Genomic DNA, 57,512 nt, shown 5'->3' on the forward strand with positions numbered 1-57,512 from the left:
TTCGAAGAATGCCGGCTCAAAATTTCTGCGATTCACAAAAGCGCGCTCGCCCTGGTGCAGAGCGAGCGCTGACGGGGGTGCCCCGCTATCGAGGAAACCCATTCTCAGGAGAAATGCGTTATCGAGAAAGGCCGATCTGGCGGGAGATATCCGTGATCTGGGCAATCTGTTCGTTGACGAAGGTGGTGAATGCCTCGCCATGCATTTTGAATGGCATCAGGCCGTTCTGGGTCATCACGCTTTTCCACTCATCACTGGCGTACAGCGTGTCGATGGTATCGACCCACCAGCCGTAAGCATCTTCGGAGACATCCGACGGCATGTAAAAGCCTCGCCAGTTGGGGGCGATCGTATCGATTCCCTGTTCTCGAGCGGTCGGCCACTGATGCAGCTTGCCGGGCAGGCGCTCTTCGGAAAGGATCGCCAATGGCCGCAGGTCACCGGACTCGATAAAGCTGATGACTTCCGAAATATCACCGGTGAAGGCGTCGACGTGACCGCCCAGCGTCTGCGTCACCGCTTCACCGCCGCCGTTGTAACCCAGATAGGCAATCCGTGCCAGATCGTCCACCCCGGCCTCGTCGGCGGCCATCAACAATTTCAGGTGATCCCAGCCGCCGGTGGCGGTGCCGCCCGTAAAGGTCAGTGCACGAGGGTCGTCCTTGAGAGCCTTCATCACGTCCGACAGCGATTGATACGGGGAGTCCGCCGCCACCGCAATCACGCCATAATCGGCGCCCAGCGTGCCGATCCAGTTGACCATGCTGGCATCCAGCCCCGGAAATTGCCCGCGGGCCAGCCCTGTCGTTGTCACGGTGCTGGCAGCGACGATCAGGTTCTCCTGCCCGGCACGCTTCTGCACCACGTGCGAGAAGCCCACTCCGCCGCTGGCGCCTGGCATGTTGATGGTCTGGACGTTGCCGTCGACCAGACCCAGGTCGCCGAGGACGCGGCCCACGGAACGGCAGGTGAAGTCCCAGCCACCGCCCGGGTTGGCCGGGGCGATGCAGTCCACTTTCCCGGTCTGCTCGAAAGCCTGAGTGGCGCTGGCCAGGCTCCAGATCAGGCCGCCTGCGATGAGTGTCCTTAAACTACGTTGGATCATGGCGTGTTCCTCGTCGTCTTGTTATCGATCTGCACTGTTGCAACGATTCGTCGTCCGCGTTTCATCGCCGGAAGGGCGCTGGGCGTTTTTCGTATCGGGATGACGTGGGAGGACTGTAGCGAGTGGTCGCGACGGGAAACATTGATATTTTGACAAGCGAGCCTTCGTACTTCCCGAAGGCTTTACACCTTCGTCGTAACACTATGGGCCTTGCGGTGGCGCTTCGATGTCCGGCGTCTCGATGTCTCGCGCGCTCGCGTTCGCCAGATGCTCGATCATCTCTCGGGCAATCAGGGGCAGTGTCTCCAGGTCGCGGATACCGATGACCAGCTCGCGCTCCGCCCACTCATCGGTCAACGCAGTCGTGGTCAGTGAAAGGCTCTCGCGGTAGGCCGCAACGGCGCGAGCGGGAAGAATGCCGATCCCCATGCCACGGTCGATCATCCGGCAGATACCTTCGAAGCTGCGCACCTGTATCCGCATCCGCACCGGCCGTGCCAGGCGCTGAGAGTCCTGATGCAGCAGCGCATGGAGCGAAGAGTCCTGTTCCAGGCCGATGAAGTCGTAGTCCAGGGTCTCGGCGAAAGCCAGACTTTCACGTTCGGCCAGCGGATGATTCCGTGCCGTGACCAGCACCAGCCGATCCCGACGATAGGGGTATATCGACAATCCTTCTGCGGGAACATGCCCCGAGAAGATGCCGATGTCGGTCAGCCCGTCACGAACGGCGTCGATGATCTCGTGGCTCAAGCGCTCCTGCATGTCGATGCGAATCTGCGGATAGCGGCGGCTGAAGTCGCTCAGGTCGTCGGGAAGAAACTCGATCACGGCCGAGGTGTTCGCATGCAGACGCACGTGCCCCCGGATTCCCACACTGTACTCGCTGAGATCGGCGTTGAGATGATCCAGGCTGTCTAACATGTGACGGGCATGATGAAGCAACGCATGGCCGGCGGGAGTCAGCTCGACGCCGCGAGGGCGGCGATAGAGCAGCGTCGTCGAAAGCTGAGTCTCGAGATCGCTGATGCGCTTGCTGACCGCCGCCAGTGCCAGGTGCTCGCGCTCGGCGGCACGAGTCAGACTCCGTGAGTCGGCAATGGCGACAAAGAGCTTGAGGGTGACGAAATCGAGTCGCTTCATGACAGGACATCTGTTGTTGCGGGAATGGTCGACCCACTTTAGCGTTCGCGATCGACGAAGCCTAGCTTGACGATCGCCTAATTGTTGCCGCCCGCTGAATGGGCCAATGTTGGCTGGGCGAGATTGGCTGGATCAGAAATGGGTCTGGAGTCATGAAATGGGTCTGGAGTCATGAAGTGGGTCTGGATTGATAAAAGGAGAGCAACATGGCTGCCAGCGACAATCCGCAGGCGCTAGCGGGACTCAAGGTGGTGGAGCTGGGTCAGTTGATTGCCGGGCCTTTTGCCAGCAAGCTGCTGGGCGAGTTCGGTGCGGACGTGATCAAGATCGAGCCGCCGGGTACGGGGGATCCGCTGCGCAAATGGCGCGTGCTCAAGGACGATACGTCACTGTGGTGGCACGTCCAGACCCGCAACAAGCGTTCGCTGGCACTCGATCTCCGTTCCGAGGAGGGCCAGGAGGTCGTGCGCCGCCTCGTCGATGAAGCGGACATCGTGATCGAGAACTTTCGCCCCGGCACGCTGGAGAAGTGGGGACTGGGGTGGGAGTCGCTGAGCGAACGCAACCCCGGCCTGATCATGGTGCGTATCTCCGGTTACGGTCAGACCGGCCCTTATCGCGACCGGCCCGGGTTCGGCGTGATCGGCGAGGCGATGGGCGGCTTGCGCTATCTCTCCGGCCATCCGGATCAACCCTCCGTGCGGGTCGGCATCAGCATCGGCGATTCGCTGTCGGCGCTTTACGGCGTCATTGGCGCCTTGCTGGCATTGCAGGAGCGCCATCGCAGCGGCCAGGGCCAGTACATCGATGTCGCGCTGTACGAATCGGTGTTCGCAATGATGGAGAGTCTGATTCCCGAGTACGACGGCGCCGAGGTGATCCGAGAACCCAGCGGGAGCGCCTTGCCGGGTATCACGCCCTCCAATGCCTATCCCTGTGCGTCGGCCGAGGGTGAGGACGAGGGTCAGGGCGAAGAATACGTTCTGATCGCCGGTAACGGCGACAGTATCTTCAAGCGCTTGATGGCCGCGATCGGCCGTCAGGATCTCGCCGACGATCCGCGCTTCGCGCATAACGACGGCCGCAGCCGTCACGCCGAGCTGATCGATGGGGCGATTGCGGACTGGACTCGCCAGCATGAGCGAAGCTATGTCCTCGACGTGCTGGAGAGTGCCCACGTGCCGGTGGGCTATCCCTATACGGCGAAAGACATCGTTGCCGATCCGCACTATCTGGCGCGGGAGATGATCGAAACCATCCAATTGGGCGACGGCGAATCGCTGAAAGTTCCCGGGATACTGCCGAAGCTGAGCCGTACACCGGGGCGAATCGAGGGCGGTGGTCCCGCGCTGGGACAGCACACCCGGGACGTGCTCGACGAACTGGGCATCGACCGCGAGACCCAGAACAAAATGCGCGAAAGAGGAGTGATCTGATGGCCGATTCGATGCCCGATTCGATGACCGGGACGAGCACGCAGCCCCGCGTTACCATCAACGACGTGGCACCGCGGGACGGTCTTCAGATCGAATCACGGTTCGTGCCGACGGAAGAGAAGATTCGGCTGATCGATGCGCTCTCCCGTACCGGCCTTGCCAAGATCGAGGCGACGTCGTTTACCTCGCCCAAGGCGATCCCCAACCTGCGCGACGCCGAAGCGGTGATGCGTGGCATCGAACGCGTGCCGGGGGTCGATTACGTGGTGCTGGTGCCCAACGAGAAAGGTGCCGAACGCGCGCTTGCTTGCGGCGTCGACGAGATCAATCTGGTGCTGTCGGCCAGCGACAGCCACGGTCGCGCCAATCTGCGCATGACCGCCGAGCAATCGCTCGAGCGTTTCGCCAATATTCTTCAGATCACCAAGGGACACGACGTGTTCGTCAACGCGTCGATCTCGACCGCGTTCGGCTGTCCGTTCGAGGGTGACGTCCCGTTCAAGCGGGTACTCTCGATCACCGAGAAGCTGCTGGCAATGGGCGTGCAGGGCGTCACGCTTTGCGATACCACCGGCATGGCCAACCCGCGCCAGGTTGCCGATCTCTGCCGGGAAACGCTGAGCCGCTGGCCGTGGCTGCCGGTGACGATTCATCTGCACAATACGCGCGGCATGGGGCTGGCCAATGCGCTGGTGGCGTGGCAGAACGGCATCACCCGCTTCGACGCCTCGTTGGGCGGCCTGGGTGGCTGCCCTTTCGCGCCGGGCGCCACCGGCAATGTCTGCACCGAAGATCTGGTTCACATGTTCGAGCAGATGGGGGTGGAGACCGGCGTCGATCTCGAACGACTGATCGCGGCGTCCGAGCTGTTGCCGACGATGATCGGCCATGAGGTGCCGGGCCAGGTGGTCAAGGCCGGCACCTCGGATCGCCGCTACCCGTTGCCGGAAGCGGCGATGGACTAGTGTGGTGTCTCACAAATACCATCCAATAATATCGGTCCCTGGCGCCGCCATGCGGCGTTGCTCGTCGTTGCCATAGACTCCACTATGACGCCTCCTCGCGCCTTGCCTGGCAACGCCATGCATCCGATATTTCTTCGCGTTACTTGCGAGACGCCACACTAGACGCTGTCTGAAAAGGACTGAGCTCGACAATACGGCGTCAAAATCGACTCAAGATGCGCATTTACACTCCGTAAACTGGGGTGCCAGCCCGGTCCGTCGTCGCCGATTTTTGCCTTAGCCACGCGCCCCGGTCTTGCCATCGCTCGCCGATTTTTCAGACAGAGCTTGGAAGCTGGAAGTCACGCCGCGACCGCATCGCGCTCGTGAACCAGGCGGCCGTTGGCCCAGGTGGCGGCAACCGTTCGGTCGTCGCCCAGCATCATCATCGCGAACAGGCGTTCCGACAGCGTCGTGGTCTGGGACAGGCGGCGTGCCATCAACGGGGTGGATTCGGGATCGAGAACCACGATGTCTGCCTCATAGCCCGCCTGAAGGCTGCCGATCTTGTCATCCAGATGAAGTGCCCGTGCATTGCCCAACGTGAGGCGATAGAACCCCTGCCAACCGGTCAAGGCCTGGCCGAGCAGGGCGCCCACCTGATAGGCACCCTGCAGGGTGCCGAGGCCGGACAGCGACGTGCCGCCGCCCACATCGCTGGCGAGCGATGTCGCAAGACCCACATCACGACAGGCCAGCCGATCCATCAACCCGCTACCCAGAAACAGGTTCGAGGTCGGGCAGAAGGCGATATTGGCGCCACGCTGGGCAAGCCGACGGCGCTGATCGTCATTCAGATGGATACCGTGGGCGAAGGTGCTGCGTGGCCCGACCAGACCGTGGCGCTCGTAGACATCGAGATAGTCCCGGCTCTCCGGAAACAGTTCGGCTACCCAGGCGACCTCGCCGCGATTTTCCGACAGATGGGTCTGCAGGTAGAGATCGGGGGCGCTGCGCAGCACACCACCCACGGCATCGAGCTGCTCGCGGGTAGACGTCGGTGCGAAACGCGGTGTCAGGGTGTAATCGAGACGGTCGCGGCCATGCCAATCGGCGATCAGGCGTTCGCTGTCGCGTACGCCGCCCAGCGTATCGTCGGTCAGGGCGTCCGGAGCATGACGGTCCATCAGCACCTTGCCGGCGATCATGCGTAGGCGGCGGCGCTGGGCGGCACGGAAAAAGCTATCGACCGACACCGGATGCGAAGAGCAGAAGACCTGGGCGGTGGTGGTGCCGACCCGCAGCATTTCGTCCAGGAATCGTTCGGCGCCGGCCTCGGCATAAGCGGCATCGGCAAATCGACATTCGGCTGGAAAGGTGTAGTCGTTGAGCCAGTCGAGCAGTTCGCGACCGTAGGAGGCCATGATGTCGAGCTGGACGTAGTGAACGTGACTGTCAATGAAACCGGGCATCATCAGCTTGTCGCGATAGTCGACGATTTCGATGCCTTCCGGCAGGCGGCCGGCCAACGCCTCGAACGCATCGACGGCCCGGATGTGCCCGTCAACGATCCAGATCGCGCCATCCTCGAGATAGCGCGTGGTATCCGGCAGCGGGGTGGCTTCCTCGCCGGGATCGCCGAGGCAGGTAAACAGCGGGCCGCGAAGCAGGCGTTGATTCGTGTTCATGGTCTCTCTCTAACGGGAAAATTTCTCACTAGGACTTCCTGGCCGGGATTTTGTCGACGGCGTCGTTCTCGATCCGTTCGGAAGGGGTAAAGGCATTACGCAGGGCTTTTGGTGCGACGCCGCGTTGCGTCGGTCCGGTCATCAGCCTTTGCCGGGCCAGCAGTTCGGCGGCCACGCTGATAGCGATTTCGCGGGGACGTTTGCTGGCGGTCGACCCCAGGCCGATCGGGCAGTGAACCCTGGCCAGCGTGGCGTCATCGAATCCTGCTGCGATCAGCCGCGAACGAAAGCTGGCCCATTTACTCTTCGAGCCGATCAGGCCGATGGACGCCAACGCTTCGCCACCCGGATTGTCACGAGATAGCAGCGTCGCGATCAGATCGCGATCCTGGGCGTGGTCGTGGGTCATTACCACCACGTGACTGCCGGATGGGATCATCGTCACGGCCTGCGCCATGCCCTCCGCACCCGGAAATAACACCATGGGCCGGACGCGAGCGGGGTAGCCGTCGTGGCCGTCCTGCAGCGGAAACGCGTCGGGGCGGCTGTCGTACCAGTCGATGCGCCACGGTAGCGGCGCCAGTAGCTCGACCAACGCCTGGCCGACGTGGCCGGCACCGAACAGCGTCAGGTGACTTTCGGCGCCGACGAACACCTCTAGCAGCACGTGCACGAACCCGCCGCAGCACTGACCGGAGCGAGCGCCCAGTGCGAACGCCTCGAGATAGGTGCCTGCCGCCACGGGCGTCGCCGCCAGATGCCGGCGCGCGGTTTCGATCACCTGCTGTTCGAAATGACCGCCCCCCAGGGTATCGATGACCTCCGTCCCCGTGACCACCAGCTTGGCGCCGGGCTCCCGCGGCGTCGAGCCCGCGGCGCCGATTACGCTGGCCAGCGCGTGAGGCGTCGCGCTCTCCTGCAGTCGATGCAGCGCGGCGTGCCAGCTTTCCAGGCCCTGGACGCTGTCAGCCGAGCTCATGTCGTTTCCTGTAAATCACGGCTGGCGGCACGTAACGCCTCGGCCGCCATCAGCATGCGTTCCGGCGTGGCGGGGGTGTCCAGCGCCGGGCTGATGCGATAGGCGGCGAGGCTCGCCAGCGCGTCGCGCAGCGCCGACCACACCGAAATACCCAGCATGAACGGCGGTTCGCCCACGGCCTTGGAGCGGTAGATACTGGCCTGGGAGTTGGGGTGGCCTTCGAGCAGTTCGACATTGAAGATCGGAGGCAGGTCACCGAAGGTCGGGATCTTGTAGGTGGCGGGTCCATCGGTGATCAGACGGCCGTCGTCGTTCCACTTCAGCTCTTCGCTGGTCAGCCAGCCCATCCCCTGGATGAAACCACCCTCGACCTGGCCCAGGTCGATCGCCGGATTGAGCGAGTCACCGACGTCATGCAGGATGTCGACGCGTTCGACCCGGTATTCGCCGCTCAGCGTGTCAAGACGGACCTCGCTGACCGATGCCCCGTAGGCAAAATAGTAGAACGGTCGCCCCTGACCGCTATCGCGATCGTAGTGAATCAGCGGCGTGGAATAGAAACCGGTCGCCGACAGCGAGACCCGGCCGAGATAGGCGGCCTGGATCAGTTCTCCCCACGACACCGCGGGCATCGACGCGCCGTTGTCGGTTATGAGCTTGCCGTTCTCGAGACCCAGCCCTTCGCGGTCGAACTGATAGTGCTCGGCGGCGAAATCGAGCAGGCGCTGGCGGATCTGGCTGGCGGCATCGCGTGCGGCCATGCCGTTGAGGTCCGCGCCGCTGGACGCGGCCGTTGGCGAAGTGTTGGGTACCTTGTCCGTGCGGGTGGCGCTGATGCGCACCGATGCCAGATCGATGCCCAGTTCGCGAGCGACGACCTGACACACCTTGGTGTGCAGGCCCTGACCCATCTCGGTGCCGCCGTGATTGATCATCACGCTGCCATCGGTGTAGACGTGAAGCAGCGCGCCGGCCTGATTGAGATGCTTGGCGGTGAACGAGATGCCGAACTTGACCGGCGTCAACGCCAGGCCCCGCTTGATGATCGGGCTGCGATGGTTGAACTCACGAATCGCGTCGCGCCGTTGCCAGTAGTCGCTGCTGCGCTCCAGACGTTCGATGATCTCCACCATCAAGGGATGCTGGTCCACGTGCTGCCCATAGTGGGTAGTATCACGCCCGGCACGGTAGAGATTGCGCTTGCGCACGGTCAGCGGGTCTTCGCCAATATGACGGGCGATATCGTCCATCGCGCGTTCGACGATCATCATCCCTTGGGGGCCGCCGAAGCCGCGGAAGGCGGTATTCGATGCGGTATGGGTGCGCGCGCGGTGTCCGGTCACGCGTGCCGCCCCCAGCGAATAGGCGTTGTCGGCGTGAAACATGGCGCGGTCGACCACCGCTTCGGAGAGATCCGGCGAGTGGCCGCAATCGCCGATCAGGGTGATATCGCCGCCGAGAATCACCCCGTCGTCGTCGAAACCCAGACGGTAATGACTGTGGAACGGGTGGCGCTTGCCGGTGGCACGAGTGTCGTCGGCGCGCGGCAGGCGCAGGCGGATCGCCCGCCCGGTACGACGTGCCAGCAGCGCCGCCATGCACGCCCAGGGCGCGGCCTGGGTCTCCTTGCCACCAAAGCCGCCGCCCATGCGGCGATTTTCCACCGTCACCGCATGGAACGGAATATCGAGCACCTCGGCGACCAGCTTCTGGGTCTCGCTGGGGTGCTGGTTGGAGGTGTAGACGATGACGCCTTCATCCTCGCTGGGCACGACCAGGCAGGCCTGGCCTTCGAGGTAGAAATGTTCCTGACCGCCGACGAACTGCGCGGCCTCGAGCACGTGGGGCGTGCCCTCCAGCGCCTGCTGCCAATCGCCGCTGACCTGCACGTGCGTCGGGCGCACGAACTCGCCGGCCTCGGCGGCGGCAACCGGATCGAAGCGGGGCGGCAGCGGCTCGATCTCGACGACGGCCGCCTTTACGGCGCGGCGCGCTTCGGCATAGCTGGTGGCGGCCACGGCGAACAGGGGTTGCCCGACGTAGCTCACTTCCTCATCGGCGAACAGGGGGTCACCGGGGAACACCGGGCCGATATCGCGATGTCCGGGAATATGCTGCGCCGCGATCACGTCAACGACGCCGGGCATCGCCCGGACCGCGTCGAGATCGAGTCGCGTCACCCGCCCATGAGCGATCTGACTTAGACCCACCATCGCATGCAGCGTACCGTGAGGCGCCGGCAGATCGTCGATGTAGCGCGCCCGCCCGGTGACATGCTTGATGCCGCTTTCGTGGCCCTGGGCATGTCGGGGGGTATTCGACACCGGCCGCGGCGTGACGGTATCGCGTGCTACCGGCTCGTCGCCTTCGAGGCGACCGATCTCCTGACCCGTATCCGGAGATTCGGATTCGATCCGGGCTTCCAGCGATACCTCGGCATCTGTCCGTCCCGCTTCGGTTTCGGACCGGTGGCGAGAGGTTTTGACGAGTCGTTTAGTGAGCGTACGCATCGAGGGCAACCTCCTGCGTCGGCGAATTCGAGCCGGTGTGGTCCAGCGTCAGGTGCCAGCGCTCGAGCAGATTGACCGCCGCGGCAAGGCGGTAGTCGCTAGAGCCGCGGGTATCACTCATGGGCGTGACTGAATCGCGCAGCGCCTGCTTGGCGGCTTCGAACGCTGCGGTGTTCGGGGCGCGACCTTCCAGCGCCGCCTCGACGGTTTTGACGCGACGCGGAATCGCAGCCATGCCGCCGTAGGCGACGCGAACATCCGAGAGCACACCGTTCTTCAGCTGCCAACGAAACGCCGCCAGTAGCGTCGAGATATCATCCTCGCGCCGTTTGGAGAGTTTCCATACGCGCTGTTGGAAATCGGCCTCTGGCTTGGGTAGATAGATGGCGGAGATACATTCGCCGGGTGCCAGCGCCGTTTGCTTGTAATCGAGGAAGAACGATTCCAGCGGGAGAGTCCGCACGCCGTCGGGACCGGCCAGGCGAAGCTTGGCGTCCAGTGTCAGCAGCACTGGCGGGGTATCGCCGATCGGTGACGCATTGGCGATATTGCCGCCCACGGTGGCGCGGTTGCGAATCTGCGCCGAACCCAGCCGGGTCAGCAGGTGCGCGAATGCCGGGTAGTGCTCGGCCAGCAGTGGCTCCCACTCCCGATAGGTGAGCGCCGCGCCAATCCACCAGCCTTCGGCGTCTTCCTCGATCTGGCGCAGTTCCCGCACCTGACGCAGATCGATCAGCATCTCGAACGGCTCGAGCTGCTGGGTAACGTCGAGCCACAGATCCGTGGCGCCGGCCACCAGCGGCGCGTCGGGATGTCGGTGCATGGCGGCGATCAGCTCGGCGAGCGTGGTCGGGGTCTGATAGTGGTGCTGATCGGGACGCTGGGCCTGGTCCTCGGCCTTGCAGAACGATGTCGATCCAACGCGACGGACCTCGTCCTCCAGCGCGGGGTCATCGGCCCAGGGCGGGCGGGTATCGGCATGCTCGCCCATGCTCAGGGCGGCATCCCGAATGGGGCGGTAGCCGGTACAGCGGCACAGGTTGCCACTCAGGGTGAGTTCCAGTCCGTGAGCATCCAGCGGCGCGTCTGGCGTCCTGCGCTGTCGTTCGTGCAAGGCGAACAGTGACATCACGATACCGGGAGTGCAGAAGCCGCACTGACTGCCATGGCAGGCCACCATCGAAGCCTGGGAGGGGTGCAATGCGTGCCCTCGAGCGATGCCCTCGATGGTGACGAGATGCGTGCCCTGAAGTTGATGTGCCGGCGTGATGCAGGCGTTGGCGGTGCGATAGGTCAGTGGCTGGCCGGTTTCTGCGTCGTCTTTCGGATCGGCGATGGCGACAGTACAGGCGCCACAGTCACCGGAGGCGCAGCCCTCCTTGGTGCCACACTTCGCCAGCGGCCCGCGCAGCAGTTCGAGCACGCTCATGTTGGCTTCGGCGGCCACTCGCTGGCGTTGGCCGTTGAGAAAGAATTCGATCATCGGGACCTGTCGTTGTCGTTGTCGTTGTCGTGTAGTTCATCGTGCAAGTCGCCATCCCAGCACTGACGAGTGGATGGGGACCTTATGAAAAAATCCTGACCGATTGGTCAGCTTTTGCTAGCGTCTTCGATTCTGATACGGATGGCAAGTGCACGTTGGCCGGCGCGCTTTGGCAATGTGGGGGCTGACGATGCTGGCGGCCTGGCGACGCAGTCATGATTCTGACTCAGGGCGCGACAAGACAACCCTCGGGATTCAGCATAGCATCGGCGTCGAAAGTCTCCGCATCCGCCCGGTTATCGTCAATCACGCAGGGTTCAGCGGCTCGGAAAAGCACGTAGTGCGGTGGATCGAACGGCATGAGTGTACCGAGGGCCAAGGGGCGGCTTCGGTTCTCAACCAGGTCGATAGGTGCAAGGAGTTTAGGTGGCTAATCATGATCTTCCCGAAGTCACGGTTCGGGAGCGAAACGAACAGCGAATTTTCGACGCGGCGGAAAACGTCTTCGCCCGGTACGGTTATCGGGGGGCCAGCATTCAGGCGATTGCCGCCGCCGCCGGGCTTCCCAAGTCGAACGTTCTCTATTACGTCGGCAGCAAGCGGCGGCTCTACATCATGTTGCTCGAACGCACGATGTGGCGCTGGAACGAGATGCTGAGTGATATCAGTGTCGATGATGATCCGGCAGAAGTGCTCGAGGCTTTCATTCGCAGCAAGATGCGCCTGAGCCAGAGCCATCCTCAGAGTTCACGCCTGTTCGCCAACGAGATACTGCAGGGGGCGCCATTTCTCAAGGAGTCGCTGTTCGGGGAGATGCGGGACTGGGTCGAGTCGCGCACCTGCGTTTTCCGGGAATGGGCGAAGCAGGGTTTGATGGATCCGGTGGACCCGGTCTGGCTGATTTTTCTGATCTGGTCGGCGACACAGCACTACGCGGACTTCGAGACGCAGATCGTGGGGATCACTCACCGCGAGACGCTCGCGGACGAGGATTTTCGATCGGCCAGCGATTTTCTCTGTCAGGTCATCATCAAGGGATGCGGCGTGCGTCGACGTGAACCATCCAAGCCTTGATGGGCGGAAGTCACGGGGAAGAGAGAAGGACTGGAAAAGAGAGAAGGACAGGGGAAGAGGGGGAAGAAGGTCACGGTCGACCCGATATCGGAAGCGAGTCCTTTCGCGCTCAACTTCCTGTCGAGTCTCAACCTTGAGGGCCGGCAACGTCCTGTTGCACTGCTGTCGATCCCTGGATGCTGTCCCTGTTCGCGGTCCTTGCGAGCGCGAGTCATCCTTGAAGTTGCTTCCCTGCGGCAGCGGCATCCTGCCACCGGCAGTGTATACGAGGCGGGGCCGATAAAGCGATCAGGAAATTGGTGAAAAGTCCTTTATTTACAAAGTGATACGCTTTGCCATTGGTTCGCTTGCTAGCTTTATATAAGCCTTTGTTTATGCACTAGATCCGGGAGTCGAATGCGACGCTTCGGATCAGCGCCACGGCGGTTTTGCCCTCCGTCAGTTGCATTTCTTCACAAGCCTGACGGGTCAGTCGCGCACGGAGCCGTTGTTCGCCGAAACGCAGGCGCACTTCATTGGCGCTGGGCTCCTGCGGCGAGGCCTCGATCGCTTCGATCGTCGTCGTGATGCCGTTGCGATAACTGGTGCCTTCGGGCATGGCGTGGGCAAGCGCGACATCGCGCACGCCGACGCGTAGGCGCACCGGCGTACCGGGGGGCTGGTCGACAGCGGGAATGCGCAATGTCTGGCCATCGTCGAGGGCGACTCGTGTCAGTGAATAGACGCTATCGTGATCGACCACCTTGGCGCTCAGGCGGGTGGCGGCGTCGAAACCACCGAGTCGGTCGGTCAGATCGAGCCGCATCATCAACTCGTCCAACTGGCCGTGGGCCGTCAGGCGACCCTGCTCGACCAGCGCCAGATGATCGGCAATCGTGGCGATTTCCGCAGTATCGTGACTGACGTAGACCACAGGGATGTCGATTTCCCGGGTCAAGCGGACGAGATAGCGCAGCAGCTCCTGCTTTCGCTCGCCATCCAGCCCGGTCAACGGCTCATCCAGCAACAGCAGGCGAGGGTGGGTCAGCAGTGCTCTGCCGATGGCAACACGTCTGGCCTCGCCGCCGGACAGCGTGCCCGGCAGGCGCTCCAGCAGGTGACCGATCCCCAACAATGTCACCAGATCGTCGAAGCGCGAACGGGCGCTCGGCGGCATGCCGTAGGTCAGGTTGCCGCGCACGCGATAGTGCGGAAACAGCCGCGCTTCCTGAAACACGATGCCCAGCTGACGTTTGTGAACCGGAACCTGAGTTCTGCCTGCAACATCGGTCAAGGTGCGTTCGCCAAGCCGGACGTAGCCGGCATCCGGTCGGTCGAGGCCGGCAATCAACCTCAGAAGGCTGGTCTTGCCACTGCCCGATTGGCCGAACAGGGCGGTCACTCCGCTGGCAGGTACCGCGAGCGAGATATCCAGATCGAACTCCCCGAGCCGCTTTTGCAGGCGACAGTCCAGGGCATGGTTGCGCTCCAGGGACGGCTCGCTCATCGATCCCGCTCCTGCAGGCGCTGCCGGGCCCGGCGAGCCAGCCATTCCGACGCCATCAGCGAGAGCATGGCGATCACGATCGAGAGCACGCAGAGTCGCGCGGCGGCGGCTTCCTTGCCGGGTGTCTGAATCAGGGTATAGAGCGCCAGTGGCAGGGTGCGCGTCTCGCCGGGAATATTGGAGGCGAAAGTGATGGTGGCGCCGAATTCCGACAGCGCGCGGGCAAATGCCAGTACCGTGCCGGTCAGCAGGCCCGGCACTGCCAAGGGGAGGGTGATCGTGAACAGCACGCGCCAGCGATTCGCACCCAGCGTGCCGGCGGCGGCCTCCAGCTTGGGGTCGACCGCTTCCAGCGATAGCCTGACGGCGCGCACCAGCAGGGGAAACGCCATCACGCCACCGGCGATGGCCGCGCCCTGCCAGGTGAACGGTAACGAGAAGCCGAAGCCCTGATACAACCACTGGCCCAGCCAGCCATTGCGCCCCAGCGACAGCAACAGCAGATAGCCCACCACGACCGGCGGGAGTACCAGCGGCAAGTGCAACAAACCGTCGAGCAGGGCTTTGCCGCGAAACTCGTGCCGTGCCAGCAGCCAGGCGACGGCGATGCCGGGGACCAGAATCCAGCCGACGGCACTGCCGGCGATTTTCAGGCTGAGGATGATCGCCTGCCATTCGGCTTCGGAAAGGGCTATCGCCTCGAGAAACATCCAGTCCTCGGCTATCAGTCGGATTCGACGGGGGTGAAGCCGTAACGGGAGAAGATGGCTAGCGCATCATCGCCGGCCAACCATTGCCGAAACGCTTCGGTGGCATCGCTTGGTTCTGGATTCACCACGGCGAGGGGATAGGTGATCGGATCGTGACTGTCGTCAGGGAATGCACCGATTTCCCTGACCTTGTCGCTGGCCTTGGCATCCGTTTCGTAGACGATGCCCAGCGGGGCTTCTCCGCGCTCTACCAGTGCCATCGCCGCGCGTACGTTATCGCCGTTGGCGAGACGCGACTCCAGCGCTTCCCATTCACCAATCGACTGCAGCGCTTGCCTGGCATAGATCCCGGCCGGGACATTGCTGGTCTCGCCAACCGAAAGTCGCCGATCATCGCCGAGCTGGGAAACGATCGTGGTCTCACCGCCCGGGGTGAAATCCGCGATATGGCTTTGGGTCGGCGCAATCAACACCAGCCGATTCGCGAGCAGGTCGAGACGCTGGCTGACAGCGACGTTCTGATCTTCCAGCCAGTTCATCCATTGCTCATTGGCGGAGATATAGACATCAGCCGGGGCGCCACTGGCGATCTGACGCGCGAGCGTCGAGGACGAGGCATAAACCGGAACGATATTGACGTCGTGTCCGGATTCGTAAGATTGGATCGCCTGGTCCATGGCATTGGTCATCGAGGCGGCGGCGTAGACCTGAACCTGCGCCTTGGCATCATCGGCGGCGCGGGCACCGAATGGCAGACCCGTGGCCACGGCCAGCAGGCAGAAACAAGAGAGTTGGACGGGGGCGATCACAGGATTCTCGCTATGTATGAATGGAAATAACGAGAATCACTATAGCTTTCGGTCGTTCGGCGGTCGAGGGAAAACCGGATGCCGCGACTCTCAATCGGATTCGATACCTGACCCCGGCGCCGGCTCCGCCTCAGGCTCGGCCGCCGAGCCGGCGTGAGAAGAAGAGGTGTACTTGCGATCCGGCGAGAGACTCTTCAGCAGCGCCTGACCGCTGGGGTTTCGGGCCAGATCCGCCGTCAGCTGACGATAGTGGACGATGAGCCGGCGGCCCAGATCGGTGAGCGTCGCGCCGCCACGCTGGGTGCCACCGCTGGCGGTATTGACCACCGGGGCGGCTAGATGCCGATTCATGGTATCCAGCAGTTGCCACGCCTTTTTATAGCTCAGGCCCATGTCACGACACGCCGCGGCGATCGAACCGTGTCGCTCGATCGCTTCCAGTAGATCGATCTTGCCGGGTCCGAGCACGATCTCCGTGTCGGCGACCAGGCGAATTTGAAGGCGCGGCGTAGGGTGGTGAGTGCGGGTCATGGCGGCATCATGGTGGTGGCGAGCCCCTCGTTTTACCACAGGTGGCAAGACCGGGGCTCGTCAGGGACGCGTCATGAACGACGGATCATGCCGTCCGGGTCAGCGCTCGACGGGCACCCGCTCGCCAGCGCAGCCAATCCAGCATCACGAACAGCGCCAGGCTGGCGCCCATCACCGGCAAGGCATATCCCAGGGCGGCAGCGATGAGAACGGCACCAAACTGCGATCGTCGTCCCATTCGGCGGTAGATGGATATGAGTGTCTGTGCCTCGCCGGATGCGGCGGATCGCCTTCGCCACCACATCGCGTAGCCCCAGCACACCAAAGTCGCCAGACTGGCGGCAAAGCCGATCAGCACCAGCTGATTGGGAAGCCCGAACAGAATGCCCATGTGCAGATCGATCCCCCAGCGGGTCAGCTTGGCGGCTAACGGGAAGGTGGCGAAATCGGCGCGATCGGTGACCGCGAAAGTCTGTGGATCGAGGGCGACCTGATCGACCTGGGTGGGCCACTCCCGACCGATTTCACGGATCTTCCAGGCCTGCAGCGGTGAACTCGGTGGCACGATTTCAATCTGAGTGGCGTCGATGCCAGCGGCCCGCGCGGCCCTCAAGGCCTGGTCGAAATCGCCGAGCGACAGCGACGAGAGTTGCGACATGGCCATGTCGGCGTGTCCGGCTGACGCATGATGCGCGGCATGCGGGTCGCTTTCCCGTGCTGGACCTGTCTGTACGGAATCCGCAGCCAGCTGCGTGGAGACGTTAGGCGTGCCCCAGCCCCAGGCGTGGCGAAGTTGCGCGATGTTGCCACCGGCCCACTGCGACCAGGTCAATCCCGTCGCCGAGAAGAACAGCAGACCGATCAGCGCGATGGACCCCAGCGTGGCGTGACGCTGACGCAAACGCTGCGGACCGGCTGTCTGTCGTCTGACCCGGCGCTGGCGCCACCACAGGAAACCGCCACCCAGCGCGGCGATCCATAGCCACGAAGCCGCCAGCTCGCTATAGAGCCGGCCGACGTCGCCCAGCAGCAGGCTGCGATGGAACTGATCGATGAAGGTTCGCAGCGGCAGGATGCCGCTGGTCCCATAGACCGGCATGTCGCCGCGGATTTCGAGCGTGACCGGATCGATGAAGATCGCTCGGTGCTCCGAAGGCCCTAACTGTTCGCCTGTGAACATGACCCGCGTGGTCGTCCCCGGCTCGGGCGCGGGGCGAACGGCGGCGGGCTGGGAAGCGATGCCGGCGGCGTGCCGGGCGGCTTCTATCTGGCGTGACAGCGGCTGGGATTCTCCCTCGCTACGAGTGGTCAGGGCATCGTGATAAAGCCACTCCTCGAGCTGCGGCGTCAGCGCATAGGCGATACCGGAAAGCGCGGCGACGAGTAGAAAGGGGCCGACGAAAAGGCCGACATAGAAGTGGAGACGCGTGATCAGTGCGACCCACAGGGGCGGCGTGCGGCGATGGGTCGCCGATGAAACGGTGTCCATGGAAGAACTCCTGACCTGAATCGGTGTGTCGCGCAGGACGCTGAGGCGTCGAGCGCACACGGGCGTCGCCGACGATGCATCTTTCAGAAGCAGGTAGGCGGCAACGATAGGAACGGCGTGATTCAGGCCAGCGGCGGTGCTCGGGAGGCGTAGCGGGGATAGATCGGGGCCGTGGATGGCGACACCTTCATCGCCATCGGCCGGAAGACCACCGGAGGCGGCGTTACCGGCGGCATCTCGCGTGGGGGCTCGAGCCCCGGTGCATGCAGGAAAAGATCGCAGTAGCCACACGCGGCCATGTCGAAGTGACTGACGAGATGAGCGTCGCCAGTGGCTCCGGAATCGCCGGCATTGTGAGTATCAGCCGCTCCGTGGTGCGTCATGCCAGCCATGGCGCCAGACGGCATTTCCATCAACCGCTGCATCTGGCTGATCAACGGCCCCGTGAACGCCATCAACATGGCGAACAGCGCGAGCGCGGTCAGCGAGCGTTTCCAGCGGTGGCAGAAATGCGTCATTGTCGATCCAGGACGCCGTTGTCAGACCGCGACTCTACCCGTTGGCGTTTTCGCCGCCAATCATGGCCGGCTGGGGTGAGTGATTATGTCGCACCGAGCGGAAGTCCAATTTGCGCTGCGTTTTCTCCGAGCCTTGTCCGTTCATGCTGCAGAAGCCAGCGTTTTCGCTCGATCCCGCCGGCGTAACCGGTCAGTTTGCCGTTGCTGCCGATGACTCGGTGACAGGGAACGATCAGCGAAAGTGGATTACGCCCGTTCGCCGCACCGACCGCTCTTACTGCGAGCGGCGTTCCGATCGCAATGGCGATCTCCCGGTAGCTGCAGGTCTGACCGTAAGGAATGGTTCGGAGTGCGCGCCAGACCATTGTCTGAAAATCGGTGCCCCGCGGTGTCATCGGCAGATCGAACGCCGTCAGCTCTCCTGAGAAATAGGCTTCCAGTTGCTGCGCGCAACGCTCGGTGATGGCGTTGCCGCGCTCGGGCAGGTTCGGGCTGCTCGAAAAGGCGAGCCAGGTGAGTCCGCGATCGGTGGCGCGTATCTCGATGGGGCCGAGCGGTATCGGCTCCGGTGGGCGGTAGATCTGGACGTAGTCGTCGTGGCGGGCCGGGAGTCGCGAATCGTCGAATGGCGAGAAGGATGTCATAGGATCCGATTCCACAGTTGCAGTGTGAGATAGCTCCGCCAGGGCGAGGCGAGCGCGGGGTCGATCGATGTCGACAGGGTGGCAAGCGCGCGTCGCACGCCAACATCGCCATCGAGCCAGATGTCCGGGTCTGCGTTACCGCGAAAGGCGGCGACATTGGCGGTCCAGGGGCCAATCCCCTTGAGCGTGAGCCACTGCTGAGGGTCGTCGCCGACTTCTCCGCTGGCATAGGCGACTGCCAGACGGCGCACGGTCTCGCGACGGCTGCCGGGCAGCTTCAGAAAGCTCAGATCGCTGGCGGCGATGACGCTGGCGGCAGGAAAGTGGCGGCGATTGTTCCCCGCGCGCTCCCCGAGCTGATCGACCAGCTGCTGGATCAAGCGATTGGCGGCGGCAATCGAGATCTGCTGCCCCAGCACGGCGCGGATACCGGACTCGAACACGTTCCACGATCCTGGCAAGCGTAAGCCCTCGGCTAGCGGCAGTTCGGGAACGCACTGGCCCAGATGCGCTTCGATGGTTTGGGTATCGGCGTCCAGGTCCAGCATGCGCCGAATCTGGCGAACGATCGCGTTGAGCTCGCCGAGCTCGTTCAGCACCAGCGTTACCTCGAACTGGTGTCGCTCGGCATCGTGCCGGGCCTCGAAATGTCCGGCCGTCGCGCCATAGCGGATCGTGCGCCCGATCGATTGCTCGCCGACCCATTCCAGGCCGTCGATGACATGGACCGCAAAGAAATGGCGCAGTCGTTCCCACTGATAGGGTGGACGATAGGCCAGTTTGAGGGTCAGAGCGGCATTTTTCCGACTCCGGCGACGGCGGATGTCGGTTGGCGTCAGCGACATCTGACGTTTGAAAGCGTCGTTGAAGCGGCGCAAGCTCGAAAAGCCGCTGGCGTGGGCGACGTCGATCACCGGCAGCGTCGTCTCGTGCAGCAGTTTCTTGGCGAAAAGACACTGGCGGTAGAGCGAATAGGCCTTGGGCGACACTCCGAAGCGACGCTGAAACAGCTGACGCAGATAGCGTTCACCGATACCCAGTCGCTCACAGAGCTGTGTGATGTCTCCATTCTGCAGTGCACCGCCGTCGATCAGACCTATCGCCCGCGCCAGCGTGGTCCCGGACCCGATCCAGGCGGGCGAGTCCGGCGCGCTGTCCGGCCGGCAGCGTAGGCAGGGTCGATAGCCAGCGCTGGACGCCGCGACGGCGGATTCGAAGTAGCGCACGTGGCGTTCCTGCGGCAGTGTCGCCGGACAGACGGGGCGGCAGAAGATGCCGGTGGTGCTGACGGCGATGAAGAATCGGCCGTCGAAGCGGGCATCTCTGGCCAGACGGGCGCTTCGGCACTGCTGCGGGTCGAGCATGGTGGCGGATCCTGATCATCGTCTCGAGGTCATTGTAACGCCTGACCACGGGTTGACTGGCCGGATCCGGCACTCAATGCGCTTCCTCTGGACTCTGACCCGAGAATCCGGTGATCTCGACTACCCGTCGAAAAAAAACGGCGCTTCGGAGGCGCCGTGAAAAGGCCGTGCGTTCAACACGCTGGAGGATACTACTTCCAGAGTTTGTCGTAGTCGTCCCAGTAGTGACCCATGTCGCGATCCTGCGTCAGTCCGTACAGCGTGTACCGGCGGGCGAGACGGGCACCGCCATCGCGCGTCAGCGGCTGCCAGGCGATGGTCGTGCTGCTGCGGCTGGACTCGGAGAAGAAAGCATCGAACGGGATGGAGACGTAGAGTCCTTTGTCGAAACTACCTTCGCCGTAGTCGTCGCCGGCATCCGTCAGCGTTGCCCAGGCACCGATCCTTACCCCCGAGTCGAACTGGCGAGACAGATCGAACGTCGCGCCGACATCCTTGGCCAGATATCGGCCTACGCTGACCTGAGCGAGCACGTCTTCGATACCGGTTTCGATGTAGGCCGTTGCGTGCCCGGTCCAGGTATCGTAGTCACGCATGTCGAAGCGCTGATCGAAATCGCGTTGTTTGACCCAGTTGAGATCGACACCGAATGCCACCGGGCTGTTGAACGGACGATAGAGCACTTCGCCACCCGCACCGGCATACATCATCTCCAGCAAGCCGCCATAGGCCATGCCGTACCAGTCCTGGCCGAAACGCGTGGTGCGAGTGTACTGCAGGTTGTAGATGCCGAGACTGGTCTCTTCGAGATAGCGATTGATGTTGGTGCGTACGCGCGGCAGTTGCGAGTTGGCGACGTAATCGTAGTCATCGAAATTGTCTGCCAGGTTCAGCGCCGCTCGACCGCTGAACCAGCCATTGGGATCCGTGCGGTACTCGGCATCCAGCTTGGCGTAAAGCTGGTAGAGGTAGCCATCCGGCCCGCCCAGATTCTGGTTCAGACCGGGTGAAAGACTCCAGCTGAACTGCTCGAGATCATCCTGGTAGAGCACGTCGCCGTTGGGCGAGATATCGCTCGGTCGAGTCAATGCAGAGGCATACAGCCCATAGTGATACTGCTGATCGTAGGCGGTGGAACTGGCCGCGCTGAGATAGGCCTGGCGGTCGTGGACATCGTCGCGCAAGCCCATGCCGACGCTCTGCCAACGATAACGGTAGGTATCGATATCTTCAGCGGTATGGTTGTTGAGGATGCGATTGGCGCGATCCTCGCTTTCCAGCATCGAACGATATTTGGTCGCTTCGGCTTCGACGATGAGTTCATCGTCGTCACGGGTGATTCGACGGACGCGCATGCCGGCGTTGTTCCGGAGTTGGGCGCTGACCGCGCTCCAGTCCTGAGTCGTCTGCCGCGGTGCCGCCTCGATCGGCGCTGGCTGGGGGTCACCGGTCTTGGGTTGGGAGATACCCGCAAGATTGCCCCGGAAGGTAATGCCGAACATCGCGGTGTCGCCGCGCTCCCACCCGGCGCTCAATGAGACATTGTCGTTGAGGCTCAGGCGGGCACCGACGTTAACCGGGGAGCTCTGGGTCAACGAGGGTTCGAACGGCTCGCTGCGATAATCGTTGCCGTCGTACTCGAGCTGGAGGGATAGCGGTTCCCAACCGGTCTGATACTCGACGCCGCCGAAAACACCCACGTCGCCACTGAAAATGTCACCGAACTCGAAATCGCCAGCTTCGTCCGGGTTTTCCGTGGCGCGTTCGTCGAAGCGATCCGATACCGCCGACAGGGGATTGCCGATGCCGCCACCGTTGGCCAGATAGCCCCAGCCGAGCCCCAGGGTGAAATCGAAATCGTACCAGCGTTTGCTGGCAACCAGATATTCGCTGCCGAACAGACCGGTACCGCCGAAATCCCGAAAGCCCAGCGCCACGGCCGGCGTGTCGCGGTCCTCTTCCAGCAGGCGCAATTTGAAGTCTATGCCTTTGTCCAGATAGGAACGGTCAGGATCGCTGGAGGCGGGGTAATCCTGGCTGGTGATGGCCGTATAGCGAAAGCCTGCTTCCAGCCAGTCCATGGGCTGAAAGCTGATGTTGTATCGAAGATAAGGCGACACGTGGCTGTGATTGAGGGAGATGTCTCCCAGCGGAGCCATACGTGCCGTCGGGGTCTGCATCAACCCGACGCCGCCGAAATCGGTTCGAGCCTGTCCCAATTCCGCGTGCGTGACCGGCGCGTACGCCATCAGCATCGGAAGCGAGACCCCCATTACCGGCGTGAACAGGCGCAGCGGGTTCCAGCGGCGATCTGCGAGTATCATCATGAGCATGGCTTACTGATAAAGATTGGCGGGATCGACCGTGATGCATTCATCGCCGGGCAAACGGGTGGATAGAAACTGAGGAAGTGCCATATCGATCCACTGCGCCCCGACCGATTCCAGCGGCAGGGCGATAATCGCCCGGGTGCCGGGTACCAGCGGTGCTTGATCATGATTCCAGGCGGCGATACCCAGCTCGCGTATGTCGCCCTGAGGTGTGACCAGTTGCAGGGTGTCGGCGCGGGCGTAGGCGTCCTCGGGAAGCTGGTCGATCAGCGTGTCCGTGGTCATTCCCGGTTGCCATGCCAGGCGTTTCACGCCGAACGGGGTCCAGGCCTCCACCCAGTCGGGTGTCAGGCACCAGCCGAGCTGATCGACATCCTCCACCTTGGGCACCTCGCGGAGATGAGCCATTAACCAGGTGGGATCGACCCGGCCGGGGACTCGACCCTTGTCCAGCTTGCCGAGCGCTTCTTTCCAGGCTTCGAGACCGTCCGCGATTTCCGGCGCTGCGAGCATGCGGGCCTGCAACGATAACCCCTCCAGTTCGGCACGCAGACGTTGCTGACGCTGTCGATTCTCGGCTTCCAGGGCATTACGCACCACAAAGGCGCGTGACCAGTTCACGGGGGTTTCGCGTTCCACCGTGAGCCAGGCGTCGAGTAGAGAGGGAGCCGGCGGAGCAGGCATCTGTCCCTCGATATCGATCGTGAACGTCGAAGCCGGCTGGGTGTCGTCCTGAGCGCTGGCCAGACCGGCCAGGCTGCACAGCAGGAGCGCCACCACCCGGGAAAAAGCGGGTGGCAGCCAGTTGTGGGGACTCACCATTTGTCGATCTCATCCTTGATTGGCTTCACGAATATGCCTGCTACTTACTGATGTCGCCGAGTGTCGGTTCGTTGTCCGGGCAGGCATCACCAGGGGCGAGCGACTTGCCAGTCGAATGTCGGGGCGCCTGGCCAGGGTTGGGTCTCGACGGCCCACAAGCGCCCATCCTCGGGCGTTCGCCACAGCGTACCGTAGGTGGTGGTGCCGTCGTCCCAGGCCAGGGTTTCCCGGCAAGCTTGTAGCTTCAGCGACATCAGTGGCAGCTCGACGTCCTCGACGGCGGTATCACAGTCGAGGCTGGCATCCGCTTGACCGCGATGGGTATACCCATCTGCCGATTTCCACTCGCGCGTCACTCGGTAGGTGACCATCGCAGCGTTTCCCCGCCATGGGTGAGCGTCGCTGCCGCTGTCGCTCACGTCGCTGATCTGCGTGTCTATCAGGTTCTGCTCGAGGCCAGCGCTGCTATGCAGATAGCCATCCTGCAGCGCTACCGTCGAGCCGTCACGGAATTGCCAATAGCTCAGATCTGCTACCTGACTGGCCAGAATCACCAGACCGCCGTAACCGTCGACGTGCAAATCGACCGACGCATAAGGGATCGAGTCGGCTTGAGCCGATATCTCGTTGCCAGAGAACCCGGCAGCCATGTCCTCGAGCGAACGGTCACTGCCGATCGAGCACCCTGCCAGAGTGAGGCTGGCAGCGAAGAGGCAAAAGAAGACCGCCCGAGGGCGGCCTTCCAAACGGGAATGACGGACTGCTGTCATTACCGGGTTCCGGTCGTACCGGTCGTGCCGGTCGTTCCGGTGGTGCCATCACTGCCCCCTGCTGCGGCTAGTGCGCCGACCGATGACGCCGCTGTGCTGGCGCCGACAGCCGAAGCTGTCGACGTGCTCGCGGCGGTACCGGCACCGGCGGCGCTACCCGTTGCAACTTCCTGGGCGGCGGCGAGTGAAGAGACAGCCATTAACGCGACTGCCATGATGGCTAGTTTCTTCATAAGTACCTCCTAACGTGTTGGTTAAACCAACGAGTGTGGTCCGAGGACCACCCCCATTCTTACCAATATTATATCTTTGAGCAATTATAACTTGCCAATCATGCCACCTCTGGCATCTCTAATGTGTCAAGAATAAGTCAAATTTTCATATTGCACCGAATGGCAACAAGTATAGTTAGCTTTGTTCATGCTGGTGCAAGTTTTGCCGGAGAATGCAAGAAATGTCGAGTGTGTTTTTATGAAACAAAATGTCGTCAAGCCGTGTTTTCACAGTCAAAATTGTCTACAAAAGGCGACGCCCGTTATTCTTGAGGCGAGCGTGAACGTTTCATGTCGGCGTTTTCCAGTGACGGTTATCCGTGGCATGGGGTTTGGTTACCGGCGTAAAAAGGGCCAGGAGGCAGGCGGCGCTGAAAAAATGAGCGATAAGCCACTGAAAAATAGGGGGTGATTTTTTCATCACAAGAAATGTTTCAAAATGATTCCAATGTAAGCTTTCAGCGGTTTTGGTGTTTTAATATGTATTTTCCCGCACATCCGACGTATTGCCATGTCGCGAATTCGTCACATCCTGGTAGTACCAATATTCAAGCGCACAGGCTAGAAAAGCCATTTTCTTGTTTTTTGCACACGGTTTCCGATGTCAGTGTAATCGGATCGATGCCGAATTGTAGATTTATGAAAATATGGCACGGTATTGGCATGCTTTGATTTGTGAAGGGTGACAGATAAGGATTGGCGCACTTTCAGTAACATCGACTTTCGGAACGTCGATGCCATATTGTCGATTCAATTCGATGGCGGGTGAGATTGGGCTTCGGGGAATGCCGTTATTATCCCGGGGCGGTAGCGTGTTTAAATTCCCGAAATATTAAGTGTTTTGAATAATGCATGTGGTCGGTGACAAACAAGACTCTATCTGGACAAGAGAAGGGTGGTCTGCAGGGATGATGAATTTTTACGGAAGATGGCGTTGTTATTCTCTCCTGCGGAGGAGTCCTGCTCTGTTATTGACGCTGGCCGTAACGCTGGCAGGGGGGGTGTCCGGCTGTGCCTTCGCGCCGGGCGGGAATATCGATTACGACACCGATTCCGCTCCCATCGACGATCTCGTCGACGTGGAGCCGATCACGTTGGGCCTGGTTCGGACGCAGCAGATGGGTTCTCCTGCGATCGATCAGGCGGATATGGGTTCTCCTGCGATCGATCAGGCGAATAGTGAAGCGGCCTTGAGGCAGGTCGCTGGCGGGTCCCGGCAGAAGGTGCTGGACGATCGGTACGATTACCGCATCGGAATCGGTGATGTGTTGTCGATCATCGTCTACGACCACCCCGAATTGACCATTCCGGCTGGCAGCGAGCGACCTACCGAAGATACGGGGAATACCGTCCACAGTGACGGTACCATTTTCTACCCTTACGTCGGGCGCATTCAGGTTGCCGGGCGCACGGTGGAAGACGTGAGATCTCAGTTGCAGCGCCGTCTCGCAACCTATGTCACCGAACCGCAGGTCGACGTCAAGGTCGTGGGCTTCAACTCTCAGAAGATTTACGTTACCGGCCAGGTCGAGAACCCCGGCGTCATGCCGATCACCAATGTGCCAATGACCGTGCTGGATGCTATCAATCTCGGTGGCGGGCTCAATGGCGAGGCCAACTGGCACGACGTGGTGCTGTCGAGAGGGTCCAGCGAAACGCATATCGATGTCTACACCATGTTGCAGAAAGGTGACATGCATCAAAACCGCCTTCTCGAAGATGGCGATGTCTTGCATGTTCCCGATATCGGCAATCAGAAGGTCTTCGTCATGGGTGAGGTGGTGGAGCCGGTGACACTGCCGATGGGTAACTCCCGCTTATCGTTGACCGACGCCTTGTCGCAAGCCGGCGGCATGGATGAGGCGCAAGCCGATGCGAAAGGCATATTCGTCATACGCCAAGCAACGCCGGACAGTGGCAAGCTCGCCACGGTCTACCAACTCGATGCGCGTAATGCCACGGCGTTGGTTCTGGGGGCTCAGTTCATGCTGCAACCCACCGACATCGTGTACGTCACGGCGGCACCGCTCAGTCGCTGGAATCGTGTCGTCAGTCAATTGACACCGACGATTAGCTCCATATATCAGGTAACGCGGGCGACGCGTGACTTCGACGAACTACGCGACGGCAACTGACATGTTCGATCGCATATTGGTGTTGTGTACCGGCAACATTTGTCGGAGTCCGGTGGCTGAAGGACTTCTCAAGCAGCGCTTTCCGGCCAAGCAGGTCGCGTCGGCCGGTCTGGGCGCGTTGGTCGGGGAGGGCGCCGAACCCACGGCGCGCAAGCTGGCGGAGGCCGATGGTATCGATTTGTCCGCTCACATTGCGCGCCAGGTCGATGAAGAGATGCTGCGATCCGCCGAGTTGATCCTCGTCATGTCGGACGGACAGCGACGGTCAGTCGCAGAGCGTTACCCCCCAGCCAGTGGCAAGACGATGTTGTTCACGAGATGGCTCGACGAGAGTGAAGTGCCCGACCCGTACCGCAAGAGCCAGAGTGCTTTCGAACATGTTCATCGCCTGCTGGTGAAAGCCGCAGATGCCTGGGTAGGCAAGATGCCGGACCGCTGAAAGGATCAATAGACCCACATGACTACGAGCAACACATCGACGCCTTCGACGGCGACCAACCATGAAGAGATCGACATCCGGCGATTGCTGGGGATTCTGCTCGACCACAAGAAGTGGGTGTTGGCGAGCGTCATCGGCTTTGCGCTGCTGGGCATCGTCTATGTCAGTCTGGCAACGCCGATTTATCGGGCTGACGCCCTGGTGCAGATCGAGAACGCCACGCCGGGTAGCAACCCGCTCCAAGAGGTTTCCAATCTGCTCGGCGAAAAGCCGCCGTCTCTATCCGAGATCGAGATCATTCGGTCGCGAATGGTGTTGGGACAGGCGGTTGATCTGCTCAATCTGGATGTCAACGTCACACCGGTGACCCTGCCGATCATCGGCACGTTTCTTCAGCGCCGTGGCATTGGTAGGCCGGGTTTTGCCGAAGGTTGGGGCTATGCATTCAGCGGAGAGAGCATCGCCGTCAGTGAAATGCCGGTTGCCGACGACTACCTGGGGCAGACCTTCACGCTCAGGGTACGGGACAGCTATACCTATGATCTGCTGGATTCGGATGGCGATCTGCTGGGAAGCGGCAAAATCGGACAGCTGAGCACGTTCCTGAATGGCGAGGTTGGGCTGCGCGTTACCTCGATCCAGGCCGCTGCCGGCGCCGAATTCAGTATCCAGCATATCTCGCGGTTGGCGGCAATCAATAGTCTGAGAAGCCGTTTGTCGGTGGCAGAGGCGGGCAGCGAGACAGGAATTCTCGACTGGAGCCTGACCGGTCCGGATCCGGATGCCACCGAGAAAGCGCTCAACACGATTGCCGATATCTATTATTCGCAGAACGTGCAGCGTCAGGCCGAGGAAGCGCGCAAAAGCCTGGACTTCCTCAATACCCAGGTTCCGCAGATTCGCGATCAGCTCAATCGGTCCGAGGAGCAGCTCAACGAGTATCGCCAGTCCAAGGACAGCGTCGATCTCTCGATGGAGACGAAATCCGTTCTCGAGCGGATCGTCAATCTGGAATCTCAGCTCAACGAGCTGGAAATGAACGAGGCGGAGATCTCTCAACGCTTCACCAAGAGCCATCCGACCTATCAGGCGCTACTCGAGAAAAAGGCGCAACTGCAGCGCCAGCGGGATAACCTCGATAAGCAGGTCAAAGGGTTGCCTGAGACTCAGCAGGAGATCCTGAGACTGCAGCGCGATGTTGAAGTCACCAACGAGATCTATGTCCAGCTGCTCAACAAGGTGCAGGAGACCAAGATTGCCGAGGCTAGCACGGTAGGAAATGTGCGCATTCTCGACAATGCAGCAGTGCTATCGGTTCCTGTCGCTCCCAATAAATCGCTGCTGGTGGCGGTGGCGATCATTGTCGGCCTGATCATTGGCGTTGCGGGCGTCTTCCTGCGGGCCTTATTCAATCGCGGTATCGAGAATCAAGAGCAAATCGAGGAGCTGGGGCTTCCTGTCTATGCCACGATTCCCTTGTCCGATGAGCAAAGCAAGCTTAACCGCCGGGTCAAACGCTCCAGCAAAGATCAAAGTCGCAGTTTTCCTGGCGGGCTTTTGGCGGCGCGCAATCCAGCTGATGTGTCAGTCGAGGCACTTCGTGGCCTGCGCACCAGCCTGCATTTCGCAATGCTGGAGGCTGGAGATAATCGCCTGATGATCACGGGGCCGAGCCCCGGTGTCGGCAAGAGCTTCGTCAGTGTCAATCTGGCGACGGTATGCGCCCAGGCCGGTCAACGGGTGCTGATCATCGATGCCGACATGCGCAAGGGGCAGGTCCACAGCGCCTTTGGCACGAAGTCCGAAAATGGGCTGAGTGACGTGCTATCCGGTAAGTTGTCGCTGGAGCAGGTCATTCGTGATGTCGATGATATTGATAATCTGCACTATGTCGCCCGAGGAATGGCTCCGCCCAATCCATCCGAGCTACTGATGGGGGCACGTTTTAGCGAGTTCCTGACTACCGTTAGCGAGCGTTTCGATCTGGTCATCGTCGACTCGCCCCCGATACTGGCTGTCACCGACGCCGCCATCATCGGTAAGCAGGTTGGAACGACGCTGGTGCTGGCACGATTCCAGCTCAATCCCGTCAAGGAGATGGAGTTGGCGATCAATCGCTTGAAGACGGCTGGCGTGGAGCCAAGAGGTGCCATCCTCAATGCTGTCGAGCGCAAGGCCGCGACAGAGTACGGGTATGGCTATTACCACTACAGCTATAAATGATGGGAAGTCAGCGAGTGAGGACGCGCACCATCGCGACAAACGACGGACACGCCAGGGGTCGCCATGGCACGATTTCGGGGCACGCTCGATGAACCTGACGCTACGGGGACAGCGGTCGTCGCGACTTCTGGCGCGGCTGCGCGGGGAACTCTTCATCAATCTATGCCGTACTTTTGCCGCGCGTGGGATAGCGGCACTGGGCACGATTTTCCTCGGAATCGTGCTGGGACGGCTATATGGAGCCCAGGGCGTTGGCGTCTTTGCCTTGGCGCAAAGCGTTATTTTCGGGGCTGGTATCATCGCCTGTTATGGGTTGAACGGCTCGCTGATGCGCTACGTCAGCCAGGACAACGACAGCCCCAATATTCTCTGCTATCTGCGTTGGGCCCTGAGGCGAGCCGGCGGTCTCAGCTTAGTGTTCGGCGCCGTGATCGGCGGCCTTCATCAGGTCATCGCAGAGATGTTCGAATCAGCCGAACTCTCCCCGCTGTTGATCAGTATCGCGGTAGCCACACCTGCTTTCACGCTGTCTTTCGTGCTGGCGGGATTCCTCAAGGGCGTCAACATGCCGGCGAGAGCGAGTCTGCAGGAGAATGGTTCGATCTCCTTGCTGGCCGCCGTGTGTATTCTGGGAGCCGTCATCGCGGGAGACGCAAGGTCACTGCCTCAGGCTGGCTGGGCATTCTGCATAGCCGCATGGCTGGTATGTGCTCAGGGCGCGCTACAGGCAGGGCTATGGTTGTATCGACATCCGCGCGTTCGTGATTCGAACACGGTTGATCCGTCGACTCTCCCTTCCCGTAGCGAATTCTTCTCCACGGCCCAGAGCTTCATCGTGCTCAATCTTTCGATGTTCCTGCAGCAGGTGGTCGCCATGTTGATCGCTGGTGCATTGCTCAGCCACGGCGATCTGGGTCTTTTCAAATCGGCGGAGCGGGTAGGCATGGTTATCAGCTTCATTCTTCTGGTCATCAACGCCGTCTTTCCGCCGCGTTTTGCACGACTGTTCCATCAGGGGCGCCACGAAGAGCTGGGTCGACTGGCGCAGCAAAGCTCGCTAGTTGCCGCCGCCATGGCCACGCCGGCGGCAATCGTCTGTCTGGTTTTTCCGGAATGGGTGCTCGGCTGGTTTGGCGAAGAGTTTAGACAGGCCGCGAATTTACTTCGAATAATCGTGATAGGGCATCTTTTCAACGTCATGTTCGGGTCCGTGGGCTTTCTATTGACCATGACAGGACGAGAAAAAGTGATGCGCAATATTTCGTTGGTCTGTAGTGCGCTCGGTCTGCTGGCTTTCCTGGTATTGATACCCATGCTGGGCGCGGTCGGCGCCGCACTATCTTTGGCCATGGTTCTCATGCTGCAGAATTTTGTTGCGGCGATATTCGTGTGGCGGCGAATGGGAATCGTCATGCTGCCGATCCCTTTGGTATCGTCCAGAATCGGATGCGAATGAGTGTTGTGCTCACGCTTGCACCGCCAAATCGCCTAACGGAATAGCAACACCTATGTTAGTCATCAACGCCAGACGTTTGTTCGTAGCGCTGCTCGTCATATTTTCTACCGCGCTGCCGAAATCGGGAGTGGCTTTGGGCGGTATTCCTCTCAACACCATTTATCTTCTAATAGCACTATCGTTTCCGTTCCTGCTCATAAAAGCCATGTTGGGGACGGGAAAGCTTGCGAGACAGGATCGATATTCTGTCTATATCTGGCTTCTGCTGCCTTTCTGGATGCTGTTTTTTACCGTTACGATGCTCAACGGTATCGATAGCATCGGCCTGTATTTTGGATACGTCATGGCGCTCGTTGTCGTGCCGATATTCTTTTATGTCTGGTCAAAGCGTGTATCCGCGGACAGTGTCAATCATCTGCTGGTTTGCCTGAAAAATTGCATCCGCTTTGCCGTTGCCTTCGGGATTTTTCTGTTCCTGCTGAAAATCGCGACGGGTCAGTACTTTTCCATACCGGCATTGACCACCACCTTTGGGGCGGAGACAACCCTGGAGGCGAGAATGAACGACCGTGGTGGACTCTATAAGCTGTTCTCTACCTATAACAACGGCAATATCTACGCTGTGTGCATGATCATGTTGATGCCGGTATACACAGTCATTGAAAAAAACCGTGTGTGGGTATTGGCGCTGATGCTCTCGATCATGCTGACATTGTCTCGTACCGCCTGGGCTCTACTACTCATCTATTGCGTTTTCGAGTATCTCGTCTTCAATAAAGCCATTTCGGTCAAGAAACTGATCGTCATCTGTTTTGCTCTCTGCCTGGTCGTGCCGGGGATCATTGGCTTGCTGGGCGTCATGGGTCAGGACGTCACCTTCCTTTTCGATAGTAATCTCGGTGGTCGAGCTGCCTATCTCGAGTATTTTTTCGAGGCCGGTCTGATCTCACACACACCTCTGTACTGGTCCTACGAAATTCCTTACGTCTCCATCGCGGAATTCGTCGGACTGATTGGATTGATTCCCTTCCTGATGTTCTTCGCCAATATCGTGATAGCGCGAAGTCTTTTCGATGTGTCCCGGCCTATCAGCCGTGGCGCATGCATCGGTTGCATCATGTACTGGGTTGCCACGTTTTCCGATGCGGCGCTGATCCTCGTGCCGACTTTCATCGTTTTTTCCCTGCTGGTAATGCTCTCTTTCAGCGAGTGACTTCATGAGAATCATGCATATCTGCGAGACCGTGACCGGAGGTATCGCCACCTATCTCAACAACGTGGTCTTCGAACAGGCGAAGCGACCGGATGTCGAAGCGGTGACGGTGCTGCTGCCGAGCTCCCAGCGCGAGGAAATCAGTCTCGAGGACGACGCAGTGATGGATCGCAAGGTCCAGTTCATCGGGTTTTCCGGCGATGACCGGCGGCAGCGCCTACGTCATCTGGCCGCTCGGCTGCGGGGAGCGATTGCTGAGGCCAAGCCTGATGTCGTTCACGTGCACAGCACTTTCGCCGGGTTCCTTTGTCGAGCGCTGCCGATCTCTTTTCGTGGCGCCAGACTGATCTATCAACCACACGGCGTCGCGTTCGACCCTCATCGTGTTTCCGGATTCAAGAAGCGAGGCATCCAGTGGATAGAGAAAGTCCTTTACCAGCGCACCGACAGTGTCATCGCGATTTCCGAGTATGAGAAGAAATTGCTGACTGAGGCCGGTATGGGCGACAAGTCGCAGTTGATCAAGAACTGTGTGCGTGACACCCGTGAAGCCAATGGGGGAGCAAACAAGGAAGACTTCTACCTGTTCATCGGGCGTTTCGACCGTCAGAAGGGATTCAATCGGCTTTATGAATTTTGGGATGCAAAGCGTCCCCCTCTAAAGATCGTCGGCGGTAACGTCGTCGATTCGGATGCGGATTTCGCGGTGCGCGACAACATGGAGTTTCTTGGCTGGCTCGATAACGCCACGCTCGATGGACTGATCGCTCGTGCCAAAGCATTGATCGTGCCAAGCCGTTGGGAGGGGTTCGGCCTCGTCGTGCTGGAGGCTTACCGTAATTCGACCCCGGTAATCTGCTCGAATCGGGGCGCCTTGCCGGAGCTGGTAAGTCAGGGCGAAACCGGTTTCGTGTTCGACTTCGATGCTTTCCCGGTCTCTTTGGCTGCGGCAATAGAGGCATTCGACAACTGCGATCAACGAGCCATGGGACAGCGATGCCGCGACTGCTACGAGCGCGATTTCTCGCCGGTCAGCATGAATGCGGGACTCATGAAACTCTACCAGTCTCATGAAACCCTACCAGCCTCGTGAACCCTACCAGCATAAGTGGACAGTGCTATGTATAGTCAGGTGCTCATCAATATCTCCAACCCCGAGGACTACCGCTTTTTCAAGCGTGTCTTCGCGGCACCCAATGCCGGTCGTTGTCGAGTCGACTTCGTGGCCAACAATCTGATCATGTACGTGTATCTGAAGCTCAAGCGCGAAACGGTCTACATGCCGCGCCGCGGGCGTGGACGAACCTGCCGAGAAAATAACTTCAGCATCCTGACCGGTCGTCTGACCCACGCCCAGGCTGACCGGGTCTACTCCGGCTTCGCAGATTTCATCGAGCGTCACCAACCGAAGCACCGATGGGATCTCTATATTTTGCCTAGCGGTCGTCTGGCTTCACAGTCTGCATTGGCAGATCACGCCCGCGCCAACGGCATCGATGTTCTCTATACCGGTTATGGCAACATCGGCAACAAGACGTTTGCGGACCCTCAGGGAACCGACATGCAGTCCTATCTGTACGAGCATGTCGAGGTGCTGGATGACTATCCGGTCGACATCGAAGCCTTCCGACGCTGGAAGCAGGAATACACCGCCGCGCGAATGAAAAGGCACGTTATCGGGCAAGCTCGTAAGCTCGATTTCAAGACCGTTTTTCAGAAATTCGTCCAGGTGGTGGGGTGTCGCATCGAGGCGGTACTGGGTTACGCCGGCGAGAATGCTTACGGCTTCGAAGAGCTCAGGAAACTTCGCAAGGCAGATGAAGTCGCTCTGGACGAGATGGATTGGGAGAGCCCCTATCTGTTTTTTCCGATGCAGGTCAGCACGGATGCGCAGATCATTTTGAATTACCGCAAGAACAGCGTCATCGACGGGCTCAAGGATGCCATCCAGATGGCCAGGGAAAAGGGGTTGAAGCTGGTGGTCAAGCCACACCCCGCGGAGATCAATCAGGCGATACCGTCTATCCTGTCCGGACTGCGCGAGGAGCATGGGTTTCTCATCGTCAACGAAAACACCTTTCAACTGCTGGACCGCGCGGTCGAAGCGGTGACCATCAATTCCACGGTCGGCCTCGAGGCCAAGCTGCTGGACAAGAAAGTGACGTTCCTGGGTAATACGTTCTACGCACATTTCAGCGAGCGGCGTCTGGCGGCCTATATCGGCCACTATCTGGTGGATGAGGATTACTTTCAGGAAACTCCCTTCAGCGAAGCGAATTTCGCTAAGCTAATGGCTCGTGCAAGACTGCATTTTTTGGATAGAAGTGAGGTGGCTTGATGAAATCCGTATCGGTTGGTGGATTGGCCGTCGTCAATGACGGGCCTTTCACGCTATTTGGTGGCGTCAACGTACTGGAAGACCTGGACAGTACACTCAAGGCTTGCGAAGCCTATGTCACAGTGACGCGGAAACTCGGCATTCCCTATGTGTTCAAGGCGTCATTCGACAAGGCCAATCGCTCCTCGATCCACTCTTTTCGGGGTGTCGGGCTTGACGAGGGAATGAAAATCCTCGAAGCGGTCAAGCGCGAGTTCGATGTGCCGGTGATCACCGACGTGCATGAGGTGGCGCAGGCACAACCGGTCGCGGAAGTCGCGGACGTGATTCAGCTGCCGGCCTTTCTGGCGCGTCAGACCGATCTGGTGGTTGCCATGGCCAGGACGGGCAAGCCGATCAACATCAAGAAACCGCAGTTTCTGAGCCCGGGGCAGGTCAAGAATATCGTCGACAAGTGTGCCGAGGCCGGCAACGAGCAAGTCATTCTTTGCGAGCGTGGCAGTTGCTTTGGCTACGACAATCTCGTTGTCGATATGCTCGGCTTCCGTGAAATGATGGATGTCAGCAAAAATGCGCCCGTGATCTTCGATGTGACACACAGTCTGCAACGTCGTGATCCCAGCAGTGAGGCCTCCGGCGGCCGCCGGCGACAGGTGCTGGAACTCGCTCGCTCCGGGATGGCCGTCGGTCTGGCCGGGCTCTTTCTCGAAGCACATCCCGACCCTGACAACGCCCGCTGCGATGGTCCCAGCGCGCTGCCTCTGGACAAGCTCGAGCCATTTCTGACTCAGATCAAGGCGGTCGATGATCTGGTCAAGCACTTTCCCAAGATCGAGATCGACTGATGGCGCGTCCGGATCGTCGAGCCCAGATCGAGCTAGTGCTGTTCGATGTCGATGGAGTGCTCACTGATGGCACCTTGCTGATCGGCCCGGAGGGGGAGGCGCTGAAACCGTTCAACGTGCGCGATGGTGTCGCTACCGGCCTGTTGCGTCAGCACGGTATCAAGAGCGGCGTGCTGTCGGCGAAATCGAGCCAGCCGCTGATTACGCGAGCGACCCAGCTGGGCATGGATGTGATCAAGATCGGCTTCAGCCACAAGCTTGAAGCGATTCGCCAGATCGCCGAGGAGCAGGGCATTCCACCGGATCGCATTGCTTTTGCCGGGGATGACATCATCGATATTCCGGTCATGCGCGAGGTCGCCGTCGCCTATGCGCCGGCGGATGCTCACCCACTGGTCATCGACGTTGCCGATCACGTGATGAAAACCGCAGGCGGGCGTGGCGTTGGACGTGAAATCGCCGAGGATCTGCTGTCAGCCCGAGGTCTCGAGCTAGCCGACATGTATGCCCATATGCTGGGAGACGGCGACGCGCTGCGCCGCCTCGTCCAGTAGTTGCCCCGTAGCGCTGACGCGCCAAAGCGTCAGCGATCGTATCGAGGCGCCGGATTCCCACTCCGGCCGCTGAAGTCATCGCCCGTTCGGGGCGGTGACTGTCTCTGACGCTCGACGATATTCGACATCTGCAAAAACGGTTGCTTTCAGGCGTCCGGTCTCGACGGATGCCCAACCGCTACGACGTTCCGTGAAACGCTTTTCAATCCTATCGACACCTCTGCCACGCGAGGATGACGCGCACTGCGCATGTCCTCGCGTCACAGGGGATCGTGATTTGGCGTACCGATTTATCAACGGCAGTTCCAACCAACTCGGTTTCGAATCCAGGATCAGGGAGGGAATCATCATGAATCTGGAATATCTGGAGACGGCCAGGCAGGTCTTCGTCAAGGAAGCGGAGTCTCTTCTGGAGGTATCGCGCAAGCTGGATAACGACTTGAGCGCGGCCATCGACGCCATCTTGCAGACCCCGGGGCGCGTGATCATCTGCGGCATGGGGAAGTCGGGCATCATCGGTCGCAAGATCGCGGCCACGTTGGCCAGTACCGGAACCCCGAGCTTTTTCATGCATCCCGGGGAGGCCTATCACGGTGACCTTGGCATGGTCACGCCGCATGACGTTTTCCTGGCAATCTCCAACTCGGGAGAAACGGAAGAGGTCATCAAGCTCATTCCCTATCTCAAGGACAATGGGAACTACCTGGTCGGCATGACCGGAAACCGACACTCCACGCTAGCTCGAGCTTCGCATAGCCATCTGGACATCGGCGTCATCGAGGAGGCCTGCCCGCTGCAATTGGCGCCGACCTCTTCAACCACCGCCACGCTGGCGATGGGCGATGCGCTGGCGGTGACGCTGATGAAGGCGAGGGACTTTCAGCCCGAGAATTTCGCCAGGTTTCACCCCGGCGGTTCGCTGGGACGTCGCTTGCTGAGTCGCGTCGAAAACGAAATGCGCAGCGAGAACCTGCCGGTCGTCAAGGCGGAGGCGGAGGTTCTCGATGTGATTCAGGCGATGTCGAGAGGGCAGTTGGGGATGGCAGTCGTTCAGCACAATGGTAGCTGGGGCGTCATCACCGACGGTGACGTACGTCGGGCCATCGAGAGGTACGGCGAGTACGTTTTCTCCAAGAAGGCTTACGACTTCATGACGCCTCAGGCCTCTCGCGTTTCCCCGACCACTCGGGTCGAGGATGCACTGGTGCTGATGGAATCCAAGAAAATCAATGCGCTACTGGTCTTTGACAATGATCGGCTGGTAGGCGTGTTCAAGAAATAAACGGCATGGGTTTTCGCGAAACAAGCGTCAAAAAGAACATCTCAACGGCCATCAGGATGGTATTAGGGGAACGAATATGAAAAGTCTGAATCCTGTAAGGCGGCTGGCACCGGTGATCGACGTGCTGGCCATCGTGCTGGCGGGCATTCTGGCGAATGAGATTCGCTTTGATACGTCACGTCTGGAGAGCGTCAACGCGCTGGTGTTGATCGTCATGGCGCTGGCTGTCGTATTGATCAACCTTTTCGGTGGGGGCTACAGCAAATGGCGTTCGACTCGGCTGCGCAGCCGTATCTATCGCCTGCTTTGGGTATGGGCGGCAGTATTTGCGGCGGTCAGCATGCTGATGTTCCTGTTGAAGCTGTCGGATGCGGTTTCCCGGCAGTGGCTGGTGTTCACCTTCACGCTGTCGTTCTGTCTGGTGGCGGCTTCACGCGCGTTGCTGATGATGCTGGCCATGTATCACAACGGCAGTATCAAGAATCGGCGCAAAGTGTTTCTGGTTGGCCCCGAGGAAAACCTGCTCGACGTCGCGCGCTCGCTGCGTCAGCACCAGGAGCAGGGATACGCCATCGCCGGCGTGTGTCGCGGACGAGTGCTGAGAGCAGAGAAGGCACCGCGCAACCTGGCTCGGCGAGTGGAGAAATCGGGCGCCGATGAGGTGTGGATCTGTCTGTCGGTCTCCGAAGGCGAGCACGTGAAGGCAATCATGTACAACCTGCGCCATCTGCCGCTGGAAATCCGCTTCATTCCGCATTTTGCCGACATTCCACTGCTCAACCATCGCGTCAGCCATATTGCCGGAACGCATGCGATCGATCTCAGCGTCAGCCCGATATCCGGCAGTGCGCTTTGGGCCAAGCGGCTCGAGGATATCATCATCGGTGGCCTGATCTTGCTGCTGATCGCCCCGGTATGCGCCGCCTGTGCAGTCGCGGTCAAGCTGTCATCGCCCGGTCCGGTGCTGTTCAAGCAGTTGCGCACGGGAGCCAACGGCCACGACGTCCAGGTCTACAAGTTCCGCTCGATGAAAATACACCAGGAGAAGAGCGGCCACGTTTCCCAGGCGACGCGCCGGGATCCGCGTATTACCCGAGTAGGCGCTTTCCTGCGGCGTACTTCATTGGACGAGCTGCCGCAGTTCCTCAATGTCATCCAGGGACGTATGTCGATCGTAGGGCCACGTCCCCATGCGTTGGCGCATAACGAGTACTACAAGGATCTGGTCGAGTCCTACATGCAGCGGCATATGGTGAAGCCGGGCATTACCGGGTGGGCTCAGGTATGCGGGTTCCGCGGTGAGACGGACACGTTGGACAAGATGCAGCACCGGGTCGAACACGATCTCTGGTACATCAACAACTGGTCGCTGCTGCTGGATCTGAAGATCATTTTCCTTACCGTCTTCAAGGGCTTTACCGGCAACAACGCCTACTGAGCCGGTTGTCGACAGCGAGTCCAGCGCGCTGCCGTGCCATGCGGACGGCGGCGATGGCAGGGCGCTCCTGACGACACGACGACCTCTCCGACATTCTCTTTTTGACTCCTGCTTCAAGGAAGATAGCCGTGGGACAGACAGTGCAAACACGTTATCGATGGATCGATCTCCTGCGAGGAACGGCAGTCGTGCTGGTAATCCTGCTTCACGCCCAGTACGCCGTGTCCATCCGATATGAGGGCCTATGGTCTTGGCTGCCGCTTCTTTCCGAGTACCTTGCGCCTTTCCGGATGCCGGTGTTGATGTTCCTTTCCGGACTCATGCTCGCGAGGTCACTGGATAAAGGCCCAAGACGATTCTTTATCGGTAAGCTGAAGAATATCGCCCATCCCTACATGATCTGGACGGCGGTGATCTTCCTGCTTTATTCGGTGCGCTGGGCGCTGTTGAACGAGCCAATGCCCGAAGAGCTCTTTCCATTGTTCCTTTATCCGTACAACTATCTCTGGTTTTTGTACTGCCTTTTCATCTATTACGCCGCGGCCTATGTCCTGTTCAAATTAGGGAGCCGATGGGCCGTTGCGATAACGGTAGTCGCCTATCTACTTTACTATTTTCTGACCTCCGCTCTGATGCCGCACTGGCTGCTGGTCGATAATGCCGAAGGCTATGTCGTGCCGACGCTCGGCGCCAAGATCGTGATCTATGCCGTTTTCTTCATGCTGGGTGGCATGCTAGGCGAAAGCCTGGATGGATTTGCCGGCCGCATCGCGAGTCTCAACCCGATTGTCGTGTGGTTGCTGGTGGCACTCTGCGCGGTGGGCTTCATCATGCCATTTCAGATATTTTCCCCGATCTACCTTTTGATATCGTTGGCCTCGCTGATTCCGCTGGCCCGACTGGCGATGCTGAGCTGGATTCAGCGGTGGACCACGCTGCTGCAGTGGTGTGGGCGTCAATCCATCGTGCTGTTCGTCGCTCACATTCCCATTCTGCTCGTCGCCATTACGGTACTAGCCAAAATGATGCCTGCATCCGATGCCAACCTGGTGTTCATTTTATTGTTCTGCCTTACCTTTTTGAGCTGCTGCGTGCTGGCCCGAATGTCCCTGCGCTGGGCCGCGGTCAGATTTCTGTTCTCGTATAACCTCAAACCCCAACGGCAAAGGGCCCAGGCTCGCTACTGAGGGGCTAGCGCTTCTCTTGGTCGTTCGTCTCATTCGAGCGTTCACTCTCATCGGCCTTGGCGTCTCTCCGTGGCGGCGTCGAGGCTTTTTTCATCCCGTGTTTCTGCCTCCCTCTCTGGAGGAGCATGGGCCCTCATTCAGGTTCGACAAGGAGGTAGTGCGTTGGTCAAGGATCGTGGGTACCTGTACGAGATACAGGGGTTGCGTGCCGTTGCAGCACTGATGGTTGCCGTTTACCACATCTGGATTCAGCGGGTATCCGGTGGCGTCGATGTGTTCTTCGTGGTGGCGGCGTTTTTCATCGTGGGCTCGCTGACCCGCCGCGAACGGCTATCGGTTGGTGATGTGCTCGATTACTACGGGAAGACGCTGCGCCGTGTCGTACCCGGTGCAGCGATGGTGGTAAGTGCGACGATCCTGGTCTCGATGTGGCTGATGCCCGACTCGATGTGGCGCAATCAGTTGAAGCACGCATTGGCTTCCATCGTGTTCATGGAGAACTGGTCGCTGGCGTTGACGGCCACCGACTACCTGCAGCAAGGCTCGCCGCCGTCGCCTTTCCAGCAGCTCTGGGCGCTCGCGGTGCAGGTCCAGTATTATTTCCTTTTCCCGCTGATGCTCTGGTTGTCATTGAAGCTCGACGTCCATCGCGGTAGGGGAGGTCATCGCTATACCGCCTGTCTTCTGCTGGCAGTGACGGTCGTGTCTCTGGCCTACAGTGTTTACATAACCGAAAAGAACCAGCCCTGGGCGTATTTCGATACTTTCGCGCGTGCCTGGGAGTTTTCTCTGGGCGGGCTGCTGGCGTTGTATGCGACACGGATCACGATGTCAGTCCCGATGGCCAAGCTGCTGGGCCTGGTGTCGTTGGTGGTGTTGTTGACGTTCGCGCTGTTTCTCGACGTCTCGACATTGTTTCCGGGCGTGATGGCATCCGTCCCCGTGCTCGCTGCCGGCGGGATCATCATCGCGGCGCGGAATCGCTGCGACATCAAACTGCTCAACAATCGCTTGTTCGTCTGGTTCGGCGACATTTCGTTTTCGTTCTATCTCTGGCATTGGCCACTGTTGTCTTTCTACCGGTATGTGACCGGGGAATTCGATGTGGGGTTTGTCGCCGGGGCATCGATTCTGATCGCGGCAGGGCTGCTGGCATTTCTCACCACCTGGGGCGCCGAGAGCCCGATCCGGCGATCGACACTGCTCTCTCGCCGAAGAATCCATGCCTATGCCGCCTGCGCGATCTTGATGGCATTACCGGCCGGTTCACTGTTCGCGTGGTACCAGGACTATCAAGCGCGAAGCTCGGAGGCACGAGGTGAGCTGGAAGCTTTCATGAATGCGCCGTCTGCCGCCCGTGACGAGATCTATCCGGCGACCCTGATCGCGAGCCTGGATCTCCCCGAATCCTCCCGCGATGGCTGCCATCAGAATCAGTTCGGTACGGAGGTCCTGGAGTGCGAATATGGTGACCCGAAGGCGGATCGAACGGTGGTGCTGGCCGGTGGTTCTCATGCTCAGCATTGGCTGGCGGCACTGAAAGCCAGTGCCGAGAAAGAAGGTTTCCACCTGATCACGATGACCAAGGGGGCTTGCATGCTCTCTTTCGAACCGCATGCCAGGTACACCGTGGATGCTTCGTGCGAGGCGTGGAATCGCAAGGTCGTCGATCGACTCGTGGCGCTGAAGCCTGACCTCGTGTTCACGACAGGTACACGAGTGGAAGGCGGTGAGGAAGTCGTTCCCGAGGGCTATCTCGAAGTCTGGCGTGAGCTCGGCAAGGCGGGGGTCGATGTGCTTGCGCTACGTGACAATCCTTGGTTTGGTTTCGATGTGCCCGAGTGCGTGGATCTCAGTGATCAACCTTCGAAGGCATGTTCGGTATCGCGCAACGCGGTGCTGAGCGACCGTTCACCGACGGACGGTTATCATCTGCCGAACGTGTATTTTGCCGACCTCACCGATCTGTTCTGCCAGGGTCAACGCTGTTCGCCCTTGCGTCAGCATGTGCTCGTCTATCGCGACGATCACCACATCACCAATACGTTTTCCTACATGGTAGCGGGGAGAATCGCGCGGGAACTTCATGACGCCGAAATGGCGTTGGACGGCGGCGCAGGAGGCGACATGGTCTCTGCTCGCTGACTGAAGAGATATCGGGCGACCGCCGCTTGCGGTCGTCCGCTTCCATTCTCGCGGTTTTTCGTTTCGCTCGGCATTTCAGCGGACGGGTTACCAGAATCGACAGAGGTGAACCATGCCAACAAGACGTCAGGTACTGGCGACGGGACTGGGTTATCTGGCGGCGTCGGCGCTGCCGGTTTGGGCGGTCAAACCGCCCACATTACCATCGTACCCTCGGGAGCGTGCGGGCATGCGGCGCCGGGCGACGCCGGGCGACATCGCTCGCGTGGTGTGCGCGAGCGATATCATCATCGTGGGCTGAAAGGGAGTGGGCGCACGACCCGGCGAACGTCAGTCCTGTGGTCGTGTCGCCTTGAGACCGAAGCGAAGGCCGGCGTAGTTCAGCGTATCGTTTCGGTCCGGCGTCACGATATCGACCGAGGCGAAGTCCAGGTTCCGGTTGTGCAGGGCTTCCAGCTGGACCGCTGCGCCACCAGAGCGCTCGTTCAAATCCAGATTGACTATCCGGCTTCCCGGCATGATGAGGTTTCGATTCAGGCGAAATGCATGAGCGGGAGACCGCCCGGATCGTCGCGCGTCGCAGATCACGATCGCCGACTCGGCGCCGGGCACCTCGATCCGACTGCCCTCGATGTCGACGATACTGACGCCTGCGTAGGCACGAGCTTGAGCCAGTAGAGGCACGACCCCCGCGGGTTGGTCTACTCGCGACTCGATTTTGCCGCCTTTCCAGCAAGCGTAACCGGCATTGTTGGGCCCGAAAGCCACCAGCACATCACCGGGATCCGCCGCCTTGGTGAAGGTGAAGCGGTTGTCGACGAGCGTCTGTTCCCTGGCGTTACTGTGAGCTCTCAAGTCCATCATGACGTCCTGATGGCTGACGTTGCGGTAGGTGACGTCGGTCCAGGAGTCCACTGCCACCAATCCGAATCCTTCTCCTTCATAAACGAAAGACCCGGTATCGAGCGTGATGTTCTGTTCGAAGTCCGGGTCCTCGAACCCTGCCAGGCGGCGAAACAGCGTCTTTCCCAGACCGGGCCTGAATCTTTCCGTGGCGTAGCGAGCCCGCAGGTTGGCTGCCTGTGACGTTTGTCGGGCATGGAAGTTCTTGATGACGTTGCCGAGTGTGGCGTAGAACACGGAGATCCCGAAGTTGCCGGCATCGACCGAATGGATGCCGTCGAACAGGCAGTAGGTGCATCCTTCGAAGTCGAATGCGGTGTCGCTGACTGCCTGGGCGCTGCAGCCGAACACCTTGACGTTGTGGGCGTTGTTGAAATAGATCGCTCCATTGGACCGGGTGCAGTGCACGTCACTGATATAGCCGTCTCTCAAGCGACGCATCCAGCGCAGTTCACCGCCTTTTCCCGGTCTCGCCGAGCCGCCCCAGCCGGAAATGTTGCAGTACTCCATGGATACCTGCGAGATGCTGAAATCCCTGACGAAATTCAGCCGAACGGCGCATGCGAGCTTGCTGTCGCCTGGTTGAGAACTGTAGCGTCCCGCACTGCCGGACAGGTGACTGATGCGAACGTTCTGATTGAGATCGTCCGGCGTTTGCGGATGAAAGCCTGCGATCACCGCATTGTCGGTTTCGGGATCATCCTCGTGGCCGAGGGAGTAACGCCGATTGAGCTCCAGCTCATGGAAAAACTTGATGCCGCCGCAACGAACGTGATGATTGTCGCTGTAGAGGACATTTCGAACGTTAACCAGCGTCACGGCGGCGCTGGCGAAGTCCGTCGCCTCGAACGTCAGCCCCCGCAGCTCGATATCGTGGCTGAACGCATCGTCGATATCGCCAGTTGGACGCCCCTCGGCCCAGGCATCGACGACGTGGGATTCCCGCAACCACAGCAGGCCATCGCGAAAAGACGTGGCGGGGTAATCGCTGATGAGCCGACTGTTAGCCTGAGGGCCGTCACCGACGATCCGGGTTCCGGAGCACAACTCGATGCGCGTACTGCCGAGGTAGAGGCCCGCGCCGTCAGCCAGGTCGGGCAGGTATTTGGTACGAAACCGGGTTTTATCGATGGTTTTCTGAAACCATCGAGATTCATCGGTGCCTTTGTCCTTTGTACCCCGGGACATGTGGTAGTCGGCTCGAAACCCGACCTTGAGCAGATTGATATCACGACTCGGCTGAATGTAGGCCGCCCCATCCTCACCCCAAAGTGTGAAAACGTGGAAGCTTTGGTGCCGTGGATCGTCGGTCGGGAGCCAGTCCATTTCGCCAGCGCGTTCGGGAGCGTCCATCGCGGTGCAGCGCTGCAATTCGATATTCAGCTCATAGGGTAGGTCGCGGTAAAAGCGACGACATACAACGCGGTAACTGTCGGAAACGCGATTCCCGGGCCAGGTTTTCAACGTGTCGACGGAATCGAGGACGATCAGGCGCTGATCCAGTGCCTGGCTCAACGATTGCGTGCCCGAAGCGGAGGCCACGGCGGCCTGATCGAAGAATTGGGTGCTCAGGCGTTGTCTGGCATCCTGACTGACCACCTCGATGGTGTAGTGACCATTGGGTGCCGCGAACTGAATCTGTCCCTGCATGCCTGCGCGAAAAGGATTCTTCAGCGGTTGGCCATGCCCGTCCTCGAGATCGCTTGCCAAGGATTCTTCGCCCTGCCGATATACTGCCACCTCGGCATGGGGAACGATTCGGCCATCGGCGCTTTGAGCGAAGAACGTTTTGACTTCCATGAAAACCCTGCTCGCTAGTCCAAAGCTGATAGGTACGATTATCCAGGGACGTGGAAGCAATCACCTTAGCGCGCCGTTGTCGTTTTGTAATGACTTGGTTCAGTGGGTAAATCTTCGGTCATGTCCACGGTTGGGCGTTCATGTCCATTCTCAGCGTCTGCAAAAATGGGAGCGTCCGAGTTGGACCATTAGCCAACCCATGCTGGCGCCCGCCATGTCGATGCCCACATCGGCAAGCCTCGGATGGCGCTGAAAAGAAAAGTGCTGCAACCATTCGGTCCCTATTGCCGGTATTAGGCAGATCGCCAGAGGCAACCAGGCTGCGCGACCCCGCAGTAGAGAGGTCAGCAGAGCGCTTATCAAGATGAAGAGGACAAAATGCGCCAGCGGATGAATTTGATTGTTCGCACCAAGCCAGCGCTGAATAGCCGCAGTCTCTTCGCCTGGTAACAGCGTTCCGATGGTTAGGGCCAGCAAGGCACCCATCAAGGTGAATGTCAGGAATTTCGTTGTCATTGGTGAATCCTTGAAAGGGTCAAGACGCTGACCTTGCCGCCGATGGGTTCGGGCTGGCGCATGGGTCATAGCCCGAAAAGATGAATGATCGGCGGCAAGACAAAGGCTGTGACCAGGCCGGACAGTCCCATCGCCAGTCCGGAAAAGGCGCCGGCCACCGCACCGATGGAGGCGAAGCAATAGGCCGTGCCGAAGCCGTGAGCCGCCAAACCCATCGAGTATCCCTGAATTGTCGGGTCGCTGATCCGGGTCAGCCGGAATATCCATGGGCCGACGATGCATCCCGTCACGCCGGTCAGCAGTACCAGCCCTGCCGTCAATGACGGGATGCCTCCCAGTTTGTCGGCGATGCCCATGGCGATGGGCGAAGTCACCGACTTGGGAGCCAGTGACAGTATGGTCTCGGTATCGGCACCCAGCACCATGGCAATGCTGACAGCGGAAATGACGGCCGTGGCGATACCGGTCATCGTCCCGACGACGATCGGCCCCAGCATCCGGCGCACGCGTTCCCGGTGATCGTATAGGGGAATGGCCAGTGCGACGGTTGCCGGCCCCAGCAGGAAATGCAGAAACTGTGCGCCTTCGAAATAGGTGGCGTAGTCCGTATCGGTCAACAGCAGAAAGCCAATCAATAACGCAATGGCGACGATGACCGGATGCAGCAACGGTGTCCCGCCGGCCCAGCGATTGATGCGGGTGGCAACGAGGAATGCCAGTAGGGTGGCAAGGAGATGCAGCAGTGGGCTGGCGGAGAGGTAGACCCAGATCTGCTCAAGGCCGGCGCCACTCACGTGTCACGCTCCTTCGGCTGGAACTCTTTGCGGGCAACTCGTTGCAGCGTCTGGCTGGTTACCAGGATGGTGAGCGAAGTCGAAACGATCAGCGTGATGGCCAGGATCCAGATTTCCCGACTGATGAGACCGAAATGCTGAATGAGCCCGACGCCAGCTGGCACGAACAGTAGCGTCAGATACTTGAGAAGCCCTTCGCCCATGGTTCGAAGGCTTTGCGGGACACTGCCCCGTATCGTCAAACCGATCAGCAGGATCAGCATGCCCAGAACCGGGCCGGGCACGGGAAGTGAAAGGGCGCGGCTGATGACCTCGCCCAGGAACTGACAGCCGAGCAGAACGCTCATGCCGATAATCAACGCCATGACACTACCTTTAGACTTTGGTCTTGGTGCGAGGCATTGTACGCGCGGCTGGCCACAGAGACGAGAGTCGCCCACGCCAGCGCCGGCAGCGCTTCGAGGGCGAGCTTGCGTGCTGCCGGGATAGGGCGCCGATCGGGTTTCGCAAGCGATTGAAAAAAAAGCCATAAGAAGCGCTTTTCATTTTTCGGACTGCACGGTAGTATACGCTGCGTTTCGCGGGGACAGCTGCAGGTTGCCCGATCGAAGCCGGAGCGTGGCGCAGCTTGGTAGCGCGCTGCAATGGGGTTGCAGAGGTCGCAGGTTCGAATCCTGTCGCTCCGACCAAATATGAAAATGGCCATCAGATTCTGTCTGATGGCCATTTTTTTATGCCGTTTCGCTGGCCCGAGCTTGCGTCGGTATGGCGTCGGGATTGCCACGGCGACGGTAGAAATCGGTCGCCTGACGAGCTCCCGCCAGGCGACTGTGGATAGGGGCTACAGCCACAGCAGTTGGATCAGGCCCAGACAGATCAGTGTGACCAGAATCGTGCCGATGACATTGAGGAAAAAGCCGGCGCGAATCATCGACTGAATCGTCATCTGCCCCGTTGCAAAGACGATAGCATTGGGTGGCGTCGCCACGGGCATCATGAATGCGCAGCTGGCAGCGATGGCAGCCGGGACGGTGATCAGCAGCGGGTCGACGTCGAGCGACATGGCGAGAGCGCCGAGCAATGGCAGGAACGCGGCCGCCGTGGCGGTATTCGAGGTCAGTTCGGTCAGGAATATGACCACCAACACGATGGCGCCAATCAGCAGCAAAAGCGGCAGCGTGCCAAAAATGCCGAGTTGGTTGGCAATCCAGTCCGCCAGGCCGGAACCACTGATGGTGCTGGCCAGAGCCAGGCCGCCGCCAAACAGCAGCAGAATTCCCCAGGGAAGATCTTTGGCGTCCTCCCACAACAGCAGTGGGCGATGCCGTTCGTTGCCGCTGGGAATCAAGAAGAGGGCGACACCGGCAAACAGCGCGACTGAGGTGTCGGACAGCCATTCGACTCCCCAGTCGTTCAGCAGCGGCCGTGTGACCCAGGCGAGCGCCGCCAGCAGGAAGACGATGCCTACCCGTGCTTCTGCCGAGCTAAGCTTGCCGAGTTTGGATAATTCGTCACCGATGACGTCACCGTCATTGTCATCGAGTTTGAGCGTGAAACCGCCACGAGTCAGCCACCACCAGGCAACGACCATCATCGCAATGCTGACCGGCAGTCCGATGATCATCCACTGGGCAAAGCCCAGCTCGATGTTCTGCTCGCTCGAAAGATAGCCGGCGAGGATGGCGTTGGGGGGTGTGCCGATGAGTGTGGCAATGCCGCCGATGCTGGCCGAATAGGCAATGGCCAGCAGCAGGGCGGTGGCGTAGCGCTTCACCTCTCGAGACTCTGCGCTGGCAAACAGCGAAACCACCGACATGCCGATGGGCAGCATCATGATCGCGGTCGCAGTGTTGGAAACCCACATGCTGATGAACCCGGTTGCGAGCATGAAGCCTGCGATCTGCTGCTTGGGTTTCTGGCCAACGACGTTCAGGATTCGTAGCGCAATTCGCCGATGCAGGTTCCAGCGTTGCATGGCAATGCCCAGCAAAAAGCCACCCAGGAACAGAAAGATCGTCGGATTGGCATAGCTGGCGGCGGTGCTCTTGAGGTCGGCAATGCCGAGTGCAGGTGCCAATGGCATGGGAAGTAGCGAGGTGGCAGGAATGGGAATTGCCTCGGTAGCCCACCAGGTCGCCAGCAGCAGAGCCAATCCGACGCAGTGCCAAGCGGCAGGTTCCATGCCGGCGGGGGGCGGCGTGACCTGCGTCAAGATGACCCAGATTGGCCCTAGAACCAAGCCGATGCGGGCGGCCAGCGGAGGCCCATTTGGCGATTGGTCGGATACGTGCGTCATGTCGTGGCGTCCTTTTCCGGAGACTTGAATCGTTTCGATTCTACTAAAGATGTAGAGTGCTTCGTGGCAACAGCGGCTTAGTCTTTGGTCTAAAGGGGACTGTCGGTGTGCCGTTACTGGGGGGCGCCTGTTGAATTCCACTCTCGTCTGCGTTTCGTCGAATGGCGCTTGGCGCTGCTTCTGGATGCGCTTTACGAACCCAGTCGAAGGATTGAGAGTGTGCCGATGGAAGATCCGTAAATGCAGAAGATACGCGGATGAATAGAATGCAGATGGCGCGAATGAATAGAATTCGGATAGATAGTGCAGGAGAGCCCGTGGATGCTGTTATCCTGAAGGCACCTGCGAAAGAGACTCATTAGAAGGCTGCCTTTTAACCCATGTCGTTACCTCTCACGGTCGGGCTTTGCGTCCTTGCCATTGTGATCGTTGTCCTGCTTGCCGCTTATGCCTGGCGCCTATCGCGTGAAGTCAAGCGACGGAGTGCCTTTCGGGCCGCTGAAATCGCCCGCGCGAACCAGAATTGCATCGACAGCTTGAGCGCGCTTTCAGACGCGATGGTGGCGCGGCAGGTGGATCTGGTAGAAGGCGCGTTACGTTGCAGGGTGCTGCTCGATATTCTTGATCACCCTTCGGTGATGCCTGACTCACGGCGGGTGTTTGACGAGGTGGCCGTCGAGGCTGAGACATTGCATACGCATCAAGCGCGTCGAGAACTGTCGCCTCGTGACCGGCATCGTGAGGATGTGAAGCGCGAGGACATTGCGCAACGCCACGATCAGGCTCTTCATCTTGCTGCGATCGAGCTTCAGACCTTCTGCCGAAATTGGGCGGCAGCCAAGGATGCCAGCGCTTTGAAATAGCGCGAGCGCGCGTGGCAGAAAACCAGCGCACTTCGGTCCTGACAAGACTCGTTGACCCGAAGAGGTAATCTTGGCGAGTCGGTATCCGCAAGGTCCAAGGGTGAGGAAAAAACGCGAAGTTTTTTCTAATCCCTTTGCCAATCTTGGAAATGATGCTAAAACAGAACAGTGTTTCCCGACACGGGTTTGCAACTCGGGCTGGAATCGACAATGCTGTTACGGAGCTGCAAAGAAAAGGGACAATGGGAACATTGACCACTGCTCAAGTCGACGTGCACTGCAGTCGCCGAGAGATTTCTTTGCCGTGAGGGAAGGAACATCTTTCTCTTGACGAATTCGGCTTCTATACTCGAAGCCGCTGGGTAACGCCCGTTACGACTAGCGCTGTGTTAAGAAGGAGTCTTACATGAAAAAATCAACGACTGGCTTGCTACTAGGTTCTGCTCTGGTAGTCGGTCTTTCTGGTTGTGCCAGTTCCGGTATGGAATCTACTGGCAGCTCGTCCGACCAGGCTTGGTATCAATCCCCGTTCGTCTGCGGCATTGCCGGCGGCCTGATCGGTGGTGGCGTTGGTTACGCCACTAGCAGTGATTCCGATGAAGATACTGGTGCCGCAATTGGCGGCGTCGCTGGCGCGACAGCCGGCGCCCTGCTGTGCGCCGACTACTCTTCGGACGTCATGGACAGCGACGGCGACGGCGTGCCTGACGATCGTGACCAGTGCCCGAACACGCCTGCTGGCGTAGCGGTCGATGCCGTTGGTTGCCCGCTCGACACCGATGGTGACGGCGTGCCTGACTACATGGATCAGTGCCCGGGAACGCCGGCCGGTGTTGAAGTCAACGCCCAGGGCTGCCCGCTGGATTCCGATGGTGACGGCGTGCCGGACTATCAGGATCAGTGCCCGAACACTCCGGCTGGTGCCGAAGTCAACTCGCTGGGTTGTGAAGAAGACCTCGTCCTGCGCGACGTCAACTTCGAATTCGACTCTGCCAAGCTGACCCCCAGCGCCGAATCCATTCTGGATGGCGTGTCCGAGAAGCTGATGGCCAACGACCAGCTGCGCATCCGCCTTGAAGGCCACACGGACTCTGTTGGTCCGGCTGCCTACAACAAGGAGCTGTCTCAGCGTCGTGCCGATTCCGTGAAATCCTACCTGGTTAGCAAGGGTTTCTCTGGTGCTAACATCACCACTATCGGTTACGGTGAAGAGCAGCCGGTTGCCAGCAACGATACTGCTGAAGGCCGTGCTCAGAACCGTCGCGTCGAACTGGGTGAGTGGGAATAAGCTTTCCCGACACACGGTTGACGTGACCATGAGGGCGCCTTCGGGCGCCCTCATTGTTTGTGACTACCTGGTTCGTATCTACTTGGTTCACATCTACCTGGTTCACATCTACCTGGTTCGTATCTATCTGGTTCGCAGCCATATCGTTCGCAGCTGCACCAGATCTCTGCGGGCCTGACCACTCCTCCTGGATGGCAAAGCCGTCTTTTCGCTGATAGTCTACTGCTCCCGCGGTTGCCGCCGGGTGGTATTTTTCATGTCTCGCACACATCAGTTGGCCTGCCCGTATGCAGGCCGATCGCAAAAGAGATACTTCAGCTTCTTAAATGAGCTCATGTGATCCTTGGTATAGATCACCACTGAGCGTAAGGATGTTTTCATGCCCATTGTGACGCTGCCTGACGGCAGTCAAAGAACTTTCGAAGAGCCTCTGAGTGTCATGCAGTTGGCCGAATCCATTGGTCCCGGGCTCGCCAAGGCGTGCATCGCCGGCAGGATCGATGGCGTCGAGGTCGATGCAGCCGATATCATTGATCATGACGCGGAAGTGGCAATCGTGACCGCGCGCGATGAAGAGGGGGTGGCAATCATCCGCCACTCCTGTGCGCATTTGCTGGGACATGCGATCAAACAGTTGTACCCGACGGCCAAGATGGCTATTGGTCCGGTCATCGAAGACGGCTTTTATTACGATATCGATTTCGAAGAGTCTCTCTCCTCCGAGGATCTGGAGAAGATCGAGGCCCGGATGAAGTCGCTGATCGATCTCGAATACGATGTCGTTCGGGAGTACGTCGAGAGAGCTGACGCGCTTTCCACGTTCGCTTCAAGAGAAGAGCCTTACAAGCAGGAGATCGTCGAGGGTATTCCCGAAGGAGAGACCATTCGTCTCTATCATCACCAGGAATATATCGACATGTGCCGCGGTCCCCACGTGCCGAACACGCGATTCCTGAAGGCTTTCAAGCTTACCAAGCTAGCGGGGGCTTATTGGCGAGGTGATGCATCGAAACCCATGCTGACGCGAATTTACGGCACCGCGTGGGCTGACAAGAAGGCCCTCAAGGCTTATCTGCTGCGACTTGAGGAAGCCGAGAAACGCGATCACCGCAAGCTGGCTCGTCGCTTCGACTTCTTCCACATGCAGGAAGAAGCCCCGGGAATGGTGTTCTGGCATCCGCGCGGGTGGACGTTGTGGCAGGTCGTCGAACAGTACATGCGCGGCGTCTACAAGCGCAGCGGATACCAGGAAATCAAGTGCCCCCAGATCATGGACGTGTCGCTCTGGAAGAAGTCCGGGCACTGGGACAACTATGCGGAGAACATGTTCTTCACCGAATCGGAAAAGCGTGAGTACGCGCTGAAGCCGATGAATTGTCCCGGACACGTTCAGGTTTTCAATTCCGGGCTGCGTAGCTACCGTGAACTGCCGATTCGCTATGGCGAGTTTGGCGGCTGCCATCGCAACGAGCCTTCAGGGGCATTGCACGGTATCATGCGAGTCCGCGCATTCACGCAGGACGATGGCCATGTCTTCTGCACCGAAGGGCAGATCGAACCCGAAGTGACGGCGTTTCACCGCCAGGCGCTTCAGGTCTACGGTGATTTCGGGTTCGAGGACATTGCCGTAAAGATCGCGCTGCGGCCTGACAAGCGTCTGGGTAGCGACGACACATGGGATCGCGCCGAGGACGCGCTGCGTGCCGCACTGGGCAACTGTGACGTCGAGTGGCAGGAGCTGCCGGGCGAGGGGGCGTTCTATGGTCCCAAGATCGAATATCACATGAAGGATTGCCTGGGGCGGGAGTGGCAGGTCGGCACCATGCAGGTCGACTTCATGATGCCCGGCCGGCTGGGAGCGCAATACGTCGCCGAAGACGGATCGCGGCAGATTCCAGTGATGCTGCATCGAGCCATTGTCGGTTCGATGGAACGTTTCGTCGGTATTCTGATCGAACATTACGCTGGGGCCTTGCCTCTATGGCTGTCCCCGGTCCAGGCTGTAGTACTCAATATCACGGATGCTCAGCGTGATTATGCCGAAAATCTCACAAAAACCCTGCGTGAAGCGGGTTTCCGGGTCGAGTCGGACTTGAGGAATGAGAAGATCGGCTTTAAAATTCGCGAGCATACGCTGCAGAAGATTCCTTATCTGCTGGTTGTCGGTGATAAGGAAGTCGAATCGGGTGCCGTTGCAGTACGGACTCGGTCCGGTGAGGATCTAGGGTCGGTAGCTGTGGATGCGCTGATAGCGCAACTCCAGCAGGCCAACCGTCCGGAGCAGCAACGTTAATCGCCAGATGGAGATCTAACGATCAAGCGTAATAATCAGCGCGGGCGCCCTCAGGAAAAGCGCGCGCCCATTAATGACCGTATTCATGCAGACGAAGTTCGCCTCATCGATGCCGAGGGTGAACAGTTGGGGGTGGTTCCCATGCAGGAGGCGCTTCAACGCGCCGAGGAAGCCGGAATGGATCTCGTTCAGATTTCCAATGCCGATCCTATCGTCTGTAAAATCATGGACTACGGCAAGTTCCTCTTCGAGCAGAAGAAGCAGAAGTCTGCTCAGAAGAAGAAAACCAAACAGATCCAGGTCAAGGAAGTGAAATTCCGGCCTGGTACGGACGAGGGCGCCTATCAGGTCAAGCTGAAAAACCTGATACGTTTCCTCGAAGGTGGCGACAAGGGTAAGGTCACGCTGCGTTTCCGTGGTCGCGAAATGGCACACCAGGATATCGGTCGTCGACTGATGGAACGGATTGCCGCCGATCTGGAAGAGCTGGCTGCTGTCGAATCCTTCCCCAAGATGGAAGGCCGGCAGATGATCATGATTCTTGCGCCCAAGAAGAAGTGATCCGCGGGCAAGTCGAACGGAAAGTGGCCAGCGAAACGCTTGCTGCTTTCGGCCTCGGGTTTTCTAAAAAAAGCGGAGTGGAGTTTTTCCCATGCCGAAAATCAAGACCAACAGTGGCGCTGCGAAGCGCTTCAAGAAGACTGGTAACGGCTTCAAGCACAAGCAGTCTTTTCGTAGTCACATCCTGACCAAGAAGTCCACCAAGCGTAAGCGTCAGCTGCGCGGGATGAAGCAGGTGCACGCTGCCGACAAGCAGCTCGTCACTCGCATGCTGCCCAACCTGTAACACTTGGTCGTCAGTCTTTAACGTCAGGAGAGTACTATGTCTCGCGTCAAGCGTGGTGTCGTCGCACGTCGTCGTCACAAGAAGATCATGAAGCAGGCCAAGGGTTACTACGGTGCGCGTTCGCGCGTCTTCCGCGTTGCCAAACAGGCCGTCATCAAAGCGGGTCAGTATGCATATCGTGACCGTCGTCAGCGGAAGCGTCAGTTCCGCGCGCTGTGGATCACGCGTATCAATGCGGCTGCCCGCGTCAATGGCATGTCTTACAGCCGTTTCGTGGCGGGCCTGAAAAAGGCAGGCATCGAGATCGACCGTAAGGTGCTGGCTGATTTGGCCGTTCACGAGAAAGCGGCGTTCGCTGCCATCGTCGAAAAAGCCAAAGCTGCATAGCAGGTCAACTTTTGCCCTTCGGGGTGATGAGTGATGTGACCGATCAGGGGAAGAGCAGCTGCTCTTCCCCTGTTTTTTTATATTGCACCGCCGCGTCGTTCCTGACCGACGGCGCTACGTAACGAACGACAAGCGGAGCTCGACGGATGGATCATCTTCCCGCCCTGGTCAATGAGGCGAAAGCGGCGATCGCCGCGGCTGAAGACGCCCAGGCGCTCGATCAGGTGCGCGTGCGTTTTCTGGGCAAGAAAGGCGAGATCACGGCCTTGCTCAAAGGCCTGGGCCAGCTATCGCCCGAGGAACGACCGGCTGCCGGCGAGCGCATCAATGAGGCCAAGCAAGCCCTGCAACACGAGCTGGAACATCGCCGGCATGTGATCGAGCAGGCGGCGATGCAGGCCCAGCTCGAAGCCGAACGAATCGATGTCACCCTGCCGGGCCGGGGCGAGGCCAACGGTGGCTTGCATCCCGTGACCAGGACACTGGAGCGGATCGAATCGCTGTTCCAGCATATTGGCTTCGAGGTCGCCTTCGGACCGGAAATCGAGGACGATTTTCATAACTTCGAAGCGCTGAACATTCCTGCGCATCACCCGGCTCGTGGAATGGCGGACACCTTCTATTTCGATGCCACGCGCCTGTTGCGCACGCACACGTCGCCGGTGCAGGTGCGCACCATGCAGTCACAGCAACCCCCTATTCGGATCGTCTGCCCCGGGCGGGTCTATCGCAGCGATTCCGATCTGACCCACACTCCGATGTTTCATCAGGTGGAAGGGCTGCTGGTCGATGAAGGCGTCAGTTTTGCGGATCTGAAAGGCACGATCGCTGATTTTCTCCAGGCATTCTTCGAGCGGGATGATCTGGATGTGCGCTTCCGGCCCTCCTATTTCCCGTTCACCGAACCCTCGGCCGAGGTCGATATTCAGTGCGTGATGTGCCAGGGCAACGGGTGTCGGGTTTGCTCGCACAGTGGCTGGCTCGAAGTGATGGGGTGCGGCATGGTCCATCCAGAAGTCTTTCGTCATTCATGCGTCGATGCCGAGCGTTATACCGGTTTCGCCTTCGGCATGGGCGCCGAGCGCCTCGCGATGCTGCGCTACGGGGTGAACGATCTGCGGCTGTTTTTCGATAACGATCTGCGTTTTTTGCGTCAGTTCAACTGAGTCCCTCGCCCAGTCAAGGAGTATCAAGATGAAGTTTTCCGAAGCGTGGCTGCGCGAGTGGGTATCACCGGCGCTCGGTACGCAGGCGCTGGCAGACGCGATTACCATGGCCGGTCTGGAAGTCGACGGCATCGAGCCGGTCGGCGCCATTTTCCAGGGGGTTGTCGTGGCAACGGTGGTTGCCAAAGCACCGCACCCCGATGCTGACAAGCTCAATGTGTGCCAGGTCGATGACGGTTCGGGCGAGCGCGTTCAGGTCGTCTGCGGGGCCCCCAATGTCGATATCGGTCAGAAGGTGCCTTTCGCTCGGGTTGGTGCGGTGCTCCCCGACGACTTCAAGATCAAGCGAGCCAAGCTGCGTGGGGTGGAATCCTGCGGGATGATCTGTTCCGCCTCCGAGCTCGGTCTGGAGGAAGGGCGCTCGGAAGGTATCTACGTGTTGCCGGGCGATGCTCCCGTCGGGAAGGATTTTCGGGCCTGGTTGCAACTGGATGATCACACGATCGAAGTAGACCTGACCCCCAACAGAGGGGACTGCCTCAGTCTTCGCGGCATCGCTCGCGAGGTCGGGTGTGTGACGGGCGCCAAGGTGATCGAGCCGAGCATCGCTCCGATCGCCGCGCGCAACAACGCCCAATTCGCGGTCGAAGTGAGCGACAGCGAGTGGTGTCCGCGGTATCTGGGACGGGTCATTCGTGATGTCGACGCCTCGGCGAGCACACCGCTGTGGATGCGTGAGCGTCTGCGTCGCGGCGGGATTCGCAGCATCGACCCGGCAGTCGATGTGACCAATTACGTCATGCTCGAGCTGGGCCAGCCGATGCACGCCTTCGATCTCGATGCCTTGAAGGGCGGGATCCAGGTTCGCCGAGCGCATGCCGGTGAGCGGCTCACGCTGCTCGATGGTCAGGACGTGGTGCTGAACGAGGATACGCTGGTCATTGCCGATCATGATCGGGCGCTGGCTATCGCCGGTGTCATGGGCGGCGAGGCGACCGGCGTCACTGGCGAGACGCGCAACCTGTTTCTGGAGGCCGCCTACTTTTCACCGCTTGCCGTCGCTGGCAAGGCTCGTGACTTTGGCCTGCACACGGATGCATCGCACCGCTTCGAGCGAGGCGTGGATCCGGATATCACGCGTCCGGCGATGGAGCGGGCTACCCAGCTGCTGACTGCCATCGTTGGCGGCTCCCCGGGGCCTATCACCGAAGTGAGGCAGCCGGCGCATCTGCCCCGGCGCGCGGATGTCGAACTGCGTCGGGAGCGCCTCTCTGCCTGCCTCGGCGTTCGTCTGCCCGACGAGGAGATTCACCGTATCTTCCGATCGCTGGGGATGGCCAGTTCCGCGCCGGGCCAGAGCTGGCGCGTGCAGATCCCCAGCTGGCGTTTCGACATCTCCATCGAGGAGGACCTGATCGAGGAGATCGCTCGTCTTCACGGCTATAACCGGCTGCCGGTACGCCGCCCGCAGGCGCGCCTCGGGCTGAAGGCCGACGACGAGGCGACTCGGCCGCTGCGTCGTCTGCGCCGCCACATGGTGTCTCGCGGTTATCAGGAGGCGGTGACCTACAGCTTCGTGTCGCCGGAACTTCAGGCATTGATCATTCCGAATGGTGTTTCGCCGACACTGGCCAATCCGATTTCCAGCGACATGTCGGTGATGCGGCACAGCCTCTTTCCAGGGTTGATCAAAGCGCTGACCCATAATCTCAACCGTCAGCAGCATCGCGTGCGGCTGTTCGAGACCGGGCTGGTATTTCAGGGTGAACTGGACGAGTTGGTTCAGACGTCCATGTTCGGTGGTCTGATTTGTGGAACCCGGGACGTCGAGGGCTGGTCTTCTCGACGCGATTCGGTCGATTTCTACGATCTGAAAGGCGACCTGGAGAGCCTGATCGCGTTGGGTGGCAACGCCGAGGAATGGACCTTCGTTCCGGCTGCACATCCTGCGCTGCATCCGGGGCGTTCCGCGAGCCTCTGCCGTGATGGTCAGGTGGTCGGATGGCTCGGGGCCTTGCATCCGGGGATTCGCGCTCAGCTCGATATCAAGCCTGAGGTCTACGTCTTCGAAGTGGAGCAGGCAGCGCTGACCCAGGGTGTCATTCCCAAGTTCGAGCCGCTGTCACGATATCCCGAGGTACGCCGGGATCTGGCATTCGTGCTTCGGGAAGATGTCGAGATCGCCCCGCTGATCGAGAGCATTCGAAGTCGGGCCGGCGACTGGCTGACACAATGGCAGTTGTTCGATGTCTATCGAGGAAAAGGGGTGGACGATGGTGACAAGAGCATCGCCCTGGGCTTGACCTGGCAGCATCCTTCGCGCACTCTCAATGACGAGGAAATCAATCAGTTAATCGCAGACGTGGTGGAAGTCGCGCAAGCGCGCTTCGGTGCCAGACTGCGAAGTTGATCTGTCATCCTGCGCGAAGGGAGCGATCATGGGAGCGCTGACGAAAGCTGAGCTTGCGGAGCATCTTCACACCGAACTGGGTTTCTCCAAGCGAGAGGCCAAGTACATGGTGGAAACGTTCTTCGAGGAAATTCGCGGCTGTCTGCGCGAGAACGAGCAGGTGAAACTCTCCGGGTTCGGTAATTTCGATCTGCGAGACAAGCGGGAGAGACCCGGACGCAATCCCAAGACCGGGGAAGAGATCCCGATCTCCGCGCGGCGAGTCGTCACTTTTCGCCCCGGCCAGAAACTCAAGGCCAAGGTAGAGAGCTTCGACGGCGAACTGCAGGAAGATTGAGTCGGCCCGTGATCCATCATATACCGCCTGTCAGCTGACGCTGGCAGGCGGTCGTGTTTCAGGCCCTGTCGCGTGAGGCCGGTGGGCGGGATATGCTAAGCTCCCGCGCAAATCAATTGCTGACTGAGTGTTATGCCCAAGCTAAAGATTGTCGTCGGTACCGTTTATGGTGGTGCCCTGGATGTCGCGGAACAGGTTTCGCCGTTATTCGAACAGGCGGGTTATGATGTCGTGGTCATCGAACAACCCAGCT

General features: G+C 59.9%; 51 protein-coding genes and 1 tRNA gene (1 of these 52 cut by a window edge). 29 read left to right on the plus strand and 23 right to left on the minus strand.

All coding sequences use genetic code 11. From position 1 onward, the window contains the following. Positions 1 to 118: 118 nt before the first annotated feature. Together BTW07_RS15030 and BTW07_RS15035 are read right to left on the minus strand one after the other, a co-directional pair. A complete protein-coding gene (locus BTW07_RS15030; RefSeq protein ID WP_075570989.1) occupies positions 119 to 1,105 on the minus strand; it encodes a Bug family tripartite tricarboxylate transporter substrate binding protein in 987 nt (328 codons plus the stop codon). Between the two features lie 201 nt (positions 1,106 to 1,306). Next, positions 1,307 to 2,245 carry a LysR family transcriptional regulator gene (locus BTW07_RS15035; protein ID WP_075570990.1) on the minus strand — a complete coding sequence of 313 codons (939 nt, stop codon included), beginning with the start codon at positions 2,243 to 2,245 and terminating at the stop codon, positions 1,307 to 1,309. 206 nt (positions 2,246 to 2,451) lie between these two features. On the opposite strand from BTW07_RS15035, the gene BTW07_RS15040 reads away from it, so the two are divergent. Together BTW07_RS15040 and BTW07_RS15045 are read left to right on the plus strand one after the other, a co-directional pair. Next, positions 2,452 to 3,681, plus strand: a complete 1,230-nt coding sequence (locus tag BTW07_RS15040; protein WP_075570991.1) for a CaiB/BaiF CoA transferase family protein — start codon at positions 2,452 to 2,454, stop codon at positions 3,679 to 3,681. Then, positions 3,681 to 4,646 carry a hydroxymethylglutaryl-CoA lyase gene (locus tag BTW07_RS15045; RefSeq protein ID WP_244158380.1) on the plus strand — a complete coding sequence of 322 codons (966 nt, stop codon included), beginning with the start codon at positions 3,681 to 3,683 and terminating at the stop codon, positions 4,644 to 4,646. The genes BTW07_RS15040 and BTW07_RS15045 overlap by 1 nt, the downstream gene beginning before the upstream one ends. Positions 4,647 to 4,987: 341 nt before the next feature. On the opposite strand, the gene guaD is transcribed toward BTW07_RS15045, so the two are convergent. Genes guaD through xdhA form a run of 4 tightly spaced genes read right to left on the minus strand, consistent with a single transcriptional unit; the run spans position 4,988 to position 11,285 of the window. Continuing rightward, positions 4,988 to 6,313, minus strand: a complete 1,326-nt coding sequence (guaD, locus tag BTW07_RS15050) for a guanine deaminase (protein WP_075570992.1) — start codon at positions 6,311 to 6,313, stop codon at positions 4,988 to 4,990. A gap of 28 nt (positions 6,314 to 6,341) precedes the next feature. Then, positions 6,342 to 7,292, minus strand: a complete 951-nt coding sequence (xdhC, locus tag BTW07_RS15055; protein WP_075570993.1) for a xanthine dehydrogenase accessory protein XdhC — start codon at positions 7,290 to 7,292, stop codon at positions 6,342 to 6,344. Beyond that, positions 7,289 to 9,802 carry a xanthine dehydrogenase molybdopterin binding subunit gene (gene xdhB, locus BTW07_RS15060; RefSeq protein WP_083941919.1) on the minus strand — a complete coding sequence of 838 codons (2,514 nt, stop codon included), beginning with the start codon at positions 9,800 to 9,802 and terminating at the stop codon, positions 7,289 to 7,291. The genes xdhC and xdhB overlap by 4 nt, the downstream gene beginning before the upstream one ends. Next, positions 9,786 to 11,285, minus strand: a complete 1,500-nt coding sequence (xdhA, locus tag BTW07_RS15065; protein WP_075570994.1) for a xanthine dehydrogenase small subunit — start codon at positions 11,283 to 11,285, stop codon at positions 9,786 to 9,788. The genes xdhB and xdhA overlap by 17 nt, the downstream gene beginning before the upstream one ends. Before the next feature lie 426 nt (positions 11,286 to 11,711). On the opposite strand from xdhA, the gene BTW07_RS15070 reads away from it, so the two are divergent. Then, on the plus strand, positions 11,712 to 12,359 hold the full coding sequence (locus tag BTW07_RS15070; RefSeq protein WP_075570995.1) for a TetR family transcriptional regulator C-terminal domain-containing protein: 648 nt from the start codon (positions 11,712 to 11,714) through the stop codon (positions 12,357 to 12,359). A gap of 379 nt (positions 12,360 to 12,738) precedes the next feature. Here BTW07_RS15070 and modC read toward each other — a convergent pair whose 3' ends face one another. From modC to BTW07_RS15130, 12 genes are all read right to left on the minus strand, one after another. Continuing rightward, positions 12,739 to 13,845, minus strand: coding sequence for a molybdenum ABC transporter ATP-binding protein (modC, locus tag BTW07_RS15075; protein ID WP_075570996.1), 1,107 nt, complete (start codon positions 13,843 to 13,845; stop codon positions 12,739 to 12,741). After that, complete coding sequence (modB, locus tag BTW07_RS15080; RefSeq protein ID WP_075570997.1) at positions 13,842 to 14,555, minus strand: molybdate ABC transporter permease subunit; 714 nt, start codon at positions 14,553 to 14,555, stop codon at positions 13,842 to 13,844. Before modB ends, modC begins: the two co-directional genes overlap by 4 nt. A 14-nt stretch (positions 14,556 to 14,569) precedes the next feature. Then, a complete protein-coding gene (gene modA, locus BTW07_RS15085; RefSeq protein ID WP_244158383.1) occupies positions 14,570 to 15,364 on the minus strand; it encodes a molybdate ABC transporter substrate-binding protein in 795 nt (264 codons plus the stop codon). A gap of 90 nt (positions 15,365 to 15,454) precedes the next feature. Beyond that, on the minus strand, positions 15,455 to 15,895 hold the full coding sequence (locus tag BTW07_RS15090) for a winged helix-turn-helix domain-containing protein (protein WP_075570998.1): 441 nt from the start codon (positions 15,893 to 15,895) through the stop codon (positions 15,455 to 15,457). Between the two features lie 85 nt (positions 15,896 to 15,980). Beyond that, positions 15,981 to 17,384 (minus strand): PepSY-associated TM helix domain-containing protein, encoded by a 1,404-nt coding sequence (locus BTW07_RS15095; RefSeq protein ID WP_075570999.1) that lies wholly within the window; start codon positions 17,382 to 17,384, stop codon positions 15,981 to 15,983. 122 nt (positions 17,385 to 17,506) lie between these two features. After that, the gene (locus tag BTW07_RS15100) at positions 17,507 to 17,902 is read right to left on the minus strand and encodes a DUF2946 domain-containing protein (protein WP_075571000.1); all 396 of its coding nucleotides are present in this window, start codon (positions 17,900 to 17,902) and stop codon (positions 17,507 to 17,509) included. Between the two features lie 83 nt (positions 17,903 to 17,985). Further along, complete coding sequence (locus BTW07_RS15105) at positions 17,986 to 18,546, minus strand: methylated-DNA--[protein]-cysteine S-methyltransferase (RefSeq protein ID WP_083941921.1); 561 nt, start codon at positions 18,544 to 18,546, stop codon at positions 17,986 to 17,988. Beyond that, a complete protein-coding gene (locus BTW07_RS15110; RefSeq protein WP_075571001.1) occupies positions 18,543 to 19,910 on the minus strand; it encodes a DNA-3-methyladenine glycosylase 2 family protein in 1,368 nt (455 codons plus the stop codon). Before BTW07_RS15110 ends, BTW07_RS15105 begins: the two co-directional genes overlap by 4 nt. A gap of 191 nt (positions 19,911 to 20,101) precedes the next feature. Beyond that, the gene (locus tag BTW07_RS15115; RefSeq protein WP_083941935.1) at positions 20,102 to 22,237 is read right to left on the minus strand and encodes a YjbH domain-containing protein; all 2,136 of its coding nucleotides are present in this window, start codon (positions 22,235 to 22,237) and stop codon (positions 20,102 to 20,104) included. A 9-nt stretch (positions 22,238 to 22,246) separates the two neighbouring features. After that, positions 22,247 to 23,062 (minus strand): capsule biosynthesis GfcC family protein, encoded by an 816-nt coding sequence (locus BTW07_RS15120; RefSeq protein ID WP_075571003.1) that lies wholly within the window; start codon positions 23,060 to 23,062, stop codon positions 22,247 to 22,249. Between the two features lie 86 nt (positions 23,063 to 23,148). Beyond that, the gene (locus BTW07_RS15125; RefSeq protein WP_083941923.1) at positions 23,149 to 23,832 is read right to left on the minus strand and encodes a YjbF family lipoprotein; all 684 of its coding nucleotides are present in this window, start codon (positions 23,830 to 23,832) and stop codon (positions 23,149 to 23,151) included. Then, complete coding sequence (locus BTW07_RS15130; RefSeq protein ID WP_075571004.1) at positions 23,832 to 24,065, minus strand: hypothetical protein; 234 nt, start codon at positions 24,063 to 24,065, stop codon at positions 23,832 to 23,834. Before BTW07_RS15130 ends, BTW07_RS15125 begins: the two co-directional genes overlap by 1 nt. Positions 24,066 to 24,252: 187 nt before the next feature. On the opposite strand from BTW07_RS15130, the gene BTW07_RS19660 reads away from it, so the two are divergent. The 15 genes from BTW07_RS19660 (at position 24,253) to BTW07_RS19665 (ending at position 41,660) form a co-directional block, all read left to right on the plus strand. After that, on the plus strand, positions 24,253 to 24,516 hold the full coding sequence (locus BTW07_RS19660) for a hypothetical protein (RefSeq protein ID WP_144076919.1): 264 nt from the start codon (positions 24,253 to 24,255) through the stop codon (positions 24,514 to 24,516). Positions 24,517 to 25,015: 499 nt separating this feature from the next. Next, the gene (locus BTW07_RS15135) at positions 25,016 to 26,239 is read left to right on the plus strand and encodes a polysaccharide export protein (protein WP_075571043.1); all 1,224 of its coding nucleotides are present in this window, start codon (positions 25,016 to 25,018) and stop codon (positions 26,237 to 26,239) included. A 1-nt stretch (position 26,240) separates the two neighbouring features. After that, positions 26,241 to 26,678 carry a low molecular weight protein-tyrosine-phosphatase gene (locus tag BTW07_RS15140; RefSeq protein WP_075571005.1) on the plus strand — a complete coding sequence of 146 codons (438 nt, stop codon included), beginning with the start codon at positions 26,241 to 26,243 and terminating at the stop codon, positions 26,676 to 26,678. A gap of 18 nt (positions 26,679 to 26,696) precedes the next feature. Beyond that, positions 26,697 to 28,901, plus strand: a complete 2,205-nt coding sequence (locus BTW07_RS15145) for a polysaccharide biosynthesis tyrosine autokinase (RefSeq protein ID WP_075571006.1) — start codon at positions 26,697 to 26,699, stop codon at positions 28,899 to 28,901. 88 nt (positions 28,902 to 28,989) lie between these two features. Beyond that, positions 28,990 to 30,357 carry a lipopolysaccharide biosynthesis protein gene (locus BTW07_RS15150; RefSeq protein ID WP_075571007.1) on the plus strand — a complete coding sequence of 456 codons (1,368 nt, stop codon included), beginning with the start codon at positions 28,990 to 28,992 and terminating at the stop codon, positions 30,355 to 30,357. A 52-nt stretch (positions 30,358 to 30,409) separates the two neighbouring features. Then, positions 30,410 to 31,570 (plus strand): hypothetical protein, encoded by a 1,161-nt coding sequence (locus BTW07_RS15155; protein WP_075571008.1) that lies wholly within the window; start codon positions 30,410 to 30,412, stop codon positions 31,568 to 31,570. A 13-nt stretch (positions 31,571 to 31,583) separates the two neighbouring features. Continuing rightward, the gene (locus BTW07_RS15160; protein ID WP_244158388.1) at positions 31,584 to 32,663 is read left to right on the plus strand and encodes a glycosyltransferase family 4 protein; all 1,080 of its coding nucleotides are present in this window, start codon (positions 31,584 to 31,586) and stop codon (positions 32,661 to 32,663) included. Positions 32,664 to 32,792: 129 nt separating this feature from the next. After that, positions 32,793 to 33,908, plus strand: a complete 1,116-nt coding sequence (locus BTW07_RS15165; RefSeq protein WP_158025886.1) for a capsular polysaccharide export protein, LipB/KpsS family — start codon at positions 32,793 to 32,795, stop codon at positions 33,906 to 33,908. Next, positions 33,908 to 34,753 (plus strand): 3-deoxy-8-phosphooctulonate synthase, encoded by an 846-nt coding sequence (kdsA, locus tag BTW07_RS15170; RefSeq protein ID WP_075571011.1) that lies wholly within the window; start codon positions 33,908 to 33,910, stop codon positions 34,751 to 34,753. Before BTW07_RS15165 ends, kdsA begins: the two co-directional genes overlap by 1 nt. Continuing rightward, positions 34,753 to 35,307, plus strand: a complete 555-nt coding sequence (locus BTW07_RS15175) for a KdsC family phosphatase (RefSeq protein WP_075571012.1) — start codon at positions 34,753 to 34,755, stop codon at positions 35,305 to 35,307. Before kdsA ends, BTW07_RS15175 begins: the two co-directional genes overlap by 1 nt. Positions 35,308 to 35,656: 349 nt before the next feature. Continuing rightward, positions 35,657 to 36,589, plus strand: a complete 933-nt coding sequence (locus BTW07_RS15180; protein ID WP_110641549.1) for a KpsF/GutQ family sugar-phosphate isomerase — start codon at positions 35,657 to 35,659, stop codon at positions 36,587 to 36,589. A 76-nt stretch (positions 36,590 to 36,665) separates the two neighbouring features. After that, on the plus strand, positions 36,666 to 38,027 hold the full coding sequence (locus BTW07_RS15185; protein WP_075571013.1) for an undecaprenyl-phosphate glucose phosphotransferase: 1,362 nt from the start codon (positions 36,666 to 36,668) through the stop codon (positions 38,025 to 38,027). A 128-nt stretch (positions 38,028 to 38,155) separates the two neighbouring features. Continuing rightward, on the plus strand, positions 38,156 to 39,214 hold the full coding sequence (locus BTW07_RS15190) for an acyltransferase family protein (protein ID WP_075571014.1): 1,059 nt from the start codon (positions 38,156 to 38,158) through the stop codon (positions 39,212 to 39,214). A 162-nt stretch (positions 39,215 to 39,376) separates the two neighbouring features. Further along, on the plus strand, positions 39,377 to 41,359 hold the full coding sequence (locus BTW07_RS15195; protein WP_075571015.1) for an acyltransferase family protein: 1,983 nt from the start codon (positions 39,377 to 39,379) through the stop codon (positions 41,357 to 41,359). 112 nt (positions 41,360 to 41,471) lie between these two features. Then, entirely contained in the window at positions 41,472 to 41,660 is a 189-nt protein-coding gene (locus BTW07_RS19665; protein WP_144076921.1) for a hypothetical protein, read from the plus strand. A 29-nt stretch (positions 41,661 to 41,689) separates the two neighbouring features. On the opposite strand, the gene BTW07_RS15200 is transcribed toward BTW07_RS19665, so the two are convergent. The 4 genes from BTW07_RS15200 to BTW07_RS15215 form a co-directional block, all read right to left on the minus strand. Continuing rightward, complete coding sequence (locus BTW07_RS15200; RefSeq protein WP_075571016.1) at positions 41,690 to 44,062, minus strand: right-handed parallel beta-helix repeat-containing protein; 2,373 nt, start codon at positions 44,060 to 44,062, stop codon at positions 41,690 to 41,692. Between the two features lie 150 nt (positions 44,063 to 44,212). Beyond that, positions 44,213 to 44,578 (minus strand): VanZ family protein, encoded by a 366-nt coding sequence (locus tag BTW07_RS15205; RefSeq protein ID WP_075571017.1) that lies wholly within the window; start codon positions 44,576 to 44,578, stop codon positions 44,213 to 44,215. A gap of 65 nt (positions 44,579 to 44,643) precedes the next feature. After that, positions 44,644 to 45,372 carry an LrgB family protein gene (locus BTW07_RS15210; RefSeq protein ID WP_075571018.1) on the minus strand — a complete coding sequence of 243 codons (729 nt, stop codon included), beginning with the start codon at positions 45,370 to 45,372 and terminating at the stop codon, positions 44,644 to 44,646. After that, the gene (locus tag BTW07_RS15215) at positions 45,369 to 45,737 is read right to left on the minus strand and encodes a CidA/LrgA family protein (protein ID WP_075571019.1); all 369 of its coding nucleotides are present in this window, start codon (positions 45,735 to 45,737) and stop codon (positions 45,369 to 45,371) included. The genes BTW07_RS15210 and BTW07_RS15215 overlap by 4 nt, the downstream gene beginning before the upstream one ends. A gap of 247 nt (positions 45,738 to 45,984) precedes the next feature. Here BTW07_RS15215 and BTW07_RS15220 point away from each other — a divergent pair. Next, positions 45,985 to 46,061: transfer RNA gene (locus BTW07_RS15220), tRNA-Pro, on the plus strand. Between the two features lie 152 nt (positions 46,062 to 46,213). On the opposite strand, the gene BTW07_RS15225 is transcribed toward BTW07_RS15220, so the two are convergent. After that, a complete protein-coding gene (locus BTW07_RS15225) occupies positions 46,214 to 47,668 on the minus strand; it encodes an SLC13 family permease (RefSeq protein ID WP_075571020.1) in 1,455 nt (484 codons plus the stop codon). Between the two features lie 380 nt (positions 47,669 to 48,048). On the opposite strand from BTW07_RS15225, the gene BTW07_RS15230 reads away from it, so the two are divergent. From BTW07_RS15230 to BTW07_RS15275, 10 genes are all read left to right on the plus strand, one after another. Beyond that, positions 48,049 to 48,531 carry a DUF2489 domain-containing protein gene (locus tag BTW07_RS15230; RefSeq protein WP_075571021.1) on the plus strand — a complete coding sequence of 161 codons (483 nt, stop codon included), beginning with the start codon at positions 48,049 to 48,051 and terminating at the stop codon, positions 48,529 to 48,531. Between the two features lie 406 nt (positions 48,532 to 48,937). Then, complete coding sequence (locus BTW07_RS15235; RefSeq protein WP_075571022.1) at positions 48,938 to 49,819, plus strand: OmpA family protein; 882 nt, start codon at positions 48,938 to 48,940, stop codon at positions 49,817 to 49,819. 379 nt (positions 49,820 to 50,198) lie between these two features. Next, a complete protein-coding gene (gene thrS, locus BTW07_RS15240) occupies positions 50,199 to 52,112 on the plus strand; it encodes a threonine--tRNA ligase (protein WP_075571023.1) in 1,914 nt (637 codons plus the stop codon). 21 nt (positions 52,113 to 52,133) lie between these two features. Next, positions 52,134 to 52,673: a translation initiation factor IF-3 gene (infC, locus tag BTW07_RS15245; RefSeq protein WP_075571024.1), complete on the plus strand. Its 540-nt coding sequence runs from the start codon at positions 52,134 to 52,136 to the stop codon at positions 52,671 to 52,673. A gap of 91 nt (positions 52,674 to 52,764) precedes the next feature. Then, a complete protein-coding gene (rpmI, locus tag BTW07_RS15250) occupies positions 52,765 to 52,959 on the plus strand; it encodes a 50S ribosomal protein L35 (RefSeq protein WP_075571025.1) in 195 nt (64 codons plus the stop codon). A gap of 36 nt (positions 52,960 to 52,995) precedes the next feature. Next, positions 52,996 to 53,346, plus strand: a complete 351-nt coding sequence (gene rplT / locus BTW07_RS15255) for a 50S ribosomal protein L20 (RefSeq protein ID WP_075571026.1) — start codon at positions 52,996 to 52,998, stop codon at positions 53,344 to 53,346. Between the two features lie 146 nt (positions 53,347 to 53,492). Then, the gene (gene pheS, locus BTW07_RS15260) at positions 53,493 to 54,512 is read left to right on the plus strand and encodes a phenylalanine--tRNA ligase subunit alpha (RefSeq protein WP_075571027.1); all 1,020 of its coding nucleotides are present in this window, start codon (positions 53,493 to 53,495) and stop codon (positions 54,510 to 54,512) included. A 28-nt stretch (positions 54,513 to 54,540) separates the two neighbouring features. Further along, positions 54,541 to 56,922, plus strand: a complete 2,382-nt coding sequence (gene pheT, locus BTW07_RS15265; protein WP_075571028.1) for a phenylalanine--tRNA ligase subunit beta — start codon at positions 54,541 to 54,543, stop codon at positions 56,920 to 56,922. Between the two features lie 28 nt (positions 56,923 to 56,950). Next, entirely contained in the window at positions 56,951 to 57,259 is a 309-nt protein-coding gene (gene ihfA, locus BTW07_RS15270; RefSeq protein ID WP_075563798.1) for an integration host factor subunit alpha, read from the plus strand. A gap of 132 nt (positions 57,260 to 57,391) precedes the next feature. Then, a protein-coding gene (locus tag BTW07_RS15275; RefSeq protein ID WP_075571029.1) for a flavodoxin domain-containing protein crosses the window boundary here: on the plus strand, positions 57,392 to 57,512 show its beginning. 341 nt of this gene lie beyond the right edge of the window; 121 of the gene's 462 nt are visible here — the first part of the coding sequence; it begins with the start codon at positions 57,392 to 57,394; its stop codon lies beyond the right edge, outside the window.

The sequence above is a fragment of the Salinicola socius genome (assembly GCF_001937195.1).
Taxonomy (GTDB): Bacteria; Pseudomonadota; Gammaproteobacteria; order Pseudomonadales; family Halomonadaceae; genus Salinicola; species Salinicola socius.

Excerpts from the sequence above, each read along its gene's own strand:
- xdhC (WP_075570993.1), bottom strand. The coding sequence starts at position 7,292 with ATGAGCTCGGCTGACAGCGTCCAGGGCCTGGAAAGCTGGCACGCCGCG.
- BTW07_RS15130 (WP_075571004.1), bottom strand. The coding sequence starts at position 24,065 with ATGAAGAAACTAGCCATCATGGCAGTCGCGTTAATGGCTGTCTCTTCA.
- BTW07_RS15095 (WP_075570999.1), bottom strand. The coding sequence starts at position 17,384 with ATGGACACCGTTTCATCGGCGACCCATCGCCGCACGCCGCCCCTGTGG.
- BTW07_RS15225 (WP_075571020.1), bottom strand. The coding sequence starts at position 47,668 with ATGACGCACGTATCCGACCAATCGCCAAATGGGCCTCCGCTGGCCGCC.
- BTW07_RS15145 (WP_075571006.1), top strand. The coding sequence starts at position 26,697 with ATGACTACGAGCAACACATCGACGCCTTCGACGGCGACCAACCATGAA.
- BTW07_RS15235 (WP_075571022.1), top strand. The coding sequence starts at position 48,938 with ATGAAAAAATCAACGACTGGCTTGCTACTAGGTTCTGCTCTGGTAGTC.
- BTW07_RS15205 (WP_075571017.1), bottom strand. The coding sequence starts at position 44,578 with ATGACAACGAAATTCCTGACATTCACCTTGATGGGTGCCTTGCTGGCC.
- rpmI (WP_075571025.1), top strand. The coding sequence starts at position 52,765 with ATGCCGAAAATCAAGACCAACAGTGGCGCTGCGAAGCGCTTCAAGAAG.
- pheT (WP_075571028.1), top strand. The coding sequence starts at position 54,541 with ATGAAGTTTTCCGAAGCGTGGCTGCGCGAGTGGGTATCACCGGCGCTC.
- BTW07_RS15215 (WP_075571019.1), bottom strand. The coding sequence starts at position 45,737 with ATGGCGTTGATTATCGGCATGAGCGTTCTGCTCGGCTGTCAGTTCCTG.
- BTW07_RS15125 (WP_083941923.1), bottom strand. The coding sequence starts at position 23,832 with ATGACAGCAGTCCGTCATTCCCGTTTGGAAGGCCGCCCTCGGGCGGTC.
- BTW07_RS15120 (WP_075571003.1), bottom strand. The coding sequence starts at position 23,062 with ATGGTGAGTCCCCACAACTGGCTGCCACCCGCTTTTTCCCGGGTGGTG.
- xdhA (WP_075570994.1), bottom strand. The coding sequence starts at position 11,285 with ATGATCGAATTCTTTCTCAACGGCCAACGCCAGCGAGTGGCCGCCGAA.
- modC (WP_075570996.1), bottom strand. The coding sequence starts at position 13,845 with ATGAGCGAGCCGTCCCTGGAGCGCAACCATGCCCTGGACTGTCGCCTG.
- BTW07_RS15135 (WP_075571043.1), top strand. The coding sequence starts at position 25,016 with ATGAATTTTTACGGAAGATGGCGTTGTTATTCTCTCCTGCGGAGGAGT.
- BTW07_RS15230 (WP_075571021.1), top strand. The coding sequence starts at position 48,049 with ATGTCGTTACCTCTCACGGTCGGGCTTTGCGTCCTTGCCATTGTGATC.
- BTW07_RS15140 (WP_075571005.1), top strand. The coding sequence starts at position 26,241 with ATGTTCGATCGCATATTGGTGTTGTGTACCGGCAACATTTGTCGGAGT.
- modB (WP_075570997.1), bottom strand. The coding sequence starts at position 14,555 with ATGTTTCTCGAGGCGATAGCCCTTTCCGAAGCCGAATGGCAGGCGATC.
- BTW07_RS15110 (WP_075571001.1), bottom strand. The coding sequence starts at position 19,910 with ATGCTCGACCCGCAGCAGTGCCGAAGCGCCCGTCTGGCCAGAGATGCC.
- BTW07_RS19660 (WP_144076919.1), top strand. The coding sequence starts at position 24,253 with ATGCTGGTGCAAGTTTTGCCGGAGAATGCAAGAAATGTCGAGTGTGTT.
- BTW07_RS15035 (WP_075570990.1), bottom strand. The coding sequence starts at position 2,245 with ATGAAGCGACTCGATTTCGTCACCCTCAAGCTCTTTGTCGCCATTGCC.
- BTW07_RS15175 (WP_075571012.1), top strand. The coding sequence starts at position 34,753 with ATGGCGCGTCCGGATCGTCGAGCCCAGATCGAGCTAGTGCTGTTCGAT.
- rplT (WP_075571026.1), top strand. The coding sequence starts at position 52,996 with ATGTCTCGCGTCAAGCGTGGTGTCGTCGCACGTCGTCGTCACAAGAAG.
- BTW07_RS15090 (WP_075570998.1), bottom strand. The coding sequence starts at position 15,895 with ATGACCCGCACTCACCACCCTACGCCGCGCCTTCAAATTCGCCTGGTC.
- BTW07_RS19665 (WP_144076921.1), top strand. The coding sequence starts at position 41,472 with ATGCCAACAAGACGTCAGGTACTGGCGACGGGACTGGGTTATCTGGCG.
- BTW07_RS15185 (WP_075571013.1), top strand. The coding sequence starts at position 36,666 with ATGAAAAGTCTGAATCCTGTAAGGCGGCTGGCACCGGTGATCGACGTG.
- BTW07_RS15155 (WP_075571008.1), top strand. The coding sequence starts at position 30,410 with ATGTTAGTCATCAACGCCAGACGTTTGTTCGTAGCGCTGCTCGTCATA.
- xdhB (WP_083941919.1), bottom strand. The coding sequence starts at position 9,802 with ATGCGTACGCTCACTAAACGACTCGTCAAAACCTCTCGCCACCGGTCC.
- BTW07_RS15040 (WP_075570991.1), top strand. The coding sequence starts at position 2,452 with ATGGCTGCCAGCGACAATCCGCAGGCGCTAGCGGGACTCAAGGTGGTG.
- pheS (WP_075571027.1), top strand. The coding sequence starts at position 53,493 with ATGGATCATCTTCCCGCCCTGGTCAATGAGGCGAAAGCGGCGATCGCC.
- guaD (WP_075570992.1), bottom strand. The coding sequence starts at position 6,313 with ATGAACACGAATCAACGCCTGCTTCGCGGCCCGCTGTTTACCTGCCTC.
- BTW07_RS15200 (WP_075571016.1), bottom strand. The coding sequence starts at position 44,062 with ATGGAAGTCAAAACGTTCTTCGCTCAAAGCGCCGATGGCCGAATCGTT.
- BTW07_RS15160 (WP_244158388.1), top strand. The coding sequence starts at position 31,584 with ATGCATATCTGCGAGACCGTGACCGGAGGTATCGCCACCTATCTCAAC.
- BTW07_RS15150 (WP_075571007.1), top strand. The coding sequence starts at position 28,990 with ATGAACCTGACGCTACGGGGACAGCGGTCGTCGCGACTTCTGGCGCGG.
- ihfA (WP_075563798.1), top strand. The coding sequence starts at position 56,951 with ATGGGAGCGCTGACGAAAGCTGAGCTTGCGGAGCATCTTCACACCGAA.
- BTW07_RS15045 (WP_244158380.1), top strand. The coding sequence starts at position 3,681 with ATGGCCGATTCGATGCCCGATTCGATGACCGGGACGAGCACGCAGCCC.
- BTW07_RS15100 (WP_075571000.1), bottom strand. The coding sequence starts at position 17,902 with ATGACGCATTTCTGCCACCGCTGGAAACGCTCGCTGACCGCGCTCGCG.
- BTW07_RS15180 (WP_110641549.1), top strand. The coding sequence starts at position 35,657 with ATGAATCTGGAATATCTGGAGACGGCCAGGCAGGTCTTCGTCAAGGAA.
- BTW07_RS15115 (WP_083941935.1), bottom strand. The coding sequence starts at position 22,237 with ATGATGATACTCGCAGATCGCCGCTGGAACCCGCTGCGCCTGTTCACG.
- thrS (WP_075571023.1), top strand. The coding sequence starts at position 50,199 with ATGCCCATTGTGACGCTGCCTGACGGCAGTCAAAGAACTTTCGAAGAG.
- kdsA (WP_075571011.1), top strand. The coding sequence starts at position 33,908 with ATGAAATCCGTATCGGTTGGTGGATTGGCCGTCGTCAATGACGGGCCT.
- BTW07_RS15105 (WP_083941921.1), bottom strand. The coding sequence starts at position 18,546 with ATGACATCCTTCTCGCCATTCGACGATTCGCGACTCCCGGCCCGCCAC.
- BTW07_RS15030 (WP_075570989.1), bottom strand. The coding sequence starts at position 1,105 with ATGATCCAACGTAGTTTAAGGACACTCATCGCAGGCGGCCTGATCTGG.